Source organism: Wenzhouxiangella sp. XN79A (assembly GCF_012272825.1).
In the GTDB taxonomy this organism is placed as follows: Bacteria; Pseudomonadota; Gammaproteobacteria; order Xanthomonadales; family Wenzhouxiangellaceae.
On the sequence record NZ_JAAWWS010000146.1, the window covers coordinates 57672 to 113068 of the forward strand.

Sequence of the window (55397 nt, forward strand, 5' to 3'; positions counted from 1 at the left end):
AAAGCGCGCATCCGACTCCCGAACGGGTCCCAGCAGGTCGTCTACGTCCACGCCGACGACGGGCTGAAGGCGAAATACCTGATCGAAGCACAGTACGGCAAGGGCTCGATCATCGGGATTCCGACGCCGGCTTGAGGGCGACCGCGTGTGGCCGGGCGCGGCCATCGCAACCAGCGAATCAGGCCTTGAATTTTCGGCCGCGATTCTCACATTTCAAGAATTCGATCCGCCAAGATGAAATCCCATCCCGGGTCGCACCAGTCCCGTGATCGACTTGCCCTACATAGAGGAGGAAGGCAAATCCATGGCAGAAGCGATCGAAGTCCGCGAAGTCGATGATTTCTTTGACGAGCCACCCCACTGCCCCTTCTGTGGGGTCCAGACCATCGAGCCCAGCGAGGATGGGTGCGATATGGACCTTCACGCCTGCCCACACCTCTTGTTCTACGCCTCCGATGGCGGCTGGGAGCACCTGTCCGACCGCGCGAGGCAGGAGTTCGTCCGGCTGGGTGTAATGGCCGAGGGCGCCTCCGAGGACGAGATCGACGAATCGATCGACGAGATCACCAGCCGGATCGAAATTCCGGGCGCGATCAAGCTGGCGACCTATATGGGCCCACCGAGCCTGTTCGGCGCCTACCTGGGCTACGCGCCCGTCGAATGGGAATGAGTCCGACGAAGAATGGCCGCGGTACCGGCGCCTTCGTGAAGCATCGAGCGATTCCTCCGTGGTCCGGTCAGCACATCCGGACGTCTCTTTTCAGACCACCGGATAGCACGGCTCGCCCCAGTACTCCCCCGCGTTGTCCATCATGATGCGGATGACCAGCGGAACCAGCGTGCCCATGATCGCGTTTGCGTCCCGGAGCTGGTCGCGATTGACCTGGCTGTTCCATGTGGCCCCGCCGTGCACCAACTGGTTGCGCAGCGTGTAGAGGCGCGCGAAGACAATCCCGAGCAGCTTGCCGATATCCCGGGCAGCAATGGCCCTGTTCGCGGCCCGATTCGCGAGATTGAAGCGTTCCTCCCAGTCGTCTGAATCAGGAAGGTGGTTGTGATGGTTCCAGAACGGCTGGAAGACATACTTGTTCCCCAGCAACACGCGGACCGGCCCCGGGAACTGCTGCCAGAGCACGCTCTCGATCTCGCCATCGCGATCCAGTTCGACCAGGCGGGAAAGGAAACGGCCGAAGGTCCGGCGCTCGAGTTCACGGTACTCGCCCAACTCGTGCGCGTAGGCCGCGTTGAAGGCGATCCACAGGAAGATGAAACGACCGTCTTCGTCTTCACACTGCTCGGCGCGATTCAACCAGCTCAGTGCGCGGTGGACGCGGAGGGAAATATATTCGTGCCAGGCATGACGTTCTTCCCGGTGCCGTGCCTTCAGTTCAGCATGGTTCGATTTCACTTCGTAACCCCTCCATGATCGACTGCGAGAACGAGACGACCGCTCAAGCGACATTCCGCTCGTCAACGAGGAAATCCGACAAGCGGGCCTTCAGAAAGCGCTTGTAGCGGATCCGTGTGCCATCTCGCTGCGACTCGATCCGGGCAATGCGATCGAGATCACGAAGATCCCTGGCGACCGTATCCTTGTCGCAGGTAAAGCCGGCGCTTGCAACGACCTTGGCCAGTTCGGAGGCCGTGCGGCCGGGCACATCGTCCTCCCAGGGCAACAGGTCGTAGATGTGAAACAGACGTCGCGCCTTTTCTGCGGCCATCAATGCACCTCCATCGAGCGCGCGCCCGGCAGTGTCAGGGAGTATTCCGTCTCCCACTCCTCCGTTGTTTCCAACGGATCGAGTGGTTCTCCCTTCAGGTCCTCCAGGTAGAAGTGCTGGCCCATGGATTCCGGGTTGGAGCGCTTCCAGCGCAGCTCACCACGCGGGCCGAACCCCCGAATCAGCCCGAACTGCCCTTCCATGCTCTTCAGCGCGCGTTCGACCTGCTTCAGGCTGACATCGACGCCGTCTCGCCGAAGATCGGACACGATCACCGCATGGCTCTTTCCCCGGTGCCCGCGCCCACAGGGCAGCAGGTCATGAATCATCGCGAAGTGCGCAATGGACAGGTTCTTCTTCGACATGTTCAACCCCTCGTTCGCCTGCCGAAAAGAATGCCCCTAAAACGGCCATCTGTCAAATTTTTCTTGACATAACTGCATGTATTTGCTACATTTTACCTTGCTGGCTCGGTTGACATTTCATCCCTTTAGCATGAGATTTCCGGGTCGTCAATCTTCGGGCGGCGGAAATCGCGACTTTCTTTCCTTTTCGACCGAAATCGGCACTTTCGAGGTCCGGATCGGCTTACCTCGCGCCCGCAGTGCCCACTTTCCTCTTGCTCTCTGTGCTGAAGGCCCGATCGGAAATCGGGCTTTTTCCCGCTTACCGAACCCGATTTCTTCCCGCTCCTGCTTCGGAACGCTCGACTACGAGACGCAGGATTGCGTGCGGAACCCGTCCGATCGCAGTTGCAGCTCTCCCGAATACCGATAGGCCGCCAGGCGCTGCCCTTTGCCGATCGAGTAATCGAGGCAGACCGCGTTCGCACGCTCGGGCTCGATCGAGCCGCTACGCCAGTAGTGGCCGAAGAACACCGGTGGCGCGACTTCCGGGTAGGCCGGATGATCCGGGTTCCGATAACCAGCGGCGCAGTCCAGGCCCTCGGGCGGACTCTGGAACAGCAGGGCCTCGCCGAGGGTGGCCGGCTCCGGCTCCCACCAGGCGATCCTGGCGTGCCGGCGCCACTGGCCGCCCTTGTCGAAGAAGCCGGCTCCATCGGGCAGCTCGTACTCCGGGCCCTTCAACAGGGTCTCGACGGCGGCGTACTCGGGCGTGTCGCCCCGCGCCGCGGCCACCCAGCGATTCTCGGGCAGGTACCAGCCACCGCTGCGGCGCTCCAGCGCCTCGAGGTGCCCCGGGTGCCAGCAGGCGTGCACACAGCGCCAGCCCTCGCCTTCCAGCGCCAGCGGCAGCTGCCGGAGCCAGGCCAGCATGTCCTTCCAGTCGCCGGGCCGATGCTCGATCTCGTCGAGCACGGCCCGGTGCTGCCGGACCTTGCCTTCGGTCCGCGGGCGGAGATACTCGCCCGGGTTCTCCGGATCCTCGGTGTGGAACTGGACGGCGTTGTACTCGTGGTTGCCCATCACGCACAGCGCGTCGCCCCGCTCGACCAGGTCGCGGACGATCTCGACGGTGCGCAGGTTCTGCGGTCCACGGTCGATCAGGTCGCCGACGAAGACGAGTTTCTGGCCGCCCGGGCTCGCCAGGCGGCCGCCCCGCTGCTTCCAACCCAGCCGTTCGAGCAGGGCCAGGAGGGTCGGCGCGTGGCCGTGGATGTCGCCGATGAAGACGTGTTCCATGTTCCTATCGTTCATACACCACCTCGCATCAGTTCGCTTTCGATGGCCTTCGTCTTCAACCACTCGGCGAAGCTCTCTTCGGTTTCGAACCGTTCGGCCATCAACTCCACCACGACCCTCGGCACGCTCTCGGGCCGCACGACTCGACAGGAGGTTGCCCACCCCGTCCGCCGGACATCGCCGGAGCGCTCGATCCTTTCCTCCCGCTGGAACACGAGGCGGCCTTCGGGGTCGATGCACACCAGTTCCTCGAGACTGCCGTCGCCGCTGTTCCGGTCGTGCACAACGACGTACGGCGCGCAGTCCCGCCCGCGAGCGAGCCGGACAGAATGCGCCGACTTCCGCGGGAACGAGATCACGTTGGATGCCGCCTGCCCGGCCCTGACTCGCCAGCCGTACTCGTTCGCGGCAATATCCATCGTCCGTTCGAAGACGATACCGTCGGTCAGCAACTCGGGGCGGCGCTTCGCGCCGGTCAGGGCGTAGTCGCGGCCCGCTCGAAGGCCGCGCTCGCGCAGGGCAAGCTGGATTCCGCTCGCGTCGATGCTGCGGATCGGGCTCAACAGGACGAGGTCATCGTCCTCCCGGTAGTTCGTCCACTCCTCCCGAAAGGCGGCCAGGCCACCGGGCCAAGCGGATTCGATCCGGGCCTTCAGCAGAATCACGTTGTATTGTGAACAGAGCAACGCCATGGTCATTTCCTCCATCGGAAACGCCCTGTTTAGCGGAATTCCTTTTTCGTCCCCCACAAGTAGGGCTAAATCGGGACGTACTGCAACAATTGGTTCTGGGAACTGCTGGTGCCGGGAATCGGCGAGGCGGGTTCCCGCTTTAGCTGGATTTGTTGGACCGGGTTTCCGGGCGCCCAGCAAGCTGGTGTCTTCAAATCGGCGCGAGTACAGTATAGCGCAGCGGCGGCGTTTAGGCAGGCACGGTGCCGTGTAATTACAGGACCGAGGGCACGACGACGATGAAGGAGACAACCGGTTATCCCGAGAACGCCGAGGGCCTGTTCAGCCCGGCGGAGTACCGTGTCCTGGCGCACTACCTCGACGGCTCGCCACGCTATGTCGGCCTGGCCGAAGACCTTGCGGAAATCCTCCCGGACGCCCGCTATCGATCTGTCGAGTCGGCCGTGGCCCTTGTCGCGCTCGAGCGAATCCAGCAACGGCTGCCGCGATGGCTGGTGCGCAATTCGCAGGGCGACATCGTCGAGACGCGAAAGCAGCGACCTGTCTCGAAGAATCGAAAGGTCCTGCTCAAGCCCGTCTACCTCGGTTCGGACGAAGGTTTCGGTGCCGGACCCGGGATGAGTTGGAGAGTCGAATATTTCGCTACGTGGATTCCGCTGTTCGATCGATTCGTGATCACTCAGTCCGACGATGATGGAAACGACGAGTTGATCGGCGTTCTGGACTCTCTCGATGGGTCCGGGAGGCAGTCGCCACATCATCTGCTCGATCAGTGGAGAGCGGAAATGCGCGAGGACGAAGAAGCCATCGCGCGGCTCGATCGCATTGACGACGTGGAGTAGGCGCGGCGCCGTCCAATGCCTGAAGAGGCGGGAATTCTGCCCGAGTGCTGGATAATTTTTCTACAAGCCTGAATCGGCCGAAGCAGCCCATGGTGACCCTCCAGACGTGGATAGCGCAGAACTCGGAAAAGCTCGGCAGTAGATACGAGGAATTGTTCCTGCGGACTGTCCTGCCGCGGGTCCCCAACCTTGACCTGCATTACCTGCAGGCCCAGATGTCGTTCGAGGACCTGGACGGCAAGCGCCGCTATTGCGACTTCGCGATCGCCGAAACAGAGGATCTGAAGGTCGCGATCGAGATCGACGGGTACGACAAGACCGGGCGTGGCCAGGGCATGACGCGAAACGAGTTCCTGGATTGGCAGCGGCGCCAGGCCGGCCTGACATCGCAAGGATGGCACGTGCTGCGATTCGCGAACATCGATGTTCGGGATCGACCCGATGACTGCGCCGAGCACATTACGCTGCTTCTTCGCAAGTTGCGCGCTCGCCTTGAGCACCATACGAAATTGCACAAGCGTTTGATTGAGCTAACCCAGCGACTGGAAAAAGCCAACAAAGAAAATCGCAAAGCGATTCAAGATGAAGTCGGGAAATACGGCGGCGCACTGAAGCAGAAAGAGGGTGCGTATCAGAAGGAAAAAACGCGACGAAGCGAAATCGAGAAGGAACTCTCTGAGGTTCGCAAGCTGCTGGAGCGAGCCGAAGCCGAGAAAACGCTAGGCCCCTCCGAAGAACTAAGGTTGCGATCGCTGGAACAGACCCAACGCATCGAAAAGCTCGAAGAAGAGGGAGGCATTATGAAGACGACCATCTGGGCGTTCGCTATCATCATCATTGCTGTGATCGCAGCCGGCGTTGTCCTGATCTCCGGCGGACTAGAGCGAGGTGCCTTGCAAAGCCCCGCGCTGAACGTCCAACCGCCCATCAGCCCTCGGGTTCCCGCAGGGGCAAGCTGCGAAAGCCCGATTCGTTGGTCGGAAGCCGGCTCGCATGTCGGCGAATCAATGTCAATAACAGGACCAGTGCGCTCGATCACCTATCGCAGTCAAAGCCGAGGTCAGCCGACATGGATCAACATCGGAGAGGACTTCCCGAGTTCCAGACGGCTTGAACTTGTTATCTGGGGCCGAAACCGAGCTTCATTCGCCTCACTATTGGACCAACTTTCGGTAGGCGATGTAATTTGCGTGACCGGAGAAGTATCCAGCTATGAGGGGAGGAGCCAGATCGAATTGCGTTATCCCGGCCAACTCGAGACCGGTTGACTCGTCCCGCAGTGATTCCAAACGCAACTAATATTTTTCAACGTCGAACAGTGTAGCGGAACGATTGCCAACCGGGATGCCGTGATTGTCGCCGATGGAGATCGCTTTTCGTGACCCTCCGAGACAGGCCACGCGGCCACCGCACTTGTCGCGCTTCTTCCTACAGGCGCGGTTGTACGGATGCAACCGCTCTACAGATTCCGGCCGGTCGTCACCGACGAGCTACAAACAGGCATTCATCCGAGCGGTCGGGCGCTGGACTAACACCCGTTCCGCACGCGCAGGTCGAGCGGCACATCGGGCTGAGCGATTCTACCGCGGGTAATCAGGTGGGCTTCCTGCCAGCTTCTGCCGATGCCCGTGAGCAGAAACGGCTTCGGCGGATCGCGCAGGTCGGCCAGACCGACGACGTCGAGCGTGTTGTCCAGTTCCTTTGCCAGAGCGCGGGCGAGAACCACGCCGTTCCATGCGGCATCCAGCAAGACGTAGAAACGACCGAAACGTCCGGCTACACCCCGCTGCCCTACTCGGCGTACGCAACGGCCGAGCGCTCTCATGATCTTCAGGCGACGACCTTCGGGCCCCACCCCTCGCAGCGCCTTCAGGCCCTTGACCTTCACGGCAAGCACGGGGCCGAAGTGCATCTCGGAATAGCTCGCCAGCGATCGGAAATCGGCCAGCCGAGTGAAGGTGTCCAGCAGGCGGGCCAGATTGAACTCGTAGAGCCCCATCTCTTCAAGTGGTACATCAAGACCCGTTCGTTCAGCCGCAGCCTGGATCAGGTGGTGATGGCGACGTAGCAGTTCCGGGAGCGGCACATGAGGATCGCTGTTCTGATCGACAGGCACCCGGTTCAGCATTCGTTGGTGACCGAGATAGAGTTGCTTTTCGTTTTCCGTCCAGATTGGGTTCGGGGATTCGGACATGGGTGATCGTTACCGTAGGCTCGGATTCAGGATCCGACGAATTGTTCTCAATTGTTGAGACGGCGTCGTTGCAGTAGTGGCGGCGCCGGCGACGGAACAAGGCGCTGGGTCCCGGCTCGAGGCCGGGATGACACCTTTGCCCTCACTGAAACGCCTATCAATATCACAATCAAAGACAATCCGCCGAAGGAGTACATGGCCTGGATGTCGAATCAAGTCTCCACGGGTGTGCTTCGCATTGGGGAGATCACAGATCAGGCCGACCTGGAGGTAAATCTGAAGGAAAGCGCCATTCCGGACTTCATCGATGAAGTCACGGGCGCGAACTATCCCGAATTCCTTGAAGCTCGCAGAAAACTCATGGCCGATATGATCCGGGAGTATTACAAGTCGCTGTAGTGCAGCATTTGGGCCGCCAGAAGCACCGTAAATTGGTGACTGGTCATTCGCCTATAGCATCATATTCTTCGCTTGCATTGGTCGCCGACGATCCTTGATTCCCAGGGTCGAGAGCTTGTCGTCGTTCGGTGGCGCGAAACCGGGATACGCAGGTTACTGATCGCGACCCAGCCAATCCCACGCGGCTCGGCGGATCGATCCGGGCCTGTATCAGAATATCGCCCTGACATTGCCGCAGACAGCGGTGGCATCGATCAAAGCCCGCCAGCCTGATTTCAGCGGAATGCCAGCGCTCAGGTCACGAACGAAAGCGCCGCGCCCAGCCGAGTGCATCGAGGCGCTGCCAGATCGGCCGATAGGATTCGCGGTAGAGCCAGGCCTCATCGTCGCCGCCCAGTGTGACAGCGCTGGGGTTGATGGCCGGGCGCCGAATGCGGGATTTGAGCAGCGCGTCGAGAATCTTCGGGTAGTCTTTCACGACCGCCGCCATGACATGATCCGCCTGCTCAAATCGCTCCAAGGCGTAAAGCGCCAGCGCGTGGTTGTACTGCATCTCGGGAAAGTCGTCCGGATAGCGCTCGGCCAGTTCAACCGCGTCATCGAAGCGCCCGGTTTCAAGGTAGCGCCGAGAGAGTGGCATACGCATGCCCTGATTGTCGTTCGGGTTCAGGGCCAGCAAGCGTTCTAGCCGCCGCAGATGGTCGGGCATGGCCGGCTTGTCGAGATCCATGCCGATTCGCCAGGCCAGGAGGTCGAGAGCCGGGCGATTCTCCCAGAACCCCCACTCCAGGCAGCACGCTTCGGCGCCGCTCTCCCTCAGTACGGCATCGATCAACACTTCAGCCCGGTCGAGCAGCGGGATGATCACGCTCTCGTCTGTCCCGAGGATATCCAGCCCCCGCACGGCATAGGCCATGTCGGCAAGCACCTCGAAACTCTGCCAGAGTTCCGGATCGTCTTCGAGCAACGTGACCATGCGGGCCAACTTCTCGGCGGGATCGCCGGGCAGTCGGCCGGCGCCCGGAAAATAGTCGGTCGCTTCGATGGCACCCTGCCAGGCATTCATCGCCCGCGCCAGGCGGGGTTTGGGCATCAGTGGGCCGGCATTGCCGTCGACCGGATCCAGTGAATACAGCACGGCCGGTGCCGGCGCGTTCTGGACCAGGGAAACCAGCTGCCCCGCTCCGACCTGTTCGGCCATCGTCTCGGCGATGGCAGCGGAACCGCGTCGCGCGACCTCCTTCAACCAGCCCACCAGATCAGACAGCTCCGGTATCCTGCGACGCGCCAGGCGACGCGCCCAGAATTCCGCGCGTTGACGCGCTTCATCCTCCCGCCCCTGATGGATCAGTATGACGACTTCGAGATGGGCCAGATTGGGAGCGTCAGGCTCGATTCTCTGGGCCTTCTCGAATGCGGCCCAGGCGTCCTGGAATTTGCCCCGATCGGCCAGCATGCTGGATTTCCGCTGCAAGGCGGCGCTCTGGATCGTCCGGTCGCCGTTTTCGATGCCGTGCTCGATCAGGCGGGTCTTCTTGCGCGGATTACCCAATTCGGAGTAGGCGTCGAGGAGACTGTCGAACAGGAACTCATCGCGGGCGCGAATGGCCCGGCCCTTGGCAAACCAGGGCTCGAGCAGGGCCACCACGGCTTCCTGATCGTCCTCGTCCTGCCACTGGTGCACGGTGTCCATGACTCGCTCGGGGTCGACCCGACTTCCCGCCAGCGCTTTCCAGTGCTTGCGCGGAAGCGCTTCGAGCAGGCAGGGCAGGAAATTTGCGTCGATGATCGGAAGCTGCCGCGCAAGGGGCTGGCAACACTGCTTGTATTTCCGGCCCGACCCACAATGACAGGGCTCGTTGCGGCCCGGCTCAAGGAGCCTTGGCAAGGCGAAGTCGGCATCCGGGTGCGGCGTCTGGCTCCAGATGCCGCGCACCAGAACGCGCAGCATTCGTCGTCGCAGGTCAGGATCGTCTCTCAGAGCGCCCTGAGGCGGGGCCGGAAAGAACGTATCCAGCCCCAGGTCCATGCGCGCCAGCAAGTCATCGAGGCTTTCGCCCTTGACGATGGCTCGGCTGCAAAGCTGGCTGAGAAGAACAATATCCGGCCCGGCCGGACGGTCAGGGAATTCGGTCATGGTTACAGTTTAATCTGGGAAGACACTGCCAACCCATAAATGAAAATTTGAGAGGTTCTAGTGACTCGGTGACTCCGAGAATTCACGCCGGTAGATTTACGTCCCTTCATTCGAAATCTCATTGCGCAAAGTGCGAAACAGCCAAGGCATTGCAGTCACTCCTTGCAAAGCGCTGTCCGCCCGAGTTCAGGCATCGGGCGTAGAGGCCAGCCCGAGTTTTTCTGCTGTCTGGTGGAGGCGGCGGTCGTTTGTCCAGAGGGTGGCATCCGCCGCAAGTGCAGTGGCGGCCAGGAGGTGGGCGTCTATGAAACCGATGCCAGCGCCCATTAGGCGGTTTGACTCGATAAAAGCCAGAACTTCGTCATCCGATGCCTTCGATGCGCCGGGCAGGCTGGACAGGAGTTGGAGTGTCTGCCTGTGCTCTCGCAGGTTGCCGCAGGCGATCTCGCCGAGGACGAAGGGATGCATCAGCACGCGGTTGTGGTCAAGCAGCTCGGCCAGGGCCCTCAGCCCGATTCGAAAATGGTCGATCCAGATCGAGGTGTCGACCAGGACCATCAGGCTTCAGTCGTCTGCCGGCGAGGGATCGGTTTCAATTGCGGCTGGGAACCGCCGAGTCGCGCGAGGCGCCGGGCGCTTTCACGTTCGATCAGTGCCCGGATGCCTTCATTGACCAGCGCCGCTCGTTCGGTGATGCCGGACAGGCGTTGCGCTTCGGCGAGCAATTCATCGTCCAGATTGACGGTTGTTCTCATCGCCAGCTCTCCATTTCCTAACGCGCTTAGTCTACATCAATTGATGCGGATATTGATGCTGTGGGCTCGATCTGGCACAAGCATCGATTCTGCGAGCGGGAAAGCTCGATGCCGGCCAATTCGCGGCCAATTCGCGGCCAATTCGGGATCAGGGTGCAACGAATCGTTCTCAATTGGTGAGACGGGGTCGTTGGATAAGGGATGGCGCCGGCGACGGAACAAGACGCTGGATCCCGGCTCGAGGCCGGGATGACACTGGTGGGGCCGGGATGACACTGGTGGGACGGGGTGAAGCAGTTGGGCGGGACGTATGACCAGCCGGATTCGCAAAACGCTGCTGATCGGTCAGGGTCGCACTGTAATCGACCGACCTCACTCCATTTCATCATCCGGCTCGTCGATCGGATTGTCGTTTCCAGGATCGAGATCACTGAACTTCGCGATCGCTTCGTCGTAGACCGCAAGCATGGCATCCAGCTGCGGAAGGAGCTGCTTGGCTGAAATCACTCGAGCAACGCGCTCCTTGTCCGGATCGATCCGAAGTTCCGGGACCAGTTTCTGGAGATCCCGAGCAAGCGCGACGACGTCTTCCTCGCCGACGCCGCTTCTGCGTAGCGCCTGTCGCAGCTTTGGCGGTGTCGTGAGCACATTGCCGTTTCTGTACAGGCGGATCAGGATCAAGCCGGCTCGTGCGGTCGAAAAGGGAATCCGGATTGAGGCCGAATCGCCCTTGCTGGTGATTTCGATCCAGCCACGCCGCCGACCCCACTTGAACAGACGCTCTCCGAATTGACGAACTTCGGGGTGCTGGATGCCCTCCAGGAACTCGCTCTCGGTCAGTTTGGGTGCTTTCTCGCCAGGATCGGCACTGACCGTGACCTCCACCTGCTCCGGCTGTGCGCCTCGAATCGTGACCACCGCCCGCTCGATTTCGGTCGAATGCGCAACGACGTTCGGCACGACCAGGAGGTCACCGGTTTCGGTGGGCATTCTGTAGAGCTTGAGCTCGACCAGCCCGAAGGTGAAATGCAGCCGCGATTGATGATGGAGGGAACCCAGAATGCTCTCCAGCCCCTCACGGATCCCATCGCCGACAACCAGCAGCAGGAAGCGGCCAGTGGCGAGGTTTTTCTGGAGGCGATCGATGAATTCGGGTTCCCTTGGCGTCTCTTCGGGAAACGCGTCGCTGACAAGCGCGTAGAGATCGTTCGCCTCGCTGACGCGGGACTGGTTGGCCCCGGTGCAGCGCTGCTGGAACTCCTCGACACTCAGCGAAGACAGGCGATTGGCGTAGTCCAGGATCTGGGCCAGGACATGGCGCGTCGCCTGCGGATTGCGCCAGAGCTTGGTCTCGACCACGGTCAGTCGGCCGGTCGGGGAGATGAAGAGGTTGTCGATCCCCAGGATCTCCCGACCGACCGAAACGAGCGGCCCGAAGCTTTCGTCGAACCTCGAGACCGGCAACATCGCAGGGTTCCGCTCGAGAAGCTCTTGGAGAAAATTCTCCTGGATATCGCGACTTCGCAGGTCGATGGGCCGGAGCGCTGACGATGGCTGGTTCTCCCGAACCAGGTGGGGTTCGGCTTCGCTACGCATCATCGACCCTCGATCCGATTTCCGATTGATTGGTCAAGATTGTGCCTTGGCTCAGGTGCATGAATGATCCATCGGACCGATGGGCCTAGCTTCGATAGAGCTCGACTACGGCCCTGGCCTGTTCGACGAGAGCCTGCCTCAGATGAAGCGGCTCGACAACCTCCACCGCATCCCCGAACCCCGCCAACCACCACCGAAGCTGCTTGGTGTCGACCACCCGGGCTCGGATTTCCTTGCGGCCGTCGTTCAGCGCGCGAACGGTCTGCTCCGGCGCGATCGGCGATTCGATGAGGTGCTCTGCGGCGTATTCCTCGACCTGGAGGACCAGCTCGATGGGCCCGGTTTCAACGTAAGAAAATCCGCCCGAGGCGATGTACTCGTCCAGATCGAAGTCCTCGGGCTCGTTCGCGGGCTGGTGCAGCACGGTGGCGGCCTCGATCCGGTGGGCGACGAGCTGGCGCAGGTCGGTGTAGTCGTCGATGGTGCCGAGCAGGTAGATCACCCCCTCCCGAAGGATCAGGCCCAGTGGGTGAACCCGCATGGATCGGGCCTTCTCCCGGCCCCGGCTGCGATAGTCGACCCGGAGCTGCCGGCCATCGAACAGGGCCGCATAGACCGGTTCCAGTACGGCTTCGGGCACGTCCGGTGTCTGGAGCTCGAAGGCGCGGGGAATGACGCGGACTCGCTGATGCCAGCGATCGATGCGATTCCTCGGCGTCTGCTTCAGGTACTTACGGGCGGCCGCGAACTGGGGCTGCGCCTCCTTGCGGGCAGCGAGCGGCATCAGGGGCTCGAGGTGTTCCTCGATCAGCGTCCACGTCAGCGCCGAGTAGGCATCATGGGCAGGCGCGGTCAGGCCGTCGCTGCCCTCCATCCAGGACCATCGAGGGATGTCCTCGCCGTCCGTCACCAGGGGAAAGTGCGCCGAGAGACGGATCAGATCGCGCTGAATCGTTCTGCGGCTGACGACGTGGCCCTGGTCGTCGAGGCGGCGCTGTAATTCGGCCGTCGTCGCGCCGGGCGAGCGGCGCGGGACGAGTTGGAGCAGGGTGATCTGGCGGAGGGTGGAGTCAGGCATGGTTCGGCCCCTCCAAGCCAAGCCTACTCGGACCGAGGGGTTGTTCTGCTACCTGGACCTGTGAAATCACCCGAGCACCTCGACCCGAATCATTTGCCTTCTTGCCCGGAAAGACTGTAGATCTCTCTAACGGCATCAACCAAACCATAGTGCAACAGGTGACCTGCGCACCTTGCTTCCGGATGCGAATACGCAATGATGATCTGACCGCGAACAGGCTCGTGGTACCAGACCCCACGGTTCGTGCGCTTCCACTCCACCTCTCCGAGGTCCATCGTTGCATGAAATAAGTCGCTGGTTTCACTGCCGCAGCAGATCACTAGGTTCGGTCGGTAGAGATCGAATTGCTGCCGCAATCGATCTCGATCGACCCCCGCTGCTTCGCCGAGAGCAGCCGAATCCGCCGTGTGTCCGCCGGGAGACTTCTTCAAATTCATAGCGGCGATCGAGGCCAGCGCGTTTTGACGCCTTGTCTGGTCGACGGTCTCCAGTGAGCTCCAACCGAGATCTTCCGGAAGAGCACGGATCCCTTCGACCCAGCGAGTGATGTTATTCCAGGTTTGCCAACGATTGCCTTCCCGAATCAATTCGCAAAGGTCCCATCCGCCGCCGCCTGGGTCATTGACTTCCTTCAGCACGAAAAGCAACCTGATCTCGCTCTTCAGGTACTCGGCTTCATTGACGACTCCATCGGTGACGAGGTCTGGGCGAAGCTTTTTCCATTCATTGAAGAGCGTCTTTTCTTGTCGGGAAATGCTGCCTTCTTCATCCTTGTAACTCACAACCGCCACCTCCCTTTATGGCCTCGATTTCCCATTCGTCCGATGAAGCGCTGGTTCGTTTCACTCGCATCTGGCCACCAATCTTTTCAAGATTCTCGTGCCACAGCCCTTCCCTCGGCTCCCCATTGATGCCTTGATATAGCCATTCATAGCGCTCATGATCCGGATCTTTATTCGCAAAGGGTCCTCTCGACGGACCGTTCCCAGGGGAAAGCAACACGAAATTCCACTGGATGAAGTCTTTAGTCACCAGCTTGTCTGCATCTTCTTTGATCAGCGTCAGTCGCTCCCGTTTCTTTTCGAACTGCTTTGAATCCCAACTCGAATCGAGTTTTGCCTCGATCAGCACCAGCCTGAACGGCTTCGCCCAACGTCGATCGAACCAGGCCACCAGTAGGTCGACATCCTCCTGATTGTTCTGTATCGGACGCTGGTTTCTATCACCTATGGCGGGCCATTCTTTTTTATCCAATTGCCACTCATTGGGAAACGGCCCGAGTTTCTTATTTTCAGGACTCTCAGCGTCGGCGCTACGAGCAGCATTGGCCAGCGCTGCATATAGCCAGTTCAGGTGATAGTCCATTTCTATGAAAATCAGCCTCGGGTTCGGCGGCGTTCCGCCATTGGAGATCAGATTCCAGAGCGCCTCTGAAATACGAGGCGTGGCAGGCTTGTCGCACAGAGCGAACTTCATCAAGTGGTCCCGCTCCTTCCGATTGAACTGGTGCAACCGCTGAATGATCCGGCGTGCCGTGTCTTCATTCGGGGCTTGGTCACTCAATGTTCTTCTCCTCTCGAGGTTTTTGAGATCTGCAGCAGCGCATGGTGGAGCCGCACCATGGCCTCCGTATCCTGCTCGCAGTACGCCTTCAGCTCGGCGAAGACTTCGTCGCGCTGTTCGGCTCCTGTAATTTCAAGAGCATTCTCATAGGCCATCGCCGCTGCCATCCCATCGGCAATCTCCAGCTCGGCCCATCCCGAATCCGGATCGACGACCGGAAGGACGGCCTTGATCGAATAGGAGCCCTGGAAGTCGGGGTGGTAGAAGTTGTTCCGGACGATCGGCAGCAGGTCCCAGAGCCGTTCTCGAATGGCTTCGAGCCGCTCAGCCCGATCCGGGCAAGCTTCGATCAGGTCGTTGATCATCCGTCGCTCGTAGGCGGAGTAGACGACGATGCTGCCGTGATCACCGAGGTCTTCGATCAGGCGCTCGGCGATCGCCCGCCGGGGATCGGTCGGTTCTTCGTGCAGGTAGTCGAGGTGCTCGAGCGAGCCGTCGGGCGCCTGCTTGTGGATCCAGTACAGGAACGGCAGGCTCTGGAACGGCCGCGTGCCGGGATACGGCGGCAGTGCGGGCATGAAGGCTTCGAAATCGAGGAAGTACGCCGGTGGGGTGAGCGTTCGTAGCTCGTCGTGCAGGCGCGGCGAGATCCACGGCGTGCCTTCGATCACGGCCTGGCGCATGCGGGCCTGGACGGCGTTCAGGTCGAAGTCGCTCGGGATGTCGGCGATTTCTTCGACGCCGAGGGCGTCCAGCGCCTCGCGTTGCGATGCGCGGAGCCGATACAGGCTGCTGACCGGGTGATCGAGCTCCGGCAAGCCGGCGCAGCAGTGCGCGTAGTACGGACACTCGTAGGGCGTGAAACAGTGGTCGCCGACCGCGATATCGGGCGGCTGGTCGGCGCCCAGCATGGCCTGGAACCGCTGGACATCGGCCTCGATCGCGCCCTGGACTTCGATGCAATGCTCCGTGGCGTCTCCGAAGCGGAACAGCTGCCGCAGGTCGTAGTCCCCGCCTTCGTAGAGGTAGTCGCGGTTCAGCACCAGCACGCCGGCGTTGACGATGTCGAGTCCGGCGCCGGTCAGGGTCCAGTACTGCACGGCGACGTCCTGCTGGAAGACCTCCTTCTCCGGTCGGGTGGAGGCCTTGACTTCGATCAGGTCCCAGCCGGAGCCGTTGCGGGCCAGCACGTCGACGCGCACGTACAGGCCGTGGTGCTCGAAGGCGGCCTCGTAGATGGCAGGCACGGAAGGATCCTGCATCAGGCGTTGTGTTTCAGCGATCGCGGGCTCGCGCTCCCAGGGCTTGTAGCCGACCAGCGTGCCGCCCGGATAGCGCTGGCAGGCCAACTCGCCGACCCGCGTGCCGCGGTCGAACACGGCCTGCTGGGTTTCGCCCCAGGGGGTGGCCAGTTCGCGGCGGTGGATATCGTTCCAGAGCCGCAGCTCGCACTGGCGGCCGGCGATGAACCGGGTCTTGCTCAAGCGTGCGCTCATGCCTCGGCTCCCGGTGTCGAGGCCGCGTTCTTCCACGCGTCGCTGAATCGCCCTTGTGTGCTCATGTGCTCCCTCCTGCTCTTTGATTGTGCCCCAAGACTATTTCACGGGTGCGACAGATTCTGTCGCAGGCCGAACGCATGCTCCCTGCATCGATCACCGAAGAGGAACCAGTCATGCTGAAACGCGACTATGGACACGGAGCGGAACAGGACTTCGAAGCCGACGGCGAGATCGGGCGATACCGGCACCTGGCCCGGCTGTGGGCGGCGCGCATCCTGCTGCGCATGGGCCGGCCATCGAACCGAAGCCACTTCGACGACGATCTCCTGTTCGAACTGGCGCTGGTTGACGAAGAAACGTCGCGGTTCAGCGCGGTAGAGGTGCTCGGCGATCGGGCCCTGATCCGCGAGCGCCTCGATGAGCTCGAGTCCGTTCCCTGGGATGCCGACGGCGTGCTCGATCGGAACCTTCGCTACCTGGCGCAGCGGTTCCGGCTGTCGGACGTGGATTGCGCGGTGGTGGCGTTCCTGACCCTGGCCGGACGGTTCGAATGGTTGGGCCGGCTCGTGCAGGACGCATCGAGACACACCCGGCTGGAGAGCCCCACGCGTTGCGTGGTCGCGGCGACGGGCCTGACCGATGAACGGGTCGAGGCCGCGCTCTCCTGGTCCGAGCGCCTGGTGCAGTGCGGCTTGATCGACGGGCGCAAGAGCAGCTACAACGACAGCCATGAGCTGCCGAGCCTGATCGATCGCGTACGTCTGGGGCTCTGGCGAGCGGACTTTTCCGAGGGGTACTTCGACGCCCACTATCTGCGGTCCGCGAGGCTCGCCGAAGACGAGTTCGCCTTGGTCGACCGGTTGCCGGACGTCTTCAAGAGCGTGCTGGAACTGGTGCGGGCCATGCTGGACGGCAAGGCCCCGATCGGCCAGATCCTGATCCACGGCAAGCCCGGCACCGGCAAGACCCGCTTCGCACTGGGATTGGCCGCGGAGCTGGGCGTCGACTGTCGCGAGGTCATCGACGTCCGGCGGAATGACGTGATGAGGTCGAGCGAACGGACCCGTGCATTCCTGCTCGCCCAGGAACTGCTGCGCGACATGCCCCGTACCCTGCTGTTGTTCGACGAGTGCGATGAATCGCTGACCATCGAGAAATCCGCATTGTTCGGTCGCAGCGAGTCGACCAAGAGCTGGTTGAATTCCGTGGTCGAGAAGAACGCGGTGCCGGGCCTCTGGATCGCCAACGACATCGACGACGCGCATCCTTCGACCCTGAGACGCTTCGCGATGGTGGTCGAGATGCCGGACCTGTCCGAGGCCGCGCGGGCGGACATTCTCCGCGAACAGGTCGGCCGGCTTTCGATCGACGAGGAATGGGTCGCGCACGTGGCCCGGACACGGTCCGTCACACCGGCACTGATGCAGCGCGCCGCCCTCGTCGGCCATGCGCTGGCCGACACATCGGAGCACACGATCCGGAGTGCGATGACGGCCACCCTCGAGGGTCATTGCCGTGCCGCCGGCACCGCGTTCGTCCGCCCGAAGCCCCGCCGCCGAACGGAGGCCCCGCTGCCCTACTCCAGCGACTGGCTGAATGCGGACCCCGGCCTCGGCCCGGTTCTGGACCAACTCGGACGATCCAGCGAACCCGCAGGTCGACTGCTGCTGCACGGCCCGCCCGGCACCGGCAAGACCCGACTCGGGCAGGAAGTGGCCGAACGGATTCAGCGCCCGCTTCGAGTGATCACCGCCTCCGACCTGCTCGACGCGCTGGTCGGCGAGACCGAAAAGGGAATCCGCAAGGCCTTCGAACGGGCGGAGGAAGAAGGAGAAGTGCTGCTGCTCGACGAGATCGACGGTCTGCTGATCGATCGCGCACGGGCACAGCGAAGCTGGGAGATCACGCAGGTCAATGAACTGCTGACCCGCATCGATGCCTTCGACGGGGTGCTATTGGCCGCGACCAATCGGCTGTCCTCGATGGACCCGGCTGTGTTGCGTCGCTTCGACCTGAAGGTGAAGTTCGATTACCTGCGACGGGAGGACGCGCATACCCTGTTCCTCAAGTTGGTCGCGCCGGACGCCGAAATCGGCCCAGGCCAACTTGACCGACTGGCGTCCCTGGATCGGCTTGCGCTGGGTGATTTCCGGACGGCACTGCGGCAGTTGGAACTCAGCGGAACGGCGATCAGCCCGGAGGCACTGCTCGATGCGCTGAGTCGCGAAGTGGCTGCCAAGCCGGAGGAGACGAGTCGACCGATCGGGTTCACCGCAGGTCTGGGGAGGGTGGCGTGATGTGCATCGATGAACAAGACGCTGGGTCCCGGCTCAAGGCCGGGATGACACATCAGAAGTACGGGCTGAACGGACATCTGAGGTTCACGAGAGGGCGAGCCCCGTTCCGGGCCGGGATGTTGCATGCGGACGGACGCTCGCCCTATCCACCTTGGCGATCTACGCCAGCTTCACCAGGAACAGGTCGACGCCGAAGGAAAGCGAGATCATCAGGATGCCGCCAACGAGCAGGCCGTGCTCGAGAGGGCGCCAATCGGCGGCGCGCTGTTCGAGCAGGTGCGCGACGATCCGGCCGACTTCGTGGACGTCGACGGGGCCTTGGCTGTTTCCTGGATCTGCGGCTTTGCGCTCACCTGCTCGTTCCGCTTGAGCGCTGAGCGAGCGCAGGCGACTGACCCGTTTCATCGTCCTGCTGATGCGCCACCCGGGATAGAACAGCATGACGGTACCCACGAAGCCCAGGGCGCTGGCGAGCACAGGCCAGGTTTCAGCGTTCATGCAAACGCCTACTCGCTGCCGGCGAGGAAGCTGCGCTGGACTTCGTCCGTGTCCAGGCGGTGGACCTGAATATTCAGGCCGACGCGCACGTTCAGCTGGTTCGTTTCCAGGTAGTGGTCGTAGGCGTTGATCACGCGCTGGATCGTCGTGGACGAAGGGCCACGAGCGCCGGTGCCGGCCTCGAGGCGGCTCAGTTCGGACTGGTCCATGCCGACCAGCCGTGCGGCCTGGGTCTGATTGATCTTGAGAACGGACTCACGGAGCGAGCGAAGCGCCTCTCCCTGCTCGATCAACGCGCGGCGCTGTTCCCGACCGGCCTGAAAAGCGGGCACGTCGGCCAGTTGGCGCGCAACATCTTCGCTGTTGATCGTCGGCTTCGAGGACTTCTTCCGGACTTGTTTACCCGCAGATGCCGTCATGTCGTGCTCCTTTCGCGCGCGTTGGCTTCGCAGTCGTCGCGCAGCTTCTGTGTCGTGGTTCGGCCGACCTTGACCACCTGGATCGGCGGCGGGACGACCCGAACGTACATGCTGATGCCGTTGTCTTCCCACCACCGGATCTCGGGATTGCGGCCTCTTAGCCGGGGCAGCGTTTTCAAACGCCGCAGATCGAGCTCGATCGCCAGCTCCACGAGACTGCCGGCAGCCTCGGCCTCGAGGCGCTTTCGCGAGCGTGCGAATCGGGCGATTTCTTCCACAGCATCCGGGTGCCAATTGGTCATGTTCTGCTCCCTACTATAACAAAAACCCCATAGATTTCATGGGGAATTCGTCATGGTGGCGAAATGACGAAGGAAGGGGGCCTCGCCAAGCGCCGGTGCAAGTCCCAGGTTGAGGATAGAACAGGGTTTGGTGGGGGTTCAATGGGATGGGTTTCCGGATCCGGGTGGCTCTGCCCAATGTGTCATCCCGCACTTGATGCGGGACCCAGTGACTTGCTGAAGCTTCAGAACACCTCGAAAGACGCTGGGCCCTGAGTCAAGCTCAGGGCGACGGAATGGAGGAGGTCGCAGCATCGCGGGGCGGCAAGCGCATTGTGGAACATGCCGCTGGGTCCCGGCTCAAGGCCGGGATGACACATAAAGAATCGGCCGGGATGGCACGCCAGAGAGGGGCCGGGATGGCACAAAAAAATAGTGGCCGGGATGAGAAGAAGGGGTCGCTCCGTCCGAGGGCGGTCGCTTGCGGGCGCGTCTGTGGGAGGCCGCTTGCGGGCGAATGTTCGATGCACGCCTCCCGTCTTCCCGGGTCCGGCGCAGCCGGAACCCGCTCCCCAACCGTCATCCCGGGGCCGGCGCAGCCGGAACCCGCTCCCCAACCGTCATCCCGGGGCCGGCGCAGCCGGAACCCGGGATCTCGTGATGGAATCGCGTTTCAAATGGGGCCGTTGACCAGAAGCCGTTTCGTTACGAGATCCCGGGTTTGCCTATTCGGCGCCCCGGGATGACGGAACAATAAACACAAGACGCTGGGTCCCGGCTCAAGGCCGGGATGACACAGAAAAATAGCGGCCTGGATGACACAGGAATGAGCGGCTGTAGTTCGTGCGGCGCAGTTGGTGGCTCTCATTCGCCTCGTGTCGTTCGTGAACCGATCTGGAAGAATCAACCCGTTCGGTACGGAATCCTTGATTCACTCGCCTTATCTTGAAAATCAACCTGAACGGGTTGTTTTTCGCGCATTTCGCGCCTAGACTTTGGAAACGTACCGTTCGGGTTGTTGTGATGTTCACGATGAAGCAGATCGGCGAGGCCGTTCGCGCCCGGCGCAAGGCGCTGGGACTGACCCAGATCGAAGCGGCGGGGCTGTGCGGTGTCGGTGAGAGGTTCCTGCGTGAGCTGGAGCTCGGCAAACCGACGGTGCAGATGGGCAAGGCGCTGCAGGTGCTCTCGGGGCTGGGGTTGAAGCTGTCGATCGAAGCCGGCGGCCGATGACCGAGCGTACGCTGGAAGCATGGTGGGACGACGGCTCGCAGGCCGGAACGTTCATCGAGCGTGCGTCGCGGCAGGTCGAGTTTGTCCCGGCCGAGCCGGCCCTCGACCGTTGGGTGTCGGTCTCCCTGTTGCCGGGCTCGGCGGCCGACACGCCGTGGACCGCATTCAATTTTCTCGACAACCTGTTGCCGGAGAATGCGGCAATTCGAGCTCGGATCGCTCGGCAGCACGGGGTCGACCCCAACGATTCCTTCGGCCTGCTCGGTGCCATCGGCCGCGAGTGCGCCGGGGCGCTATCCCTGGTTCCGGCCGGAGAGGACTGGGACCCCGAAGCTGCGGCCTACCGGCCCCTGTCGGACGCCGACTTCGAGCGCTGGTTGGAGCTGCGTGACACGCAACCGCTGCTGAGCGACGAACGAGGCCGAGTCCGCTTGGCCCTGGCCGGCGCGCAGCCGAAGGCCGCGCTGTACTTCGACGAGACCGATGCACCCTTTGTCCCGGAACAGGGCGCCGCCTCGACGGACATCGTCAAACCCGCGATTCGCCGCGCGGTGCCGAACACGGTGCACATCGAGTGGTACTGCATGGCCCTGGCGCGCACGGTGCTCGGCGACGACCGAGTCGCCGCCGTGCAAGCCTGGCGTCGTTGCCTGCGCGTGGCGAGATTCGACCGGGTTCGTGATCAGGATTCCGGTCGCGTTCGAAGGCTCCACCAGGAAGATCTCTGCCAAGCGCTCGGTTTGCCGGCGAGCAGCAAGTACGAAACGCTTCGTGGGACATCCGATCCGACGGACACGCTGCTGGCCCGCTGCGCGCGTCTGTTCGACCGCCTGGGCAGCGAAGGCCGCCTGGTGCCAGCGCTGGAAAAGCAGGCGCTGTTCCGCGGCGTGCTGTTCAACGGGCTGATCCTGAACGCAGACGCCCACCTGAAGAACTATGCGTTGCTGCATGGCGACGACGGCAGCCTGTCCATCGCCCCGCTCTACGACCTTCTCTGCACGGCGTGCATTCGGATGCGCGAAGGCGGATCGAGCGGCTGGGAGCGCGAGCCGACGGTCGAGGTGGAACTGGACCGCCAACTGGCGCTACGAATCGGCGATGCAGAGCGCCTGGACGATCTGCGGGACGAACACTGGCTCGACCTGGGGCAGCGCCAGATGGGCCTGACCCGGCGCTATGCCGCGCGGGTGGTGGAGGACGTACGAGGTCGTCTACTGGAGGCGCTACGACCGACGGCCGACCGATTGCTGAACGAAGCGCCAGAAGCCGAGCTTGCGATCGAAGCGGTCCGCCGGGAGATCGAGGCGCGCCACGGCTGAAGGGCGGCTTGCGGGAATGGCGGGCGCCGTTGAGGTTGCGGGTTCGCCTGGTCGGCGCCCAGGAACGACGGAAAATGGGTTGCTCCGTCCGAGGGCGGTCGCTTGCGGGCGCGTCTTCTGGAGGCCGCTTGCGGGCAATTTTCTGGTGCAGCCCCCGCCCGTCATCCCGGGGCCGGCGCAGCCGGAACCCGGGATCTCGTGATGGGGCCGTTGACCAGAAGCCGTTTCGTGACGAGATCCCGGGTTCGCCTATTCGGCGCCCCGGGATGACGGAGGAATAGAGGTGCGGCGCCCCGGGATGACGGAGGAATAGAGGCGCGGCGCCCCGGGATGAAGGAGGAATAGAGGTGCGGCGCCCCGGGATGACGGAGGAATAGAGGTGCGACGCCCCGGGATGACGGAGGAACAAAGATGCGGTGCCCCGGAACGACGGAAGAATAAAGATGCGGTGCCCCGGAACGACGGAAGAACAAAGATGAGGCGCACTGGCGCGACGGAAGAGTGACCGGAACGCCGCTCAGTGCACGGACCGCGGGCCGCCGCAGCATTTCTTGAATTTCTTGCCGCTGCCGCACGGACAGGATTCGTTGCGGCCGACCTTGGTGCTCGTTGCAGGTCTGGCATGCGCCGGTCGCGACGGAGGCCGGTTGGTTTGGCTGAACTGTCGGCCGATGGCGATGTATTCGCCCAGGCTGTCGAGGACGCCGAAGCGGAAGGTCTCGGCGATCGAAGGCAGCTGGTCAGGGCCCAGCCCCATGGTCTCGGCGGCCTGCTCGGCGTAGTCCCGGCCGATGAAGAAGGACAGGGTCAGCGCGGTCCTGCCGAGGATGCGGTCTTCTACAGTGCCTTCGGGGACGGCCTGCTGCCAGGCGTCGCTGAGCCAGCCGTGGGCCATGATCGCGCCGCGGCACCAGCGCGAGAAGCCCGTGTCCTCGTCGACGTCGACCATCGGATCGTCGGCGGGCGCGCAGCCGGGCGGCAGGGCCGGCAGGTCGTCGTTCCGGCACTCGGCGGCCCAGTTGTACAGCTGCATGCGCGCCTCCATGACGCGCTGGGCCTCGCCCTCGTCCTCGAACACGACATCGCCCTGGATCACTTCGGTCCACTCCGACGGCATGACCAGCTCGGGGCAGGCCAGCAGGCCGAAGAAGAAGCCGGCCAGCCTGTCGAAGTCCAGGGTCTCCTTGTCCTCCTGGCGGGCCGCGAAGTCGTCGAGGATGTCTTTCAACGCGGGGTCGACGGGCGGGATCTCGCTCATGAGTCGATCGCGGAAGTCTTCGAAGGATTCTTCTTCGATCCCGGGGGCGTCGGCCAGGGCGTCTTCCGCGAGCCGGGCGATGTGCTCGGGGTCGATTTCGGCATAGCCGCGAAGGAGGGAGGCGTTGGTGTCGATGTCCCCTGCCCTGCTCTCGTCCATCACCGTCTCGGCCAGCTCACCCACCACCTGCGCCATGGCGATCAAGGCCCGGTAGCGATCGAGACCGGCCGACTGCAGGCGCTGCATCGTGGCCCGGGCCTCGGGCGGCTTGTCGGCTGCGAGCTGGTTCTCGACAGCCAGCATCGACGCGAGCACGTGCGCGGCTTCGACGTTTCCCGGAACGACGTCGCCCGCCCATTCCTCCATGGCCATCAGGCGGAGATCTTCGTCGGTATCCAGCCAGCGCTCCGGGTCGGGGGCGATCCGCGGGTCGTAGTCGAGGCTCATGGTCTTCGAATCGTGTCTTGAATGAAATCAGAAACGCCCACGGCGCTCGGAATAGCGGCGGCGAGTGACGCTTCGCGCCGAAGGCCGACAGCTTATCGCGGCGCGCCGGGCGGTGCGATGCCCGACGACAGATAGCGCTCGTAGGCCGCGCAATGGGTCCGCATTTCGGTCCGGCCGGTCTCGGTCGGCATGTCCTCGTAGCTGCGGGTCCAGTCCGAGCAGTTCCCGGCCAGCCACTGGCCGGTGGTGCTCCGGGCGCGCTGTGCACGGGTGGCGCGGACGCGGGCGGCCTGTTCTGCACTCATCTGCTCGAAGCTCTCTTCGACGAGTTCGAGCTGCTCGGTGAGCACCTGCAGGGCCTGGCGCTGGTGGTAGCGGTCGACCAGGCGCTCGGTGAGGATGAACAGGCATAGCGCGCCGACGGCGTACAGGGCGAAGCGGACGGCGGGATCCAGCCGCGGGCGATCTGACGGCTGCGATTCTGGATCGAACGGAGTTCGCTCGGGTTCGGTCGGCGTCGGCGATCGACGCTCGAGATCGAACACGGGCTCGCGGCGAGGCGGTTCCGGCATGGGGTCCCCCGGGTCTGTTCTGGTTTGCCAACCGGGGGAGAGTATGCCGCGTGTCGGTGGCGGAGGCAAAGGGGGTGCGGTTTCCGGTTTCCGGTTTCCGGTTTCCGGTTTCCGGTTTCCGGTTTATCGTCCCGGGTGCGCTGCGCTTACCCGGGCTGCAGGGCCATATGCTGGAGCGAGCTTGCGCGCGAACCGGCCAAGTCACCCTTCGCCCGCGAGCGGCCTCCAACAGGCCTTCGTTCGGGCGTTGCGCTGGCTTCGCCTGTTGGAGGGCGCTTGCGCGCGAACCGGTCGGGCCGCCCTTCGCCCGCGAGCGGCCTCCAACAGGCCTTCGTTCGGGCGGTCCGCTGCCTTCGCCTGTTGGAGGGCGCTTGCGCGCGAACCGGTCGGGCCGCCCTTCGCCCGCGAGCGGCCTCCAACAGGCCTTCGGTCGGGCGGTCCGCTGCCTTCGCCTGTTGGAGGGCGCTTGCGCGCGAACCGGTCGGGCCGCCCCTCGCCCGCGAGCGGCCTCCAACAGGCCTTCGGTCGGGCGTTGCGCTGGCTTCGCCTGTTGGAGGGCGCTTGCGCGCGAACCGGCCAAGTCACCCTTCACCCGCGAGCGGCCTCCAACAGGCCTTCGGTCGGGCGGTCCGCTGGCTTCGCCTGTTGGAGGGCGCTTGCGCGCGAATCGATCCGTCCACCCTTCGCCCGCAAGCGGGCTCCAACAGGCCTTCGATCGGGCGCCGGTGCTGATTCGCCTGTTGGAGGGCGCTTGCGCGCGAACCGGTCGGGCCGCCCTTCGCCCGCGAGCGGCCTTTAACAGGCCTTCAGTGGATTTCGGCGATGATTTCGAAGGGACGGAAGGGGCGCAAGGTCCCGGGTGCGGTGCGCTGACCCGGGCGACCAGGATTCACGTCCGGTGCGGCGCGCTGCACCGGGGCGGCGTTCGGCGATACGCTTTCGACCCAGCCTTCGACGGCACGGGTGCCATGGCCAAGCTGAAACTCGACCTGCACGACATCTACAACCGCGGCGCGGCGATCGACCAGGCGCTCGAGCGGGTGATCCGGGAGGCGGTCGACAAGAAGATCCGCGAGGTCGAGATCATCCCCGGCAAGGGGCGGTTCCTGAGCGATCAGGGTCGCTGCCGCACATCCGCGAGGATGTCCCTGGCGATCCGGCCGAGCAAGCGGTCGAAGGTGACCAGCGGTGCGCGGAGTTCGAGGGCGAGCTGCAGGTAGGCCGCATCATAGGCGGTCAGGCCGGTTCGTTCGGCCAGTCGGAATTGGGCGTCGGCCTCGACGCGGCAGCGAGTCAGTTGAATCGCATCGAGATCGACCAGCGCGTGCTCGGCGATGTCCGGATGGCCGGCGGCGGATTTCTTCAACGCGACGCTGACGATTTCATGGTCGAGCAGATCGGGCGCGAAGAGCTCCTTGCCGGCCATCGCAAGGGCCGCGCCTTCTCGCTTGGGCTCATCGAACAATACCGCCGCGAGGACGCTGCAGTCGACGACCACGGGCGGCTTGCGTGCATAGCGCCCGGCCGGCTCGGCCACAAGCGGCGCCTCAGCGGGCATCGCGCTCGCGCCGGATCAGTTCCACGGCGCTCGGCGCATCGGCGATCGCTTCGGGCTGTCGATCGCGATGCTCCGCGGCGATCTGTTCGATGGTCTTGGTGCCGCCGGGCTCCGCGCGCAGGTGCGTCGTGCGGTCCGGTTCGCTCCCGACCGACGCTGCGGCTCGGCAGGCCAGGTCGAGCAGCTCGCCCTGCAGCGAACGGTGGTGAGCACGGGCCCGGGCACGCAAGCGCTCGACAACGTCTTCCGGGACGTTCTTGATCGAGAGGTTCGGCATGGATGCGGCCCGGTTCCGGAATGAATCCATTATGGCGCCGTTTCCCATGCGGATGCAATTTGGGCCGGGGTTCGGGGTTCGTTGTCGTGCCCGGGTTCAAGGGGCGATTTCGTCACGAGGTCCCGGGTTCGCCTTCGGCGCCCCGGGACGACGGAGCAATAGATGCTCCGGATGGGTTCGACTGTTGGAGGGCGCTTGCGCGCGAACGGGGAGGCTCCGATCTTCGCCCGCAAGCGGCCTCCAACAGGCCTTCGGTCGGGCGTTGCGCTGGCTTCGCCTGTTGGAGGGCGCTTGCGCGCGAACCGGTCGGGCCGCCCTTCGCCCGCGAGCGGCCTCCAACAGGCCTTCGTTCGGGCGTTGCGCTGACTTCGCCTGTTGGAGGGCGCTTGCGCGCGAACCGGTCGGGCCGCCCTTCGCCCGCGAGCGCCCTCCAACAGGCCTTCAGTGGATTTCGGCGATGATTTCGAAGGGACGGAAGGGGCGCAAGGTCCCGGGTGCGCTGCGCTGACCCGGGCGACGAAGATTCACGTCCGGTGCGGCGCGCTGCACCGGGGCGGCGTTCGGCGATACGCTTTCGACCCAGCCTTCGACGGCACGGGTGCCATGGCCAAGCTGAAACTCGACCTGCACGACCTCTACAACCGCGGCACGGCGATCGACGAGGCGCTCGAGCGGGTGATCCGGGAGGCGGTCGACAAGAAGATCCGCGAGGTCGAGATCATTCCCGGCAAGGGGTCGGGCCAGCTGAAGAAACGGGTGCTGCGGTTCCTGGACCGTCCGGACATCAAGGCGCTGTATCACCGGGTCGACAAGGACTCGAAGAACCACGGGCGGCTGTTCGTGTACTTCCGGTTCTGAGCCCGTCGCGGCGCGCATCCTTGTGCGCCGCCCACCGCCAAGCCGGCGCACGGGGTGCGCCGAAGCCCCCTGAGCCCGCCTCAGCCGTCGCGAAGGCGGATGACGTGGCCGATCGCGGGATCCGTCGAGCCGTCGAGGAGCTCGGTCAGCACCGCCTTCGCGGCTTCCAGGCCCCGCTGTTCGCGGATGTCGATCAGCTCGTGGCGGGCCACGTACTGGAAGAAGGCGGCGACAGCGTCGCCGACGCGGCGGTTGAACCCGTCCGAGCCCCACTCGGCCTGGCGGCGCGCGACCCAGTCGGGGGCGAAGAAGAAGACGGGTTCGGGCCCGGGCAGGTCCGGGTCCGGCGGCGGCGGTTCGTGCGCGTGGGCCGCGCCCAGCGCGGCGTCGTGGACCAGCCGGTCGCCGAAATGACGGTGGACCCGGCGCCGGATCTCCGCATTGCCGGCCACGTCGATGAACAGCGTCGGGCGCCCGGAGTCCAGCGATTCGAGGTCGTCGTAGGCCAGGGCGCGATCGTAGAGGCCCAGGCCGTCGACGAATTCGCGGTTCCGGGCCGAGGTCAGGCCGATCAGCTCGATGTCGGACTGCTGGCGGATGCTGAAGGCTTCCGAGTATCCGGTGCGGCTGGACGCGCTGGAGATCACCACCCGCTCGGCGCCGAAGAAGTCCCGCTCGGCCAGGGCATCGGCCAGGCCGTAGGCGGTGACGAACAGGGGCCGGAAGATCGCGTGCAGCGGCTCCAGCGCGGCCGATTGCTGCGGGTCGTTGTCCGATCGCTGGTACCAGTTGTAGACCTCGGGCAGATCGCGACGGTGCGCGGACTCGTCGCGGAAGCTGCGCTCGCCCGTCTTGCCGGGGGCGACCACCAGGTGCGTGGCCGACGGGTAGTAGCCGAAGCAGCGCTGGCCGACCTCGACGCCGTCGGCCTTCGACGCGACCACGTCGGCGTAGCCCCAGACCGGCAGCAGCCCCCAGCCGTCGAGGCCGGTCGGGAAGAAGTCCCAATAGCGCAGCGCGTTGCCGAAGGCGGCGTAGGTCACGTTGTTGATGGTCAGCGAGAAGCGATCGAGGGCGAGCACCACTTCGCCCTCCCCCGCTTCGGGCGCTTCGATGGTGTCGATGCGCATGTCGTCGAAGCGACTGCGGTTCATCAGGAGGCGGGTCAGGGTGTCGGTCATGGGCGGCGATCGTTTGTGAGCGGTGGGGTTTCAGCGTACCGGAACGGATCGAGGCGGAGGTTGCGGATCGGCCGTTCTCGTTCTGCCGTCCATCGCGCGATTCGCACCTTCGCGCCGTTGCGTGAATCCTGTGGAGATCGGCGCCTTTGCCGTTCGCGCGCAAGCGCCCTCCAACAGGTGAAACAAGCGGCGCAGTCGATCGAAGGCCTGTTGGAGGCCGCTTGCGGGCGAAGGGTGGGCGGGCCGGTTCGCGCGCAAGCGCCCTCCAACAGGAAAATCAGCGCCGGCGCCCGATCGAAGGCCTGTTGGAGGCCGCTTGCGGGCGAAGGGTGGGCCGGCCGGTTCGCGCGCAAGCGCCCTCCAACAGGTGAAACAAGCGGCGCAGTCGATCGAAGGGCTGTTGGAGGCCGCTTGCGGGCGAAGGGTGGGCGGGCCGGTTCGCGCGCAAGCGCCCTCCAACAGGTGAATCAGCGCCGGCGCCGGATCGAAGGGCTGTTGGAGGCCGCTTGCGGGCGAAGGGTGGGCGGGCCGGTTCGCGCGCGAGCGCCCTCCAACAGGTGATCGGTGGCGCTGTTCGACAGGAGCAGGCAGCGGTGCCGCGAATCAGAGCGGGTCGTCTTCGGCCGGTTCGAGCACGAGGTCGAAGATCGCGCCGTTCTGGATGAAGTCGCCGGTGATGCGCTCGAGTTCGTATTCGCCCTTGAATTCGAATCCGAGCGCGTCGGAGCGAACGTGGACGATCTGGTTGTCGAACACTTCGACATCGGACAGCGGCAGCTGGTCGATGTCGTGGTTGGGTACGCCGACGTCTCCGGTCACGCAGTCGTCCTCGGACTGAACGAAGCGGAACAGCAGGATGCGGCCGGCGCCTTCGACCTCGCCGCGCCACTGTCCGGTGAGCCAGCCGACGTCCGGGCAGGACGCGGCATCGCCGGTCTCGGGCGACTGGGCCGCGGCCGGGGCGGCGGTGATCAGGAGGGCGGTTGCAAGCAGGAAGGAGCGGAGATGCATCATCGAGCTCCTGTACGTTTGAAGTGCCCTCATGCTAACGCGCCGATCGGGGGCGTTTCACGAGGTCGGCGGGCAGGCGAGCCGAGACCGGGATCCGGCGGCTTCGGCGTCCGCTGGCAGGTCGGGCGTCCGGACAAGCAGTCGTACAGGCAGCCAGAGGCGCCCGGCTGCCGTAGCGAGCGCCCTGCACGGCGCGAAGGAACAGCGCGGCGCGAGGCCGTGGCCCCGCCCTCGGTCGTCACTCGGACGGGCGCGCCGCCGGGCAGGAGGCCAGCAGGTCGCGAGCCCGATCCCGGGCGCGAAGCGCGGCTGCCGCGGCGGGCACGTCGTCGACGCTGATGACTTCCGCGCCGTTGTCGGCCAGCAGGCGGTAGTCGGCGGTGCCGGCGCGTTCGCCGCGGAAGTCGCCGTAGCTGGTCTCGATGCCGCGCTCGGCAAGCTGCGCGTCCAGCGGCGGGTTGCCGGTGCCGGTGCCGAGCCAGGCGGTGACGCGGGTGAGATCGACGCCGGCGTCGACCAGGCGCTTCAGGTCGCTCTCGTCGTCGAGGCCGACGGAGAACATCAGGTCCGGCAGGCGGCGATGCAGTTCGATGGCGTCGTCGATGGAGTAGGTAATGACGATGCTGCGATCGACGGCGCCGGCCTGCTCGATCGCCCGGGCAATCGTCGCGATGTCGATGCCCTTCAGGTCGATCTGGGCGATGCCGCGGCCGTCCAGGGCGGCCAGCGCGGCGGCCAGCGTGGGCGGGGCTTCCGCGACGAGATCGCCGTCCAGGTCCTCGAGCTGCAGCGCGGCGAACTCGGCGGCGGTCATTTCGGTGACGATGCCCTGCCCGTTCGTGGTGCGGTCGACGGTGCGGTCGTGCATCAGCACCAGCACGCCGTCGGCGGTCCGCGCGACGTCGATTTCCAGGAACACGGCACCGTCGGCCAGCGAGGCCTCGATGGCGCCGAGGCTGTTCTCGGCCGCGCCCGGGCGATCGCCGGCGCGGTGGGCCTGCAGCAGGGTGACGCTCTGCTCGCGGGCGCAGTCGAGGTAAGCGGCCAGGTCGATGCCCTGGAGCCAGCGGTCGGCCTGCGGTGCCCGCTGGGAGGTGGGCGCCAGGCTGCAGGCAGCGAGGAGCAGGGCGAGGACGGCGGCGAAGAGGCTGCGCATGGTCGAGGTCGAGGTCGGGGTCGGGGTCGGTGCCTGGGGCGGGGGCGTACTTTAGCGGGAAACGGGGCTTCGGGGGCGGGGCCAGGTCGTCGATCGGGTGCAGCAAGGAGAATTCCGCCTGCTGGAAGGTGCCTGCGCCCGAATCGATCGGTCGGAACCGACCGCTGAGGACCGTCCGTGCGACGAGGCCCGGCTCAGTCGCGATGGCGCCCCATCAGGGCGTCGGGGTCGCTCGGCGGATCTTCGGCCAGGGCCGCGAACTGGGCCAGGATTCCGGCGGTGTAGCGATAGGGGTCGAAGCCGGCCAGGCCATGGCGCTGATGGAGCGTGTGGAGCTGATCGTGGTTACCGACGTAGCGCATCGCGCCCGGCGGGAAGGTGTGGGTCCGGATTTCCTCGGCGTGCAGCACTTCGACGCGCTTGTGGCGCGGGTCCCGGACCACGTGCTCGACGTAGGCGGCGACGTCCTCGACCGGGCCTTCGATGAGCTGCAGGTAGAACCGGTCGCCGGAGTGGAAGATGCCGCCGACGGCTTCGTGATGGGCGGTGCGCGGTGACGGATAAAGGATGCGCGAGACCTCCAGTTCGGGTCCGCGCGGATCGGCCCAGCTGGAGAAGTCGGCTTCCGAGCAGAACGCGACCCGAACCAGTGCGTCGCGTGGGAAGGTTTCGAGCAGGTTCATGGCGGTCTCCGACAGACGTTCGGTGCACTATGCGCCATTGCCGGCCGCCGAGCATTGACGCGGAGCAATCCGGGCCTCAGGACGAAGGGCCGGGTCGAGTCGACGCCAGGTCGAGCACGACTTCGTGCAGACCGTCGGCGGGCGGGCCGATGTGGAAGCCGAATTCGCGGGCCAGGGTCAGCATGCGGTCGTTGCCGATGAGCACCTGGCCGATCACGGTGGCCAGGCCGAGCGTGCGGCAGTAGGCAATGAGTTTCTGCAGCAGGATGCGACCGAGGCCACGGCCCTTGATGGCCGAGCGGACGACGACGGCGAACTCGGCGCGCTGCCGCTGCGCGTCGATCGCGATGCGAACCACGCCCAGGGTGCGCCGCTCGCCGTCGGTTTCCCTGGCGATGAAGGCCATTTCGCGGTCGTAGTCGATCTGCGTGAAGCGGGCCAGCTGGGTGTGGCTGGGTTCGCGGATGACGCCGAAGAAGCGGAAGCGAACGTCCTCGTCGGACAGGCTGCGGAAGAACTCGGCGTGGGCGGGTTCGTCTTCGGGGCGGATCGGGCGCAGTTCGATCGACCGGCCGTCGAAGTCGATCTGCTCGGCCAGGTGGCCGGGGTACGGCGCGATCGACGGACGCGGCCGGGGCCCGGCGCCCGCCGGCCGCACTGCGATCCGCGCATCGAGCGCGATGACGCTCTCGGGGCCGGCCAGCAGCGGGTTGATGTCGAGCGAGTCGATGATGTCGATGTCGGCGATCAGGCGCGAAACGCGGACCAGCACCTCGCAGATCCGCTCGATGCGCGCCGGTGGATGGTGGCGGTAACCGGCCAGCAGCCGGGCCACGCGGGTTCGCTCGATCTGCCGCCGGGCCAGCGCCATGTTCAGCGGCACCAGGCCCAGCGCGGTGTCGTCGACCACCTCCACCGCCGTACCGCCCTGCCCGAACAGCACGACCGGGCCGAAGATGTCGTCGCTGTGGGCGCCACAGATCAGCTCGTGGCGGCCGGTGGTGTTGTGCATGGCCTGCACGGTGAAGCCTTCGAGCCGGGCGTCGCTGCGGGCCTCGACGCGGCGAGCGATGGCCTGCGCGGCTTCGCGCGCCGCGGCCGGCGACTCCAGGTCGAGCACCACGCCGCCGACGTCGGACTTGTGGGTGATGTCCGATGAAAGCACTTTGACCGCCACCGGAAAGCCGATCGCCTCGGCCTGCTCGGCGGCCTCGTCCGGGCCGTGCGCGATGCGGGTCTCGACGACCGGAATGCCGTAGGCGGCCAGGACGCGCTTGGCCTCGTGTTCGCTGAGCCAACGACGGCCGGCGGCGCGGGCCGGCTCGAGCAGCGCGCGCACGGCGTCGGGATCGGCCGGCGGGTCGCTGGGCCCGGGTCCGGGGGTCTCGATCAGCGCGGCCTGGTTGCTGCGATAGGCGCAGAGGTGGCGGAGGGCCTTGACGGCATCTTCGATCTCGGTGAAGCCCGGTCGGTCGGCGCGAGCGAACACCGAGGCAGCCGCGCGGGCCGATTCACCGCCCAGCCAGCAGCCGAACACCGACCGCTCCGGGGCGCCGCCGGGCGCTCGGCGCCGGTCGAGAAACGTCACGACCTGTTCGGCCACGGATTCGCTGTCGGCCATGGAGGTCGGGGCGTGCACCAGCAGCACGGCATCGACGCCGGCATCCTCGAGCAGCGGCTCGAGAGCATCGAGATAGCGCTCCGGCGGGGCGTCGCCGATGATGTCGACCGGGTTGTTGCGCGACCAGTGGGCCGGCAGGCGTTCGTGCAGCGCGGCCAGGGTCCGCTCCTCCAGCCGCGCCAGCTGGCCGCCGCTGCGCACCCAGGCGTCGGTGGCCAGGATGCCGGGGCCGCCGCCATTGGTCAGGATGACCAACCGTTCGCAGGCGGCCGGGCGCGGCCGGGACAGCACTTCGGCCATGCCGAACAGGTCTTCCAGGCCGTCGACGCGCAGCGCGCCGGCCCGCGCGATGGCGGCATCGAAGACCTCGTCGCTGCCGGCCAGCGCGCCGGTGTGCGATGCGGCCGCCCGCGCGCCCTCCGGCGCCCGGCCCGATTTGACGATGACCAGCGGCTTGTTGCGCGCCGCGGCGCGTGTGGCGGACATGAATTTGCGGCCTTCGGCCAGCGATTCCATGTACAGCAGGATGGCCCGGGTCTTCGGGTCGTTACCCAGCCAGTCGATCACATCGCCGATGTCGATGTCCAGGCAATTGCCCAGCGAGACGAAGCAGGAAAACCCGATGTCGCGCTCGCCGGCCCACTCCAGCGCCGCGGTGGCCAGCGCGCCCGACTGGGTGACGAAGGCCACGTGTCCCGGCTCCGCGGTGTTGGGCGCGAAGCTGGCGTTGACCGCGTGGTGAGGCAGGATGATGCCGACGCTGTTGGGCCCCAGCAGGCGCAGGCCATGGCGCCCGGCGGCCGCGAGCAGTTGCTCCTCCAGGTCTTCACCGGCCTCGGCGAAACCAGCCGAGAGAATGACCGCGGCCCGCACGCCGAGGCCGCCGGCGCGGTCGATCAGCTCGGGAATGACCGCCGCCGGGGTGCAGACCACGATCAGCTCGGGCACCTCGGGCAGCCGGTCGAGCCGACGATGGACCGGCAGCCCCTGGACGTGGTCGTGGCGGAGGTTGACCGCGTACAGCGCGCCCTGGAAGCCACCGCCGATCAGATTGGCCAGCACCGCCCGACCGACGCTGCCTTCACGATCGGACGCCCCGATCACGGCGATCGAGCGCGGACGGAACAGCGAGTCGAGATGGCGGACGGACATGATCGTCGAACCGGGGGCCGGTTGGGGGTGATCATGGCACAGAGGAGTGGGGGCTCGCTACCGGGTGCGGGTCCCGGGTTCCGGTTCCTCGATCGAGCACATCGGCAGCGATCCACCTGTGGGAGCCCGTACCGCGCGCGAAGGGTTTGCGCTCGTCCGACCAAACGACCAACCGACAGATTCCCCCTTCGCCCGCAAGCGGCCCGCAACGGGCGAGGCCGCCCGGACGAATCCGGTTCGACGTCGGGAGGCTGCCGGCGCGCCGGGCAGGACGACTCAGCTGGCCCTGGCCGGCTCGGTGGTCGTTTCGGCAGCCAGGCCGACGAAGGCGGCGATCATTTCGGCACTGTAGCGGTACGGGTCGAAGGCCTCGAAGCCGTGCTGCCGGTGCAGCTCGTGAAGCTGCTCGTGGGTGCCGACATGGCGCAGCGTGCCGGGTCGGAACGCGCGCTGTTCGATGGCGTCGGCACAGATCAAGTGGAACCGGGTGTGCCGCGGGTCGTGTTCGGTGCGCATGAGGTACCACTCGACGCTTTCGACGGGGCCCTCGATGACCTGGAGATAGTACCGATCGCCGGAATGGAAGACACCGCCGAGCACCTGGAAGTGCAGGCTCTGGGGGGCCGGATAGAGGATCCGGGAGACTTCGAGTTCCGGCCCGCGCGGGTCGGCCCAGTGGCTGAAGTTGGCTTCGGAGCAGAACGCCGCGCGCACCATCGCACCCGGCTTGAAGCGATCGGTGAGGTTCATCGGCAGTTCTCTCGGGGTCCGGACCATGGCGTTATCTTGACCCGGCCCGACGGGGCGCGTTTTGACTCGGCGCAATTGCCCGGGCGGGCGTCAGAATTCCGAGGAACATTCGGCGCGGTCGCTCTTGCGACGGCGCTCGCCGGTGTACTCCGGCTCGTCGATGGGCGACGGCTCGGATTCGCCGGCGACCGACAGGCGATCGCGCCCTTCGCGCTTGGCCACGTACAGCGCGTTGTCGGCCGAGCGGGTCAGTTCCTTGACCTCGCGCTGAGCCAGGTCGGCGGCAAAGGCCAGGCCGAGGCTGGCGGTGACGCGCAGCATCGGAAAGCCCTCGAACTGCAGGTGACCGATCGCTGCACGTGCGCTTTCGCACCAGTGCACCACCGCATCGCGCGGCCGGCCGTTGAACACGGCAATGAACTCCTCGCCACCGAACCGGGCCACGAAGATCTTCTCGTCGCTGCGCTCCATCAGCTCGGTCGCCACCGCCTCGAGGACCAGGTCGCCGATGTCGTGACCGTAGCGATCGTTGACCGCCTTGAAGTAGTCGAGATCGAGGATCGCAACGGCCAGGTCGTCGGGCCGCGCCGGGTGCTCGATTTCCGAATCCAGGCGCTGGACGGCGCGGCGGCGGTTCGGCAGGCCGGTCAGAGCATCGGTTTCCGACAGCCGACGGAACGCGGCGCTGCGACCGCGCTGCAGAAGCCCGAAGCCGAGCAGGCCGGCGGCGATCAGCCCACCGAGCACGATGATGCCCAGCCGCCACGCCGCCCTGGCGCGTTCCTCGGCCAGCTCGCGCTGGGTCGATTCGTAGCGGTAGCGGGCGTTGAGCACGTCCATGCGGCGTGCGTCCAGGCGCCGTTCGAGCTCGGCGTCGCCGTCGATCGAGCGCTGCAGCAGGTCGAGCGCGGCGGCCAGGTCGCCGCGCTCGCGCGCGATCTCGCTGCCGAGCCGGGCCACGCGGGCCTGACGGCGCGGGTCGTCCATGGCCTCGGCCCGGACGGCCGCCGCGGCCGCGGCCTCGGCCGCGCGCTCGAGGTGTCCATCGCGGCCGGGCTCGGGCATTCGACGGGCCAGCGCCAGGTGGGTGCGCGCCGCGATCTCTTCGAGAAAGGCCGCCGCGCGGGCCTCTCCCGGCGGCAGCAGCGACCAGGCCTGCTCCAGTTCGGCCAGCGCTTCGGGCCGGCCCTGCTGGCCGAACAGCCAGGCGCGGTACATGCGGGCCATCGCCTGGCCGCGCAGGTCGTCGTCCCGGGCGTAGACCGAAAGCGCCTCGGCCAGGTTCGCTTCCGCGACCTCCAGGTCGCCCTCCCGCACGGCGATGTAGCCGAGGTTGTTGTAGATCGCGCCCAGCCCGCGGGTCAGCCCGTGCTCGAGCTTCAGGGCCAGCGAACGTTGCAGGTACTCGGCCGCCGCGTCGGTGCGCTCGACCTCGCCGAGCGCGCTGGCCATGTTGCTGAGCAGCGCCGAGGCACGGGCGACATCGCCGACCGACTCGTAGTAGCGGTGGGCGGTCTGCAGGTGGACCAGGGCCTCGTCGGTGAAGCCGGCCAGGGCGTAGGCGATGCCCAGATCGGTGCCCGCGCGCGCGGCAAGGTCCTCGCGCCCGGCGAGTTCGGCCCGTTCATTGGCCGAACGCATTCGTTCGATGGCTTTGCCGAAGCGTCCGGCGCGCCGATCCAGGGTGCCGAGCACGATCTCGGCCCAGAAGGCCTGCTCGTGGGTATCGGCATCGGCCAGCCGACCGGTCACGCGTGCCCGCACCGTTTCCGGATCGTCGCCGGCCTCGCGCAACGCTTCGGCCACCCAGGCCGGCGCCGCCGTCTGCGCGTCGACCGCCGCGACGGGGCCGGCTGCCAGCACGCTCAGCAGGCAGGCCAGGGCGTACCCGCAGAGCGGGCCGATCGATGTTGCTGGTTTCATTGAGGCGGGCGTTGAACGACGACTGCGGGAAAACTACCACATGTGGTCGTGTTCCTGACACGAAACCGACGTTCGCGCGCCCGCCCCACCCCGGCTGCGCTACGCTTTGCGCTGGACCGCGCTGCCCGACCCCGAGCCCCCATGAACATCCCCGCCGAGTTCCTTCCCGCCTGGCTGCAGGTCGCCGCCCTGGCGCTGTTCCTGCCGCTCGTGGCCTGGCAGGCCTGGGGCGCGGGCTGGCGGTTGCTGCATCGAAATGCGCTGGAACACGTCTATATCGGCGCGGTGGCCCTGCTGACCGGGTTGTGGTGGCTGAAGGTCCAGTCGCTGGCCGGGCTGGAGCTGCACTTCCTGGCCATCAGCGCAATGGTGCTGGTGTTCGGCTGGCGACTGGCAATGGTCGGCGGCGCCGCGGCGCTGATCGCCCTGACCGCCGCCGGCAGCCACGACTGGGCAGCACTGGGCGTCAACGGCCTGCTGACCGTGGCGCTGCCGGTGGTCCTGGCCAACCGGCTGCACGCGCTGGTCTACCGCCGCTTTCCGAAGCACTTCTTCGTCTACGTGATCATCTCCGCGCACTTCAGCTCGATGCTGGTGATCGCCGTGACCATGACCGCCGGCGGCGTGCTGCTGTGGGCACTGGACGTGTACCCGTGGAGCCGGATCATCAACGACTACCTGATGTTCCTGCCGATCGCGATGCTTCCGGAAGGCTTCCTCAACGGCGCGATCATGTCGATGCTGGCGGCCTGGAAGCCGGAGTGGGTCCGGTCGTTCGATGACAGGGACTACATCGACGGGAAGTAGGGGTAGCGCCAGGGCGGGAGACTCGAGGGGTTCAGGGTTCCGGTTCTCGTTCGCGGTCGTTTCGGCTTTTCTTCTTCGCCAGCATCCTCTTGCGGATCGCAAGCCGTTGCCGGGTCGTTGGTTGCCTTCGTTCGGCGAGCGATTGCATCGCGAGGGTCTGGGTTCGCCTGCCGCGCCCCGCGACGACGGGGCTGGAGCGGGCGGTCCGGTCTGCCCGTTCGGCGCGGACCCTCGTCGTCGACGAGCCGATGAGTCGGCGATCGATTGATCAGGATCGGGCATGGCTTACGTGATCCTTCCTCGAACCCGTTTGATTGCCCATCGAGGGGCAGGAGCCATGAAATCGATTCGATCGAGTGCGGCGGCGTTGGCCGTCCTGATGTTCACAAGCGCCCAGGCCGGGCCCCTGCACCGCGCCGAGACCGGCATCGGCAGCGCGGTGATCGTGCCGTACTGGACGGTGCATGCCGAGCAGGATTCGCTGTTGACGGTACGCAATGACGCCGAGGAACCCAGCGCGGTGCGGGTGCGCGTGCTCGACGAGGAAGGCGAGGTCCGGCTGGCGCTGGGTCTGTACCTGAACGCGCGCGACCAGTGGATCGCGGCGATCACCCGCGTCGATGGGGTGACGGAGCTGCGCGCCCCGGATGCCTCGTGCGTGCTGCTGGAAAACGGCATGGGCACGTCCGGCACCACGTCGAATCCGCTCAGGATCGATCTGGGCGACGCCCCGGCCGGCTCGGTCGAGATCGTCGAGATGGCTCGGGCGCAGCTCGAAAGCCAGGCGGTGCCGAACGGCCGGTGGCCCGGTTGCGCGACGATCGCCCAGCGGTTCGTCGATGGAATGTGGAGCCAGGACCCGAACGCCGGGCTGGCCGCGCCCGCCGACCGGATCGGCGCGACGATCTCGATTCTGCGCGTGGGCGGCGGCACGATGAGCACGATCGACGGCACCGCCCTCGCCGGCTTCAGCGACGAGGCCCAGCACGCACCGGCCAGCGCCCTGGGCCCGGACCTTTCGAAGGCCGTCGACAGCGAGGCCGGGTTCGGCCAGGTCCGCAGCCGGGTCTGCTTCGAGGATAGCTGCCGGGTCGACACCTGGAGCGAGCCGCTCGAGGCCGTCGCGGCTGCACTGACTGCGGTGGCCGTCCACGCGGAAATTTCGATTCCGCCGGGCGCCAACGGCAGGACCGACATCGTGATCCACCGACCGCTGGAGCGCTACGAGACCCAGCCGGGGTATTTCACCGAAACGCGCGCCGGGCTGCGCGTGGTCGATCGCAACGGCGTTCGGGTGCTTGGCACCAGCGGCCTGGCGCGGATCAACCACGGACAGATCCTGCAGGTGCTGGGCTTCGACCTCGAGGCCGTGATCCTCGATCCGCCGGTCGCCGTGCCGTCGCCGGTCCTCGGCCACCCGGGCCTGCCGGAGTTTCCGATGACCCCGCTGGTCCAGGCCGGAACCGACGGCGGGATCGCCGAGATCCGCTTCGAAAGCGCGATCGTGCCGCCGGTGGAGCTGACGGCATCGGACGGGCATCGCTACATCGGCGAGGCAGTGATCGCCTTCGGTGTCCAGCAGTTCACCAACGGCAACATCGATATCGGCGGTCCGCAGACGGTGCTGTCGAACTACCGCGGCACGATCACGCCCCGGCTCGAACGCCGACTCGGTCCGCCGCTGTTCTGATCCGCCCCGCCACGGGTCGGCGAACCGGCCGCGATGCCCCGGGCGTCGCGGCCGGTCGTCGTGTCGGACCCGCGATCGCGACGCCGACGGATTCGACTGCCGGAGGGCGCTCGCGCGCGAACCGGTCGGGCCACCCTTCGCCCGCAAGCGGCCTCCAACAGGCCTTCGATCGGGCGGTCCGCTGACTTCGCCTGTTGGAGGGAGCTTGCTCGCGAACCGGGCGGGCCGCCCTTCGCCCGCAAGCGGCCTCCAACAGGCCTTCGATCCGGCGCCGGTGCTGATTCGCCTGTTGGAGGGCGCTTGCTCGCGAACCGATCGGGCCGCCCTTCGCCCGCAAGCGGCCTCCAACAGGTGAATCGAGCCGCCTCGCTTTGATCGACTGTTGGAGGGCGCTCGAGCGCGAACCGGTCGGGCCGCCCTTCGCCCGCGAGCGGCCTCCAACAGGTGAATCGAGCCGCCTCGCTTTGATCGACTGTTGGAGGGCGCTTGCGCGCGAACCGGTCGGGCCGCCCTTCGCCCGCGAGCGGCCTCCAACAGGCCTTCGATCGGGCGGTCCGCTGACTTCGCCTGTTGGAGGGCGCTTGCGCGCGAACCGGTCGGGCCATCCTTCGCCCGCGAGCGGCCTCCAACAGGCCTTCGTTCGGGCGTTGCGCTGGCTTCGCCTGTTGGAGGGAGCTTGCTCGCGAACCGATCGGGCCACCCTTCGCCCGCGAGCGGCCTCCAACAGGCCTTCGGTCGGGCGGTCCGCTGGCTTCGCCTGTTGGAGGGAGCTTGCTCGCGAACCGGCCGGACCACCCTTCGCCCGCAAGCGGCCTCCAACAGGTGAATCGCGCCGCCTCGCCCTGATCGACTGTGGGAGGGCGCTTGCGCGCGAACCGGTCGGGCCGCCCTTCGCCCGCAAGCGGCCTCCCCACAGGAAGACGTTCACGGGGATGGCCGCGAGCGTGCTGCGCCGGTAGGGTCTACGGCGCTTGCGCGCGAACGGCGACGGCGACGCCGGGGTGGTCCGTGAACAGGGCTTCGACCCGGAGTTCGTGGATGAACAGGCCCAGCATCGCTTCGAGCGTGACGCCTTCGGGCATCGACTCGCGACGGAAGGTGAACGGATGGACGACCAGTCCGCGTTCGCGGGCGGCCTGCAGGTGCACCGACGGGACGACGCCGTCGTCGGTTCGCTCGAGGAGCCGCGCCAGCGGCGGACCGACGCCGTCGGCGTAGGCCGCGACGGCATCGAGGCCGTCGGCGGCCCACATCGCGTCCCAGTCGACGTCCTCGTAGCCGGCCCATTCGCGCTCGGCCAGAAGCTGGATCAGCGTGAAGCGGTCGCCGTGGGCGTCACGGAGGTCGCGCAGCGTTTCGGGCTCGAAGCACTGGATCCAGACCGGCAGGTCGTCGGACGGCAGGGCGTGCCGGTCGAGGACGGCGACGACCGCCGCGGCGATGTCCTGCCCGTGGTCGCGGTGGAAGGACGGAAACTTCAGCTCCGGGTACAGCCCGACCCGCCGGCCGGTCGAGCGGTTCAGCGATCGGGTGGTCTCGACCAGGGCCTCGAGCGTGACGATCCCGAAGCGGCCCTGCCCGACCGGCCAGCGATCCGGATAGCGCGCCTGGCCGGTCTCCGGTTCGACCCGCTCGCCGAAGTTCAGCCGCTCGAGCTCGGCCAGCGTGAAGTCGATCGCGTAGTGAAGCCCGTCGTCGCGCGCGCGACCCGGGAAGACCTGCGCCACGTCGCTGGTCGCATCGAGCGTCCGGTCGTGCAGCGCGACCGGCACGCCGTCGCGGGTCAGCACCAGGTCCGGCTCCAGAAAATCCGCGCCCTGCCCGTAGGCCAGCAGGTAGGCCGCCATCGTGTGCTCCGGCAGATGGGCCGACGCGCCGCGATGGGCGATGATGCGGGTGTCGGCCAGCGCCGTGGCGCTCACCGTGGCGGCCATGAACAGAACCATCCAGCGCATGCGGAAACTCCGGGAGGCATGGCGATAGCGTAGGCGATGAACGTGTCGGTATTCTTGCAGGGAAAGTGCGGCGAGGGAACGAACCGCCGATCGGTCGCCGGCGATGGGTTCGACTGTCCGAGGGCGCTTGCGCGCGAACCGGTCGGGCCACCCTTCGCCCGCGAGCGGCCTCCAACAGGCCTTCGATCGGGCGTTGCGCTGGCTTCGCCTTTTGGAGGGCGCTTGCGCGCGAACCGGTCGGGCCGGCCTTCGCCCGCGAGCGGCCTCCAACAGACCTTCGTTCGGGCGTTGCGCTGGCTTCGCCTGTTGGAGGGCGCTTGCTCGCGAACCGGCCGGACCACCCTTCGCCCGCAAGCGGCCTCCAACAGGCCTTCGTTCGGGCGTTGCGCTGGCTTCGCCTTTTGGAGGGCGCTTGCGCGCGAACCGGTCGGGCCGGCCTTCGCCCGCGAGCGGCCTCCAACAGGCCTTCGGTCGGGCGTTGCGCTGATTTTTCTGTTGGAGGGAGCTTGCTCGCGAACCGGACGGGGCGCCCTTCGCCCGCAAGCGGCCTCCAACAGGCCTTCGATCGGGCGTTGCGCTGATTTTTCTGTTGGAGGGAGCTTGCTCGCGAACCGGTCGGGCCGGCCTTCGCCCGCGAGCGGCCTCCAACAGGCCTTCGTTCGTGCGGTCCGCTGGCTTCGCCTGTTGGAGGGCGCTCGCGCGCGAACCGGTCGGGCCATCCTTCGCCCGCGAGCGGCCTCCAACAGACCTTCGATCCGGCGCCGGCGCTGATTTTCCTGTTGGAGGGCGCTTGCGCGCGAACCGGTCGGGCCGCCCTTCGCCCGCGAGCGGCCTCCAACGGGCCTTCGATCGGGCGTTGCGCTGATTTTCCTGTTGGAGGGCGCTTGCGCGCGAACGGCCGGGCCACCGTTCGCCGGTAATCGGCCTCCCCCAGGCCTTCGTTCGAGATCGGTGATGGTTCCGGCTGCGGGAGGGCGGATTCCGCGCGAAACGGTCGCTACTGGTAGATGGTCAGCACATAGTCGCCGGTGGCGTCGGACAGGGCGGTGACGTAGATCGTGTGGGCGCCGGTTTCGAACAGGCGGACGATGAGTTCGCTGTTGGTGCCGTCGGTGCCGTCGTCGTTGCGGCCCAGGTTGGTGCCGTCGGGGTTGGCGATGTAGACGACGGTATCGAAATCGTCCGACTCCAGCGCGATCGACACGGTGTCGCCGGCCTGGCCTTCGATTTCGTAGGCGTCGTAGAGCTGGCCGTCGTAGGCCCGCGGGTCGTCGGGGGTAAGCGCACCCTCGTGCCGGACGACGTTCTCGGTGCTCAGCGGCTCGACCGCCAGCGTGTAGCGGCCGTCGGCGCTGCCCAGGCTGCCGGCCGTGATGGTGACGGTGCCGGCCTCGCGGAAGCTGTACTGCAGCCGGCTGTTGTAGCCCTCGTCGCCGCCGTCGTCGTCGGTGTACTCGTTGCCCGCCGAATCGGTGAGGGTGAGGAAGGCATCGAAGTCGTAGGACTTCAGGTCGATGACCACGCGGTCACCGGACTGGCCGACGACCTGGTACCGATCGCCCGTGCCGCCGATCAGGCGACCCTGGACCGTATCGCCGATCGCCATCGTGGCCGCCGGCGGCAGCGCCCGGACGATCAGTCTGTAACCGCCCTCGGCGGCGCTGCCGGACAGCGGACTGACTTCGACGCTGACGGTGCCGCCGGTGGCGAAGGTCCGCACGAAACCGGCATCGAGGCCGTCGTAGTCGTCGTTGTACAGCGACTCGCCGTTGGGCAGCGTGGCGTTCAGGGTGGTGTCGGCGCCCACGCCGATCCCGCGCGCGATGACTTCGATGGTCTGCCCGGCCTCGACGTCGAAACGGTGCTCGTTGGGCGAACCGGCGCCGAAGCGGCCCTCGGCGGTGAGGATCTCGGTCTGGCCCTGCGCCGCGACGGTCCACGACAGCCCCGCAGCGATCACGGAAGCAGCGATGATTCGATTCATGGGAACTCCCGGTTCCGATTGACTCCGCCGATGAGTATACGGCGAAGGGCAGTGCCCGCCGATGTCGATGCGGTGCGCAGCAGGACAATGCCGATTCCGGCGGCGGCAACGGGAAACCGAACCAGCGCCACCCGACGGCGCAGAGCTTCCTGACGCGCCACGCGCCCCCGTGCACGAATGCACTGAAAACCGGAAACCCGGGCACTGAATCCCACCCTCCCCAGCCCCCGCCCCAAAGCCGCTATCCTTTCTGCAACTCCATCGAGGAACCCGCCATGAATCGTCGTGAACTGGTCGAAGCGCTGTTCGAGGAATTCGACAAGAACAAGGACGGGGTGATCTCGCGCGGGGAGTTCGTCGACCTGATCGATTGCCTGCTGGGCCAGCACGGAGTGAAGACCCGGCAGGAGATCTTCGACGAGTTCGACGCCAATCACGACAACGTGATCTCGCGCGACGAGCTGGTCGATCTGATCATCGAGTACGCGATCTGACCGCCACTTCCGATCTGCGCCTCTTTTCCGGAGTCTCGATCCGCCGTTCCTTGCGCTGCTGATCTTGCCGATCACCGGGCGGCTGACGACGGGCGCGGCACAGCCCTGGCGCTGGCCATGCCGGTGTCCTTCCGACGCGCCGGAAGGAATCGGATGACTTCGCCGTGAGCGCAAGCGAACGTCCCGCATCGCGATGGCCCGTCGTCGCCCCGCCAACGAGGGCGGACCGACCCGGATCGCCGGACCGCCGCTTCAGATGTACGGCGCGCCGTAGAAGTTCCAGCGCCACAGGATCCACGCCATTGCCGCCAGCGCCAGCGCGAAGGCGCTGTAGTGCAGCCGGCGGAAGACGCCCCAGTTCGAGCCCCGCCATGCCGGCCACAGACCGAACAGCGCCAGCGCCGCGGCCGCGGCAAGCCCGTAGCCGGCGAACGCGAAGGCCTGGACCGATCCGGGCGGATAGGTCGTGAAGTCGGCCGCATCGAGCGACGACAGCGCAATGAGCGCCACGATGCCGAAGGCAATGTAGAGCAGCACCATGCAGGCCGCCACGAACGCGGCCAGCGCAGCGCGGCGGCCCGCGGCGCTGCGCTCGGGCACCTGCCGGAAGCGGCGCCAGAAGCCCAGCAGCGTGGTCAGGGTCAGCAGAATCGCGGCCCCCGCGATCACGCCCACGGTGGCCGGCGACTCGACGCCGGCCACGCGCTCGTGGCTGTGCACGCCCGAGTGGTCCTGGAGCGCGACGACGGCACCGTCGGCGTCGCGCACGAACCGGATGCGCGCGCCGCGCGCGTTCTCGAACAGGTCCGGCGCGCCCTCGACCGGCGCGTACCGGTAGGCCGTCTCGCCGTCGTGGACCAGCAGTTCGCCGTCGTCGGTTGCCTCGACCGACATCGACACCGACATCGCGAAGGCACGCATCATTGTGGTGAACGAGCGGCGGTTGTTGATGTAGGCGCCGGCGTAGTCGGACAGGCCCTCGGCCGGGCGCAGCGCGCCGCTCACCGGCGCGACGCCGGCCAGCTCGGCGGCCCGCTCGATGAGCCGATCGGTGATGGCCCCGACCGCCGCATAGCCGCCCTGGCCCGAGTTCTGGGAGACGAACACGCCGATGCCCAGATCGGGCGCCAGCATCATGTTCGAGTTGAACATGCCGGTCGAACCGCCGTGGCCGACCACGCGGATGCCGCGCAGGGTCCGGGACTGGAACCCGTGTGACACGCCGGAGGCCGCTTCGGGGCCGTCGAAGGCGCGCTGCCACAGCACGGCGTGGGTTTCCGGCGAAAGCAGCCGCACACCTTCGAGCTCGCCGCGATTCAGGTGGAAGCGCATCCAGCGCGCCATGTCCGCGGCGGTCGAAGCGATCGCGCCGGCCGGCGCGAACGGCCCGATCTGCATCGGCTCGCCGGCCAGGTGACGTCCGTCGCTGTATTCGTGACCGGTCGCCATCTGCTCGGCCAGCGGCGCCTCGAGCCGGGCCGGTGCGACGATGGTGGTGTTGGCCATGCCCAGCGGCGCCAGCAGGTCCTCGGCGAGCAGATCGGCGAACGCCTTGCCCGCGACCTGCTCGACGATGTGCGCCGCCAGCGCGGAGCCCCAGTTCGAATACGAGGTCCGCGCACCCGGCGGATGGACCCGGGCCGGCCGGGTCTCGGCCAGCGCCCGGGCCAGCGATCGGGGGTCGTCGTCGGCGAAGGTGAAGACCTTGATCGAGTCCTCGAACCCGGCGGTATGGGTCATCAGGTGGCGCATCGTGACCGGTGCGTCGAAGGCCGCTTCGATCTCGAAGGCGTCGAGGTAGTCGTTGACGTCGGCGTCCAGGTCCAGCCGACCGGCCTCGACCTGCATCATGGCCGCGGTCCAGATGAAGGTCTTGGAAATCGACCCGATCCGGAACAGCGTGGTCTGCGGATCGACCGGGGCGCCGGATTCGGCGTCGGCGTAGCCGTAGCCGCGCAGCACGCGGACCGCGTCGGGCGCGGTCACGGCCAGCGTGAGCCCCGGCAGGTTCTTGTCGTAGCGGTAGGCGGCGACCAGCCCGTCGGCGAACCCGAGCAAGGGGTCGGCCGGGGCCTGCGCTGTCGGGCCGGGCGAAACGGGCTCGGCGGCGGGCGACGGTTCCCGGGCCGGCGCGGCCGCGACCAGGGCAAGCAACATGGGCAATGCGATCCAGCGAATCAGCAGGGTCATGCGGCAATCTCCGAACAAGGTGGGGTCACCGAATCGGCCGGACGCGGCGCGGTCGGGACCATGATCAGGCCTCGCTCGACACGGCGGCCTCGCGCCGTCGCCTGCAAAGCCGAACGATGAACAGGGGAATCGAGACCGCCGCGGCAGCCCAGGCCGCGTAGCGAACCGGGACGTGCAGCGGCGTGCTGCCGACCTGCAGCTCCGGCGCGAACAGGCGCAGGCCGAAGGTCGCGGTGAGCAGCGCGAAGGTGGTGATCGGGGCCAGGTAGTAGATCTCGCGGCGTTTCAGTCCGACCACGAGCATCGGAACGAGGTGCGCGGCAAACAGCACGAACATCACCGGGTCGTACCAGGCGCTCATCCGGCGTCCAGGTCGCGATCGGCGACGATCACACCGTTGGCGTCGGCGTAGGCGAAGTCGCCGGGCCGGATGACCACCCCGCCGATGGTCAGCGGCACGTTCAGCTGCCCTTCGTCACGGCGAACGCTCTTGATCGGCACGCAGCCCAGCGCGCAGACGCCGAAGTCGATGCCGGCCAGCACCTCGACGTCGCGGCAGGCACCGTGGATGACGACGCCGGCCCAGCCGTTCTCGGCCGCCCTGGCCGCGATCATGTCGCCGATCAGGGCGTGACGCAGCGAGCCGCCGCCATCGACGACCAGCACCTTGCCGTGCCCGGGCTCGGCCAACCGTTGCTTGATCCGCGAGTTGTCCTCGAAGCACTTGACGGTCTCGACTTCGCCGCCGAACGCGCCGCGGCCGCCGAACATGCGCCAGTGCAGGCCGGTGATGACGGAGACGTGGTCGGGATGGGCATCGCAGAGATCGGGCGTGGCGGTGGGCATCGGTACAGTTCTCCTCGCAGGTGGTCGGGGCCGTGCTGCGAGGATACCGGCTCGCTCAGCGGTGGCGCCAGCGATCGCCGTTGCCGAGCAGGTCGCGCGCGGCCGGCCCGTTGAGCCAGCGGCGGGCGTCGGCGTCGTGGTTCAGCGTGGCCTTCCAGTACGCCGTGGTCAGCTCGCGGACGATGTGGTCGCGGTCGCCGGCGTTGCGACCGGGGTCGCGGCGGGGCTCGCGATGATAGGCCGTCAGCGGCGCCAGCGCATCGCGGAACACCAGTTCGTAGGAACCCGGCACGCGCAGCCCCTGCCAGACGGCCTCCGGTGCCGGGGCCCCGCCGCCCGGCCGGCCGCGCGGCTCCGGCGCGACCGGCACCCGCACGCTGCCGCGCCAGCCCCAGATCAGCATCCACGGGGTGCGCACGGCGCTGTAGGCCGACGGCGGCGCGATGGCGCCCGGGCCGACGGGGTCGAGCATCAGCGCGGCCCGGATGCGTCGGTCGGCGAGCACCGGCGGACCGCCGACGGGCCGGCGACCGGTCATGACTTCGGCGGTGTAGGCGCCCCAGAAGGCGCCGGCGACGCCGGTCCGGTCGAGATCGACCGCGCCGGCCAGCGGGTGAGCGGCCTCGCGGTTCCAGCCGGCCAGCGCGTCGAGCACGCCGCGGACGTCGCCGGCCCGATCGTCGATGCGGGCCTCGCGGGCCAGCGCGGGCCGCTCGCGACCGCGCGGCGGGCTCGGCCGTCCCGTCCAATCGACCGAGGCGCCGCCGGGGTGGGCCACGAACACGCCGAGCACCCGGTGCTGCGCCCAGTGACGGCCCAGGTCGGCGTTGGCGTGGCAGCTGGCGCCGAGGTCCTGGCTGAAGACCACGACCGGAAACGGTCCCGGCCCGTCCGGTCGATACACGCAGAGCTCGACGCTGCGGCCGGGCGCGGCCGACGACGCGGTCAGTTCGATGACGCCGGAGGCGGCGTCGGCAACCGGCACGGCCGAGGCGAGCACCAGGGTGACGAAAAGCAGGACCGTGCGGATCATCGGCAGCACTCGCTCATGAATCGGGGGTTCGACTCTTCAAACGTGATCCGGCGGCGTGTCGCGCCACCGCGTCCGGCCCGGCCGCGAGCCTACCTGACCGCCACCACGGCCACCGCGATCATCAGGACCGATGCGCCGAGCAGGCCCAGCACGATGACCCAGGCCATCGGCCGGCCGAAATTCAAGGTGTACCCCACCCCGAAGCGCTTTTCCAGCCACAGCGCCGGATCGTCCGGGTTGAAATAGACCATGCCGAGCTTCCAGGCGGCATCGGGCGAGCGGTCACCCTCGTCGGGGTGGCCGGGCCGGTCGAAGCGTCCGCGCCACCGCATGACCAGCGGCACGGCCAGCAGGCCGAGGATCAGCAGGATCTGGACCGTCGCGCCCGGCCCACCGGTGATCCACCGCTCGCCGTAGAGCACGCCGAGGCTGATCCAGCCGCCGAGCAGGCCGCAGCAGACCATCATCCACAACAGCATCCGGTTGATCGCCCGGACCCGCGAGCGATGCCCCGGCAGCCGGCGGATCAGCAGCGCCATCGGCATGACCAGGTGCATCAGCACCAGGGTACCGAGCATCGACAGCGGTGCGCCGTAGGTCGCAGCAAACCCGATCGGCGCGCCGTCGGGCGCCGGGATCGGACCGCGGGCGGCCAGCCAGGCGATCGCGCCGAGTACCGGCAGGTACGGTAGCAGGTGCAGCCCGAGCGGGCGCGGCACGACATCCACAAGACGGTCCGGCGGCAGGAGCTCGATGGCGCGTCGCGCCTGGTCGGAGCGACGGAAGGCCAGCGCCCGGCCACGGCAGTGCAGAAACGTGCCGAGTGCCCCGAACGTGATGATCAGCACCGCCACGGTGTGGGCGACGGTCATCGCCGGCTCCGGTGCCAGCCCGCCGGTGATCGGCGTGACGATGATCGACACCGCGGCCAGCGCGATCAGGGTCGCTGCGATGACGCCGGCCAGGTAGCGGCGACGGATCGCTTGCCCGAGGTCGGACTCGGCGAAGCCGGCCGGCACGGTGACGGCGAAGAAGGTGCTGCCGCGCGAAAGCCCGGGCATGGCAAGCATCAGGCCGCCGATCGCAAGAGGCACCAGGTAGGCAGAACCGAACATCCATAGCGTCATGACGCGTCTCCTTCGGGGTCGAGAACTCGACGGGTTCGTTGATCCAGCGCGGCGCGCGCGAGTCCGCGGGCCTCGTAGTCGGCCCGCAGGTCGCGCAGCGCGCTTTCGTACTCGTCACCGAGCCGGGCCTGCTCGGCGTTCGACAATCGCGGCCTGCGGCGATCCAGCACCACGCTGCCGGCCCGCCGCTTCAAGGCCAGCCAGCCCTCGGCCTCGAGTTCACGATAGGCCTGGGCGACGGTATTGAAGTGCACGCCCAGGTCGCGGGCCAGCGCCCGCGAGGACGGCAGCAGATCGCCCGGCGCCAGCGCGCCGTCGAGCAGGCAGCGGCGCAGCCCGCGGGTGATCTGGTGCACCACCGGCACGTCCGACTGGAGGTCGATTTCGAGCCGGGGCGCGGCTTTTTGTACATCGCTCATGTACAAACTGTATCGAATCTGCCGCGCCGAGTCAATGTATGGGCTCGCCATACAAAACGCACCGAAACCCGGGCGCGGCAATCACCCCGGGCGGCGAAACATGGCATCCTGCACGGGACTTCGGCCCCGTTGGCTGCCAGAAGGCCCGTTCGCATGCCTCGACGTTCATCGCGAAGCCTGACCGACCGGCTGTCGCACTCCTCGCCGGTGATCCTGGTGCTGATTGCGCTGGCGGGGCTGGCGGTGACCGCCTGGGCCACGTCCGGGGTGCTCGAAAGCGAGCACCAGCGCAAGCTCGGCGAGCTGTCCGAGCGCATCGAGCAGGTCTCGGGCACGGTCCGCGGCCACTACGCCAAGTACGAGACGCTGCTGCACGCCGGCCGCGCGCTGTTCGCCGGCTCCGACTTCGTCTCCGAAACCGACTGGGCGCTGTTCACCGGCGACGTGATGGCCGGCCAGAAGATGCCGGGCCTGGTCGGCCTGAGCTGGGTGGCGTTCATCGACGACCCGGTCGGAATGCAACGGCTGTCGAACGAGAAACTCCGCGCCGGCCGCCCTCCGCTGGTGATCCGGCCGCCCGGCGATCGACCGTTCTACTGCCTGATCGTCTACAACGAGCCGAGCGCCGAGAACGCGACGTCGATCGGCCGCGACGTCTGCACGGTGGACGCGCTGCAGGATCCGCTTCGGCTGACCCGCGAGCAGCCCTCGGTGTTCCTGTCCGAGCCGCTGAGACTGGTCCGACCGGACGGCGGGTTCGACCCCGGAGTGGTGATGCTGATCCGGGTCGAGGGCGATTCGAACCGTCACACCGGCTGGATCGGCGCCTCGCTGAGGCTTTCCGAACTGTTCGGCAGCCCCGATCCGACCCGGGACGGCGGCGGCTTCGAAGTGCTCGACATCACCGGCGGCGAACGCTTCGCCGAATCGGTCTACGGCGAGTTGCCGGACGACGACTCGCTGCTCGGTCGCGTGCTGCAGGTCGAGCGAACGCTCGAGGCCGGCGGACGGACCTTCCGGATGACCCTGGCCGAGACCGGTCGGGCGACCTGGGCGGCCGGCATGGTGCTGCTGGCCGGCCTGGTGTCCACCGCGCTGCTGGTCGCCTACCTGCTGACCCTGTTCCGGACCCGCGAGCAGGCGCGCGCTCTGGCGGCGCGAACCAGCGGCCAACTGGAGGAGAACGAACGCCTGCTGGCCTCGATTACCGACAACATCTTCGAGGGCATCTATCGCGGCCAGCCCGACGCGGGCCTGGTCTACGCCAACGAATCGCTGGCCCGGATGTTCGGCTACGACGGGCCGGAGGCCATGCTCGAAAACGCCGGGCCGATCCTCTACGCGCGGCCGGAACAGCGCGATGAACTGCTCGAACGGCTGCAGCGCGACGGCTTCTACCGCGACGTCGAAGTCGAGTTCATCCGTGCCGACGGCAGTCGTTTCGTGGGCGTCAACAATGCCGTCGCCCATTTCGACGGCGACTGGAACGTGGAGTACTTCGACGGCGCGATCTACGACATCACCGAACGCAAGGAGGCCGAGGCGCAGGTCCACCGACTGGCCCACTACGACATCCTGACCGGACTGCCGAACCGCGCCATGCTCGATCGACGACTGCGCCAGGCGATCCACCATGCAGAGTCGGTCGGCCAGTCGATGGCGCTGCTGTTCATGGACCTCGATCACTTCAAGACCATCAACGACTCGCTCGGCCACAGTCTCGGCGACGAGCTGCTGGTCCAGGTGGCCAAGCGCCTCGGCAGCGGCCTGCGCAGCGAGGATTCGGTCAGCCGGCTGGGCGGCGACGAATTCCTGATCCTGCTGGCCGACGTCGATGCCGAGGGCGCCGCGCGCGGTGCCACGCGCATCCTGGACCTGTTCACCGATCCGTTCGTGCTGGAAGGCCACGAGCTGCGCGTCAGCCCGAGCATCGGCATCTCGATGTTCCCCGACGACGCGGTCGATGCCGAAGTGCTGATCCGCAACGCCGACGCGGCAATGTACGCGGCCAAGGAACGCGGCCGCGCCAACTACCAGTTCTTCGTGCCGGAAATGAACGCCCGGGCGCGCGAGCGGCTGACGCTGGAAAGCGATCTTCGCCAGGCGCTGCGTACCGGCCGGCTGTCGCTCCACTACCAGCCGGTGGTGCGGATCGCCGATCGCGAAGTCATCGGCGCCGAGGCGCTGCTGCGCTGGTCGCACCCGGAACTCGGCGACATCCCGCCGGCGCGCTTCATCCCGATCGCCGAACAGAGCGGCCTGATCGTCGAGATCGGCGACTGGGTGATCGGCGAGGCCTGCCGGCAGCTGGCCGAATGGATGCGCGCCGGCCTGCCGCCGCTGCCGGTGGCGGTCAACGTTTCGGCGCTGCAGTTCTGGCGCGGCGGCCTGGTCGACCAGGTCCGCAACGCGCTCGACGCCCACTCGCTGGATGCCGAACTGCTGGAGCTGGAGTTGACCGAAAGCGTGATCATGCGCGATGCCGAAATCGCCAGCCGGGTCATCTCGCTGCTCAACGGGCTGGGCGTGCGACTGTCGATCGACGACTTCGGGACCGGCTATTCCAGCCTGTCGTACCTGAAGAAGTTCTCGATCAGCAAGCTCAAGATCGACCAGTCCTTCGTACAGGACCTCGGCCACGACCCCGACGACGCGGCGATCGTCTCGGCGATCATCAGCATGGCCGAGGACCTGGGGCTGGAGGTGGTCGCCGAAGGCGTGGAAACCGACGACCAGCGGCGCCTGCTGCAGGCCCGCGGATGCGCGCTCGCGCAGGGCTTTCTGTTCGACCGGCCGATGACCGCCGAAGCGTTCCTGGAACGGTTCCGGGAGTCACGCCGCATCGAGCCGCCGTCGAGCGACGACAGCGACCGGGACTGAGCGCCCGGGCCGTCCGGCTCGCTCCCGCGGTTCGCGGGTCGCCGGCGGCCGCTCAGAGTTCCAGTTCGCCGCGCAGGAACGGCACCGCATGCCCGCCGACCCGGACGCTGAGACAGCGGCCGGCGTTGACCGACAGGCGAACGTAGATCCGACTCGGCCGGCCCATGGTTCGGCCCTGCTCGACCGTCCACTCGTGCTGGCCGTCGGGCAAGGCCCCGGCGGCCAGACGATGGGCCGGAAGCCCGGCCGCGGCCGAGCCGGTGGCCGGATCTTCGTGGACGCCGATGTGGGGGGCGAACATCCGGGCCTCGAAGGTCGACGGTCCCGGCCGATCCTCGGCGTACAGATAGATGCCGCAGGCGCCGTCCAGACCCAGTGCGTCGAAGGCCGCGAAGTCGACGCGGGCCTCGGCCAGCGTCGCGCCATCGGTGCGCGCGTAGATGAAATCGATCCCGGCACCGGCACGGACCGGCGCGAAGTCGCTGCGGTCGATCCGGCCGGCCGGCAGCGACAGCGCCCGCTCGAGGGCCTCGGCGCCGGGCGCTCGGCCGGTGAGGGCCGGCGGGTTGGGGTTCTCGAACTCGGCATAGTCGATGTCGCCGCCGGTCAGCCGGACCGGAAAACGGCCGGCGCCGAGCTCCAGCAGCAGCGCGCCGCGCCGGCCTTCGCCGCGGGCCAGCGCGCAGGCCGCGCCAACGGTCGGATGGCCGGCGAAGGGCAACTCGCCGGTCGGCGTGAAGATGCGCACGCGGGCATCGGCGCCCTCGTCGCCGGGCCGGCACAGGAAGACGGTCTCCGAATAGCCGAACTCCGCGGCGATGGCCTGCATGGTCGCGGTCGGCAGCGCGTCGGCCTCGAACACCACCGCCAGCGGATTGCCGGCGAAGCGGCGGTCGGTGAACACGTCCCAGGTCTCGAAGGTGCAGCGTGTGGTCATGCTGGCTTCCACGGGGCCGGTACCCCCTCGGCGATGAACCTGACCTTGATGGTAGCCCGGCCGGGCGCCGGATGTCCGGCTCGATGCTTCGTGCCGGTCGGCGGTCATTGACCGGAGCGACGGCCCGTGATCATGCCGCGGACGAAATTCTCCCGGTGCAGCAGCGACGACACCAGCACCCCGGCGACGTGCAGGGCGATCAGCAGCAGCAGGAGGTCGGCGCCGAATTCGTGGATGTCCTCGACGGCCTCCTCCAGCGCGCCCTCTTCGTCGTCGTGGCCCTCGTGCTCGTCGTCTTCGCGCTCGTTCGTTCCTGCCGACCCGCGCGCGCCGGCTACCGAATCGGCCACCGCGTCGCTCGGGGTCTCGGCCGCCAGCCAGGCGGCCAGCGGTCCCTTGCCCTCGTCCAGCGCGTACAGCGTCATGCCGCTGCCGACCTGCACACTCAGCGCCACCAGCAGCAGCACGACCATCCAGCCGCCGGCCGGATTGTGGCCGCGGTGCGCTTCGGGCTCGCCGCGCACCAGGCTCTCCAGGTACCGGACGACGGCTGCGGGGCCGCGGACGAACTGGCTGAACCGGGCATTGTGCGGGCCGAACAGTCCCCAGGCGAAGCGCACCAGCAGGATCACGGCGATGGTGTAGCCGGCCAGCACGTGGACCTGCTGGTACTCGTCACCGGCGATCCAGGCCGTGACGAAGGCCGCGGCCAGCAGCCAGTGGCCGATCCGGACCATCGGGTCCCAGGTCCCGGAGCGGGACGGTTCCGAACGGCGTTCGGGGGTCGTTGGGGTCATACGACAGCTCCTTCGGATGAGTGACCCCAGACTGCGCGCCCGGCGATATGCTTGGAATCCGGCACATGACGCAGCTCCGACTGCCGCAGATCGATGAGCTCCGACCCGGCAAATGACGCATCGCCCGCGACCCCGCCGACCGGCCTGCTGCTGGCCGCGCTGGCCGCGATCGCGGTCCTGATCGGCTGGGACCTGAGCACCGATTACGGCGAAGGAGCCGGCGCACTGCACCTGGTGCTCGAGCTGAGCGTGCTGTTGCTGGCCACCGGACTGTTCACGCTGATCCTCGTCCAGCGCCTGCGTGCGGGCCGGCGAATGGACCAGCTGGAGCGCTCGCTGAGCGTCCGGACCGAGCAGGCCGACGCCTGGCGCGCGCGCTACCAGCAGACGCTGGCCGGACTCGGCGAAGCCATCCACGCGCAGTTCCGGGCCTGGCGCTTGAGTGAGGCGGAAGCGCAGATCGGCCTGCTGCTGCTCAAGGGCCTGAGCCTGAAGGAGATCGCGGCCGTGCGCGGCACCGGCGAACGGACGGTGCGCGAGCAGGCCCGCGCGATCTACCGCAAGGCCGGGCTGGCCGGCCGTTCGGAGCTCTCGGCATTCTTTCTCGAAGACCTGCTGCTGCCGGCGCCGACCGACGACGTCGACGAAGGTGTCGACGCCGTGACCGGCGATCGACAGGACGGGCCCTAGGTCCAGGGCCATGATCCCGATCCGACCCCCGCTGCCGCTGCTGTTGCTGGCGCTCGCCTTGCTGCCGACCGGTGCGGCCGGAGCAGCGGCGTCCGGTCCCGTCCAGCGCGACCACGTCGTGGTCGAGCTGGTCAGTGCGGTCGAGCACGTGCAGCCGGGCACGCCGTTCCGGGTCGGGGTGACCTTCGAGCACGAACCGGAGTGGCACACCTACTGGCAGAACCCCGGCGATTCGGGGCTGGAAACGAAGTTCGCCTGGACCCTGCCCGCGGGCCTGGCGGCCGGCCCGATCGAGTGGCCGTGGCCGGAGCGTCACCGCATCGAGCACCTGGTCAACTACGGCTACTCCGACCAGCACCTGCTGCCGGTGACGATCACCCCGGCGGCCGACCTGACCGCCGACTCGGTCACGCTGGCGGTGAAGGCCGACTGGCTGATCTGCCGGATCGAGTGCATCCCGGGCTCGGCCGAACTGACCCTGAGCCTGCCGGTGCGCGATGCCGCGCCGACCCCGTCGCGGTTCGCCGCACGCTTCGACGCGACCGCCGCGCGCACGCCCGAGGCCGTCGACTGGCCGGCTGCCTTCACCACCGAAGGCGGGCAGTTCGGTCTGCAGGTGCAGGACGTGACCGGCCTGGACGCGAGCCGGCTCGAAGTATTCCCGGCCCACCCGACGCTGGTCGAGCACGCCGTCGATCCGTTCGTGGCGCTGGACGCTGGAACGCTTCAGGTCGTCCAGCCGCTGTCGCCGTTCTTCAGCCGCACACCGGACACGCTGCGGGTGGTCCTCGTCGATCGCGAGGCCGGGCGCGGCGTGGAGGTCGCTGCCCGGCCGGGCGCGCTGGAATCGCTCGGCCCGGCCGCCACCGCGGCGTCCGGCGAGCGTGAACCGCTGGCGCTGATCACCGTGCTGCTGCTGGCGCTCGCCGGCGGCG

General features: G+C 67.0%; 54 protein-coding genes (2 of these 54 cut by a window edge). 15 read left to right on the forward strand and 39 right to left on the reverse strand.

The genetic code is table 11. From position 1 onward, the window contains the following. On the forward strand, positions 1 to 135 hold the 3' portion of the coding sequence (locus tag HFP89_RS08165; RefSeq protein WP_168717167.1) for a hypothetical protein. 12 nt of this gene lie to the left of the window's left edge; 135 of the gene's 147 nt are visible here — the last part of the coding sequence; the start codon falls outside the window, past its left edge; it ends in the stop codon at positions 133 to 135. Positions 136 to 265: 130 nt separating this feature from the next. Beyond that, positions 266 to 670 carry a hypothetical protein gene (locus HFP89_RS08170; protein WP_168717168.1) on the forward strand — a complete coding sequence of 135 codons (405 nt, stop codon included), beginning with the start codon at positions 266 to 268 and terminating at the stop codon, positions 668 to 670. A 90-nt stretch (positions 671 to 760) separates the two neighbouring features. Here HFP89_RS08170 and HFP89_RS08175 read toward each other — a convergent pair whose 3' ends face one another. The 5 genes from HFP89_RS08175 to HFP89_RS08195 form a co-directional block, all read right to left on the reverse strand. Then, a complete protein-coding gene (locus tag HFP89_RS08175; protein WP_346775214.1) occupies positions 761 to 1408 on the reverse strand; it encodes a hypothetical protein in 648 nt (215 codons plus the stop codon). A 43-nt stretch (positions 1409 to 1451) separates the two neighbouring features. Beyond that, entirely contained in the window at positions 1452 to 1721 is a 270-nt protein-coding gene (locus tag HFP89_RS08180; RefSeq protein WP_168717170.1) for a hypothetical protein, read from the reverse strand. Then, entirely contained in the window at positions 1721 to 2086 is a 366-nt protein-coding gene (locus HFP89_RS08185) for a hypothetical protein (RefSeq protein WP_168717171.1), read from the reverse strand. The genes HFP89_RS08180 and HFP89_RS08185 overlap by 1 nt, the downstream gene beginning before the upstream one ends. A 345-nt stretch (positions 2087 to 2431) precedes the next feature. Continuing rightward, positions 2432 to 3364, reverse strand: coding sequence for a metallophosphoesterase (locus HFP89_RS08190; RefSeq protein WP_168717172.1), 933 nt, complete (start codon positions 3362 to 3364; stop codon positions 2432 to 2434). Between the two features lie 11 nt (positions 3365 to 3375). Continuing rightward, positions 3376 to 4071, reverse strand: coding sequence for a hypothetical protein (locus HFP89_RS08195; RefSeq protein ID WP_168717173.1), 696 nt, complete (start codon positions 4069 to 4071; stop codon positions 3376 to 3378). A 263-nt stretch (positions 4072 to 4334) separates the two neighbouring features. Here HFP89_RS08195 and HFP89_RS08200 point away from each other — a divergent pair, with 263 nt between their 5' ends. Continuing rightward, a complete protein-coding gene (locus HFP89_RS08200) occupies positions 4335 to 4898 on the forward strand; it encodes a hypothetical protein (protein ID WP_168717174.1) in 564 nt (187 codons plus the stop codon). An 89-nt stretch (positions 4899 to 4987) separates the two neighbouring features. Then, positions 4988 to 6166 (forward strand): DUF559 domain-containing protein, encoded by a 1179-nt coding sequence (locus HFP89_RS08205; protein WP_168717175.1) that lies wholly within the window; start codon positions 4988 to 4990, stop codon positions 6164 to 6166. Between the two features lie 260 nt (positions 6167 to 6426). Here the strand turns inward: HFP89_RS08205 and HFP89_RS08210 are convergent, their stop codons facing one another. Continuing rightward, the gene (locus tag HFP89_RS08210; RefSeq protein WP_168717176.1) at positions 6427 to 7092 is read right to left on the reverse strand and encodes a hypothetical protein; all 666 of its coding nucleotides are present in this window, start codon (positions 7090 to 7092) and stop codon (positions 6427 to 6429) included. Between the two features lie 195 nt (positions 7093 to 7287). Between HFP89_RS08210 and HFP89_RS08215 the strand changes: the two genes are divergently transcribed. Further along, positions 7288 to 7491 (forward strand): hypothetical protein, encoded by a 204-nt coding sequence (locus HFP89_RS08215; RefSeq protein ID WP_206212277.1) that lies wholly within the window; start codon positions 7288 to 7290, stop codon positions 7489 to 7491. Positions 7492 to 7789: 298 nt separating this feature from the next. Here HFP89_RS08215 and HFP89_RS08220 read toward each other — a convergent pair whose 3' ends face one another. From HFP89_RS08220 to HFP89_RS08255, 8 genes are all read right to left on the reverse strand, one after another. After that, positions 7790 to 9628: an SEC-C metal-binding domain-containing protein gene (locus HFP89_RS08220; RefSeq protein WP_168717177.1), complete on the reverse strand. Its 1839-nt coding sequence runs from the start codon at positions 9626 to 9628 to the stop codon at positions 7790 to 7792. Between the two features lie 186 nt (positions 9629 to 9814). After that, positions 9815 to 10186: a PIN domain-containing protein gene (locus HFP89_RS08225; RefSeq protein WP_168717178.1), complete on the reverse strand. Its 372-nt coding sequence runs from the start codon at positions 10184 to 10186 to the stop codon at positions 9815 to 9817. Then, positions 10186 to 10383, reverse strand: coding sequence for a type II toxin-antitoxin system VapB family antitoxin (locus HFP89_RS08230; RefSeq protein WP_168717179.1), 198 nt, complete (start codon positions 10381 to 10383; stop codon positions 10186 to 10188). Before HFP89_RS08230 ends, HFP89_RS08225 begins: the two co-directional genes overlap by 1 nt. Before the next feature lie 372 nt (positions 10384 to 10755). Then, positions 10756 to 11982, reverse strand: a complete 1227-nt coding sequence (locus tag HFP89_RS08235) for a hypothetical protein (protein ID WP_168717180.1) — start codon at positions 11980 to 11982, stop codon at positions 10756 to 10758. 82 nt (positions 11983 to 12064) lie between these two features. Continuing rightward, a complete protein-coding gene (locus tag HFP89_RS08240) occupies positions 12065 to 13057 on the reverse strand; it encodes a WYL domain-containing protein (RefSeq protein WP_168717181.1) in 993 nt (330 codons plus the stop codon). Positions 13058 to 13146: 89 nt separating this feature from the next. Next, entirely contained in the window at positions 13147 to 13839 is a 693-nt protein-coding gene (locus HFP89_RS08245; RefSeq protein WP_206212278.1) for a hypothetical protein, read from the reverse strand. Next, complete coding sequence (locus tag HFP89_RS08250) at positions 13823 to 14533, reverse strand: hypothetical protein (protein WP_168717182.1); 711 nt, start codon at positions 14531 to 14533, stop codon at positions 13823 to 13825. The genes HFP89_RS08245 and HFP89_RS08250 overlap by 17 nt, the downstream gene beginning before the upstream one ends. An 83-nt stretch (positions 14534 to 14616) precedes the next feature. Continuing rightward, the gene (locus HFP89_RS08255; RefSeq protein WP_168717183.1) at positions 14617 to 16116 is read right to left on the reverse strand and encodes a DUF2779 domain-containing protein; all 1500 of its coding nucleotides are present in this window, start codon (positions 16114 to 16116) and stop codon (positions 14617 to 14619) included. A 176-nt stretch (positions 16117 to 16292) separates the two neighbouring features. On the opposite strand from HFP89_RS08255, the gene HFP89_RS08260 reads away from it, so the two are divergent. Beyond that, positions 16293 to 18416: an ATP-binding protein gene (locus HFP89_RS08260; RefSeq protein WP_168717184.1), complete on the forward strand. Its 2124-nt coding sequence runs from the start codon at positions 16293 to 16295 to the stop codon at positions 18414 to 18416. 159 nt (positions 18417 to 18575) lie between these two features. Here HFP89_RS08260 and HFP89_RS08265 read toward each other — a convergent pair whose 3' ends face one another. Genes HFP89_RS08265 through HFP89_RS08275 form a run of 3 tightly spaced genes read right to left on the reverse strand, consistent with a single transcriptional unit; the run spans position 18576 to position 19635 of the window. Continuing rightward, on the reverse strand, positions 18576 to 18914 hold the full coding sequence (locus HFP89_RS08265) for a hypothetical protein (protein ID WP_168717185.1): 339 nt from the start codon (positions 18912 to 18914) through the stop codon (positions 18576 to 18578). An 8-nt stretch (positions 18915 to 18922) separates the two neighbouring features. Continuing rightward, positions 18923 to 19333, reverse strand: a complete 411-nt coding sequence (locus HFP89_RS08270) for a helix-turn-helix transcriptional regulator (RefSeq protein WP_168717186.1) — start codon at positions 19331 to 19333, stop codon at positions 18923 to 18925. Next, positions 19330 to 19635: a hypothetical protein gene (locus HFP89_RS08275; protein WP_168717187.1), complete on the reverse strand. Its 306-nt coding sequence runs from the start codon at positions 19633 to 19635 to the stop codon at positions 19330 to 19332. The genes HFP89_RS08270 and HFP89_RS08275 overlap by 4 nt, the downstream gene beginning before the upstream one ends. A gap of 924 nt (positions 19636 to 20559) precedes the next feature. Between HFP89_RS08275 and HFP89_RS08280 the strand changes: the two genes are divergently transcribed. Both HFP89_RS08280 and HFP89_RS08285 read left to right on the forward strand, forming a co-directional pair. Next, positions 20560 to 20847, forward strand: coding sequence for a helix-turn-helix transcriptional regulator (locus HFP89_RS08280; RefSeq protein ID WP_206212279.1), 288 nt, complete (start codon positions 20560 to 20562; stop codon positions 20845 to 20847). Next, complete coding sequence (locus HFP89_RS08285; protein ID WP_168717188.1) at positions 20844 to 22166, forward strand: HipA domain-containing protein; 1323 nt, start codon at positions 20844 to 20846, stop codon at positions 22164 to 22166. Before HFP89_RS08280 ends, HFP89_RS08285 begins: the two co-directional genes overlap by 4 nt. A 517-nt stretch (positions 22167 to 22683) precedes the next feature. Here the strand turns inward: HFP89_RS08285 and HFP89_RS08290 are convergent. The 5 genes from HFP89_RS08290 to HFP89_RS08315 form a co-directional block, all read right to left on the reverse strand. Continuing rightward, positions 22684 to 23871: a UPF0149 family protein gene (locus HFP89_RS08290; RefSeq protein ID WP_168717189.1), complete on the reverse strand. Its 1188-nt coding sequence runs from the start codon at positions 23869 to 23871 to the stop codon at positions 22684 to 22686. A gap of 92 nt (positions 23872 to 23963) precedes the next feature. After that, a complete protein-coding gene (locus tag HFP89_RS08295) occupies positions 23964 to 24443 on the reverse strand; it encodes a hypothetical protein (protein ID WP_168717190.1) in 480 nt (159 codons plus the stop codon). An 806-nt stretch (positions 24444 to 25249) separates the two neighbouring features. After that, a complete protein-coding gene (locus tag HFP89_RS08300; protein WP_168717127.1) occupies positions 25250 to 25438 on the reverse strand; it encodes a hypothetical protein in 189 nt (62 codons plus the stop codon). A gap of 119 nt (positions 25439 to 25557) precedes the next feature. Further along, positions 25558 to 26001, reverse strand: a complete 444-nt coding sequence (locus tag HFP89_RS08310) for a type II toxin-antitoxin system VapC family toxin (protein ID WP_168717191.1) — start codon at positions 25999 to 26001, stop codon at positions 25558 to 25560. Beyond that, on the reverse strand, positions 25991 to 26278 hold the full coding sequence (locus HFP89_RS08315; protein WP_168717192.1) for an Arc family DNA-binding protein: 288 nt from the start codon (positions 26276 to 26278) through the stop codon (positions 25991 to 25993). Before HFP89_RS08315 ends, HFP89_RS08310 begins: the two co-directional genes overlap by 11 nt. A 603-nt stretch (positions 26279 to 26881) precedes the next feature. Between HFP89_RS08315 and HFP89_RS08320 the strand changes: the two genes are divergently transcribed. Then, complete coding sequence (locus HFP89_RS08320; RefSeq protein ID WP_168717193.1) at positions 26882 to 27136, forward strand: Smr/MutS family protein; 255 nt, start codon at positions 26882 to 26884, stop codon at positions 27134 to 27136. Between the two features lie 80 nt (positions 27137 to 27216). Here the strand turns inward: HFP89_RS08320 and HFP89_RS08325 are convergent, their stop codons facing one another. From HFP89_RS08325 to HFP89_RS16165, 7 genes are all read right to left on the reverse strand, one after another. Beyond that, the gene (locus HFP89_RS08325; protein ID WP_168717194.1) at positions 27217 to 28317 is read right to left on the reverse strand and encodes a DUF2855 family protein; all 1101 of its coding nucleotides are present in this window, start codon (positions 28315 to 28317) and stop codon (positions 27217 to 27219) included. A 603-nt stretch (positions 28318 to 28920) separates the two neighbouring features. Next, positions 28921 to 29328: a hypothetical protein gene (locus HFP89_RS08330; RefSeq protein ID WP_168717195.1), complete on the reverse strand. Its 408-nt coding sequence runs from the start codon at positions 29326 to 29328 to the stop codon at positions 28921 to 28923. A 238-nt stretch (positions 29329 to 29566) separates the two neighbouring features. After that, the gene (locus HFP89_RS08335; protein WP_168717196.1) at positions 29567 to 30484 is read right to left on the reverse strand and encodes a glycerophosphodiester phosphodiesterase family protein; all 918 of its coding nucleotides are present in this window, start codon (positions 30482 to 30484) and stop codon (positions 29567 to 29569) included. A gap of 194 nt (positions 30485 to 30678) precedes the next feature. After that, the gene (locus HFP89_RS08340; protein WP_168717197.1) at positions 30679 to 31167 is read right to left on the reverse strand and encodes a BLUF domain-containing protein; all 489 of its coding nucleotides are present in this window, start codon (positions 31165 to 31167) and stop codon (positions 30679 to 30681) included. A gap of 76 nt (positions 31168 to 31243) precedes the next feature. Further along, the gene (locus HFP89_RS08345; RefSeq protein ID WP_168717198.1) at positions 31244 to 33940 is read right to left on the reverse strand and encodes a bifunctional acetate--CoA ligase family protein/GNAT family N-acetyltransferase; all 2697 of its coding nucleotides are present in this window, start codon (positions 33938 to 33940) and stop codon (positions 31244 to 31246) included. 276 nt (positions 33941 to 34216) lie between these two features. Beyond that, positions 34217 to 34690 (reverse strand): BLUF domain-containing protein, encoded by a 474-nt coding sequence (locus HFP89_RS08350; protein WP_168717199.1) that lies wholly within the window; start codon positions 34688 to 34690, stop codon positions 34217 to 34219. Positions 34691 to 34780: 90 nt separating this feature from the next. After that, positions 34781 to 36613: a GGDEF domain-containing protein gene (locus HFP89_RS16165; RefSeq protein WP_168717200.1), complete on the reverse strand. Its 1833-nt coding sequence runs from the start codon at positions 36611 to 36613 to the stop codon at positions 34781 to 34783. A gap of 141 nt (positions 36614 to 36754) precedes the next feature. Here HFP89_RS16165 and HFP89_RS08360 point away from each other — a divergent pair, with 141 nt between their 5' ends. Together HFP89_RS08360 and HFP89_RS08365 are read left to right on the forward strand one after the other, a co-directional pair. Further along, entirely contained in the window at positions 36755 to 37420 is a 666-nt protein-coding gene (locus HFP89_RS08360) for an energy-coupling factor ABC transporter permease (RefSeq protein ID WP_168717201.1), read from the forward strand. Between the two features lie 337 nt (positions 37421 to 37757). Then, positions 37758 to 39110 (forward strand): hypothetical protein, encoded by a 1353-nt coding sequence (locus HFP89_RS08365; protein ID WP_168717202.1) that lies wholly within the window; start codon positions 37758 to 37760, stop codon positions 39108 to 39110. A 962-nt stretch (positions 39111 to 40072) separates the two neighbouring features. On the opposite strand, the gene glpQ is transcribed toward HFP89_RS08365, so the two are convergent. After that, positions 40073 to 41065, reverse strand: coding sequence for a glycerophosphodiester phosphodiesterase (gene glpQ, locus HFP89_RS08370; protein WP_168717203.1), 993 nt, complete (start codon positions 41063 to 41065; stop codon positions 40073 to 40075). Positions 41066 to 42062: 997 nt separating this feature from the next. Then, positions 42063 to 43049 carry a hypothetical protein gene (locus HFP89_RS08375; RefSeq protein WP_168717204.1) on the reverse strand — a complete coding sequence of 329 codons (987 nt, stop codon included), beginning with the start codon at positions 43047 to 43049 and terminating at the stop codon, positions 42063 to 42065. Between the two features lie 275 nt (positions 43050 to 43324). On the opposite strand from HFP89_RS08375, the gene HFP89_RS08380 reads away from it, so the two are divergent. Further along, entirely contained in the window at positions 43325 to 43543 is a 219-nt protein-coding gene (locus HFP89_RS08380) for an EF-hand domain-containing protein (protein WP_168717205.1), read from the forward strand. A gap of 252 nt (positions 43544 to 43795) precedes the next feature. Here the strand turns inward: HFP89_RS08380 and HFP89_RS08385 are convergent, their stop codons facing one another. The 6 genes from HFP89_RS08385 to HFP89_RS08410 form a co-directional block, all read right to left on the reverse strand. Next, positions 43796 to 45733, reverse strand: coding sequence for a serine hydrolase domain-containing protein (locus HFP89_RS08385; RefSeq protein ID WP_168717206.1), 1938 nt, complete (start codon positions 45731 to 45733; stop codon positions 43796 to 43798). Between the two features lie 64 nt (positions 45734 to 45797). Further along, complete coding sequence (locus HFP89_RS08390; protein ID WP_168717207.1) at positions 45798 to 46094, reverse strand: hypothetical protein; 297 nt, start codon at positions 46092 to 46094, stop codon at positions 45798 to 45800. After that, positions 46091 to 46579, reverse strand: a complete 489-nt coding sequence (gene rraA, locus HFP89_RS08395) for a ribonuclease E activity regulator RraA (RefSeq protein WP_168717208.1) — start codon at positions 46577 to 46579, stop codon at positions 46091 to 46093. The genes HFP89_RS08390 and rraA overlap by 4 nt, the downstream gene beginning before the upstream one ends. A 55-nt stretch (positions 46580 to 46634) precedes the next feature. Further along, positions 46635 to 47612: a hypothetical protein gene (locus HFP89_RS08400; protein ID WP_168717209.1), complete on the reverse strand. Its 978-nt coding sequence runs from the start codon at positions 47610 to 47612 to the stop codon at positions 46635 to 46637. Positions 47613 to 47701: 89 nt separating this feature from the next. After that, complete coding sequence (locus HFP89_RS08405) at positions 47702 to 48739, reverse strand: DUF5808 domain-containing protein (protein ID WP_168717210.1); 1038 nt, start codon at positions 48737 to 48739, stop codon at positions 47702 to 47704. After that, positions 48736 to 49158, reverse strand: a complete 423-nt coding sequence (locus tag HFP89_RS08410) for a GntR family transcriptional regulator (protein WP_168717211.1) — start codon at positions 49156 to 49158, stop codon at positions 48736 to 48738. The genes HFP89_RS08405 and HFP89_RS08410 overlap by 4 nt, the downstream gene beginning before the upstream one ends. 153 nt (positions 49159 to 49311) lie before the next feature. Between HFP89_RS08410 and HFP89_RS08415 the strand changes: the two genes are divergently transcribed. Beyond that, on the forward strand, positions 49312 to 52038 hold the full coding sequence (locus HFP89_RS08415) for an EAL domain-containing protein (RefSeq protein ID WP_168717212.1): 2727 nt from the start codon (positions 49312 to 49314) through the stop codon (positions 52036 to 52038). Between the two features lie 52 nt (positions 52039 to 52090). Here the strand turns inward: HFP89_RS08415 and HFP89_RS08420 are convergent, their stop codons facing one another. After that, a complete protein-coding gene (locus HFP89_RS08420; protein WP_168717213.1) occupies positions 52091 to 52975 on the reverse strand; it encodes a PhzF family phenazine biosynthesis protein in 885 nt (294 codons plus the stop codon). A 104-nt stretch (positions 52976 to 53079) separates the two neighbouring features. Further along, positions 53080 to 53772 carry a cytochrome b/b6 domain-containing protein gene (locus HFP89_RS08425; protein ID WP_168717214.1) on the reverse strand — a complete coding sequence of 231 codons (693 nt, stop codon included), beginning with the start codon at positions 53770 to 53772 and terminating at the stop codon, positions 53080 to 53082. A 93-nt stretch (positions 53773 to 53865) separates the two neighbouring features. Between HFP89_RS08425 and HFP89_RS15800 the strand changes: the two genes are divergently transcribed. Together HFP89_RS15800 and HFP89_RS08435 are read left to right on the forward strand one after the other, a co-directional pair. After that, entirely contained in the window at positions 53866 to 54462 is a 597-nt protein-coding gene (locus HFP89_RS15800) for a helix-turn-helix transcriptional regulator (protein ID WP_206212280.1), read from the forward strand. Between the two features lie 10 nt (positions 54463 to 54472). After that, positions 54473 to 55397, forward strand: the 5' portion of a protein-coding gene (locus HFP89_RS08435; RefSeq protein WP_168717215.1) for a protein-disulfide reductase DsbD domain-containing protein. It continues 1175 nt past the right edge of the window; 925 of the gene's 2100 nt are visible here — the first part of the coding sequence; it begins with the start codon at positions 54473 to 54475; the stop codon falls past the right edge of the window.

What these genes read in the sequence shown, in the direction of transcription:
- HFP89_RS08390 (WP_168717207.1), bottom strand. Translation starts at nt 46,094, where the DNA reads ATGAGCGCCTGGTACGACCCGGTGATGTTCGTGCTGTTTGCCGCGCAC.
- HFP89_RS08200 (WP_168717174.1), top strand. Translation starts at nt 4,335, where the DNA reads ATGAAGGAGACAACCGGTTATCCCGAGAACGCCGAGGGCCTGTTCAGC.
- HFP89_RS08215 (WP_206212277.1), top strand. Translation starts at nt 7,288, where the DNA reads ATGGCCTGGATGTCGAATCAAGTCTCCACGGGTGTGCTTCGCATTGGG.
- HFP89_RS08335 (WP_168717196.1), bottom strand. Translation starts at nt 30,484, where the DNA reads ATGCGCAGCCTCTTCGCCGCCGTCCTCGCCCTGCTCCTCGCTGCCTGC.
- HFP89_RS08205 (WP_168717175.1), top strand. Translation starts at nt 4,988, where the DNA reads ATGGTGACCCTCCAGACGTGGATAGCGCAGAACTCGGAAAAGCTCGGC.
- HFP89_RS08330 (WP_168717195.1), bottom strand. Translation starts at nt 29,328, where the DNA reads ATGCATCTCCGCTCCTTCCTGCTTGCAACCGCCCTCCTGATCACCGCC.
- HFP89_RS08345 (WP_168717198.1), bottom strand. Translation starts at nt 33,940, where the DNA reads ATGTCCGTCCGCCATCTCGACTCGCTGTTCCGTCCGCGCTCGATCGCC.
- HFP89_RS08190 (WP_168717172.1), bottom strand. Translation starts at nt 3,364, where the DNA reads ATGGAACACGTCTTCATCGGCGACATCCACGGCCACGCGCCGACCCTC.
- HFP89_RS16165 (WP_168717200.1), bottom strand. Translation starts at nt 36,613, where the DNA reads ATGAAACCAGCAACATCGATCGGCCCGCTCTGCGGGTACGCCCTGGCC.
- HFP89_RS08310 (WP_168717191.1), bottom strand. Translation starts at nt 26,001, where the DNA reads ATGCCCGCTGAGGCGCCGCTTGTGGCCGAGCCGGCCGGGCGCTATGCA.
- HFP89_RS08410 (WP_168717211.1), bottom strand. Translation starts at nt 49,158, where the DNA reads ATGAGCGATGTACAAAAAGCCGCGCCCCGGCTCGAAATCGACCTCCAG.
- HFP89_RS08235 (WP_168717180.1), bottom strand. Translation starts at nt 11,982, where the DNA reads ATGATGCGTAGCGAAGCCGAACCCCACCTGGTTCGGGAGAACCAGCCA.
- HFP89_RS15800 (WP_206212280.1), top strand. Translation starts at nt 53,866, where the DNA reads ATGAGCTCCGACCCGGCAAATGACGCATCGCCCGCGACCCCGCCGACC.
- HFP89_RS08375 (WP_168717204.1), bottom strand. Translation starts at nt 43,049, where the DNA reads ATGAATCGAATCATCGCTGCTTCCGTGATCGCTGCGGGGCTGTCGTGG.
- HFP89_RS08425 (WP_168717214.1), bottom strand. Translation starts at nt 53,772, where the DNA reads ATGACCCCAACGACCCCCGAACGCCGTTCGGAACCGTCCCGCTCCGGG.
- glpQ (WP_168717203.1), bottom strand. Translation starts at nt 41,065, where the DNA reads ATGCGCTGGATGGTTCTGTTCATGGCCGCCACGGTGAGCGCCACGGCG.
- HFP89_RS08240 (WP_168717181.1), bottom strand. Translation starts at nt 13,057, where the DNA reads ATGCCTGACTCCACCCTCCGCCAGATCACCCTGCTCCAACTCGTCCCG.
- rraA (WP_168717208.1), bottom strand. Translation starts at nt 46,579, where the DNA reads ATGCCCACCGCCACGCCCGATCTCTGCGATGCCCATCCCGACCACGTC.
- HFP89_RS08225 (WP_168717178.1), bottom strand. Translation starts at nt 10,186, where the DNA reads ATGGTCCTGGTCGACACCTCGATCTGGATCGACCATTTTCGAATCGGG.
- HFP89_RS08255 (WP_168717183.1), bottom strand. Translation starts at nt 16,116, where the DNA reads ATGAGCGCACGCTTGAGCAAGACCCGGTTCATCGCCGGCCGCCAGTGC.
- HFP89_RS08400 (WP_168717209.1), bottom strand. Translation starts at nt 47,612, where the DNA reads ATGATCCGCACGGTCCTGCTTTTCGTCACCCTGGTGCTCGCCTCGGCC.
- HFP89_RS08250 (WP_168717182.1), bottom strand. Translation starts at nt 14,533, where the DNA reads ATGAAGTTCGCTCTGTGCGACAAGCCTGCCACGCCTCGTATTTCAGAG.
- HFP89_RS08385 (WP_168717206.1), bottom strand. Translation starts at nt 45,733, where the DNA reads ATGACCCTGCTGATTCGCTGGATCGCATTGCCCATGTTGCTTGCCCTG.
- HFP89_RS08290 (WP_168717189.1), bottom strand. Translation starts at nt 23,871, where the DNA reads ATGAGCCTCGACTACGACCCGCGGATCGCCCCCGACCCGGAGCGCTGG.
- HFP89_RS08340 (WP_168717197.1), bottom strand. Translation starts at nt 31,167, where the DNA reads ATGAACCTGCTCGAAACCTTCCCACGCGACGCACTGGTTCGGGTCGCG.
- HFP89_RS08195 (WP_168717173.1), bottom strand. Translation starts at nt 4,071, where the DNA reads ATGGAGGAAATGACCATGGCGTTGCTCTGTTCACAATACAACGTGATT.
- HFP89_RS08380 (WP_168717205.1), top strand. Translation starts at nt 43,325, where the DNA reads ATGAATCGTCGTGAACTGGTCGAAGCGCTGTTCGAGGAATTCGACAAG.
- HFP89_RS08210 (WP_168717176.1), bottom strand. Translation starts at nt 7,092, where the DNA reads ATGTCCGAATCCCCGAACCCAATCTGGACGGAAAACGAAAAGCAACTC.
- HFP89_RS08295 (WP_168717190.1), bottom strand. Translation starts at nt 24,443, where the DNA reads ATGCCGGAACCGCCTCGCCGCGAGCCCGTGTTCGATCTCGAGCGTCGA.
- HFP89_RS08275 (WP_168717187.1), bottom strand. Translation starts at nt 19,635, where the DNA reads ATGACCAATTGGCACCCGGATGCTGTGGAAGAAATCGCCCGATTCGCA.
- HFP89_RS08360 (WP_168717201.1), top strand. Translation starts at nt 36,755, where the DNA reads ATGAACATCCCCGCCGAGTTCCTTCCCGCCTGGCTGCAGGTCGCCGCC.
- HFP89_RS08325 (WP_168717194.1), bottom strand. Translation starts at nt 28,317, where the DNA reads ATGACCGACACCCTGACCCGCCTCCTGATGAACCGCAGTCGCTTCGAC.
- HFP89_RS08420 (WP_168717213.1), bottom strand. Translation starts at nt 52,975, where the DNA reads ATGACCACACGCTGCACCTTCGAGACCTGGGACGTGTTCACCGACCGC.
- HFP89_RS08320 (WP_168717193.1), top strand. Translation starts at nt 26,882, where the DNA reads ATGGCCAAGCTGAAACTCGACCTGCACGACCTCTACAACCGCGGCACG.
- HFP89_RS08405 (WP_168717210.1), bottom strand. Translation starts at nt 48,739, where the DNA reads ATGACGCTATGGATGTTCGGTTCTGCCTACCTGGTGCCTCTTGCGATC.
- HFP89_RS08365 (WP_168717202.1), top strand. Translation starts at nt 37,758, where the DNA reads ATGAAATCGATTCGATCGAGTGCGGCGGCGTTGGCCGTCCTGATGTTC.
- HFP89_RS08185 (WP_168717171.1), bottom strand. Translation starts at nt 2,086, where the DNA reads ATGTCGAAGAAGAACCTGTCCATTGCGCACTTCGCGATGATTCATGAC.
- HFP89_RS08230 (WP_168717179.1), bottom strand. Translation starts at nt 10,383, where the DNA reads ATGAGAACAACCGTCAATCTGGACGATGAATTGCTCGCCGAAGCGCAA.
- HFP89_RS08315 (WP_168717192.1), bottom strand. Translation starts at nt 26,278, where the DNA reads ATGCCGAACCTCTCGATCAAGAACGTCCCGGAAGACGTTGTCGAGCGC.
- HFP89_RS08260 (WP_168717184.1), top strand. Translation starts at nt 16,293, where the DNA reads ATGCTGAAACGCGACTATGGACACGGAGCGGAACAGGACTTCGAAGCC.
- HFP89_RS08350 (WP_168717199.1), bottom strand. Translation starts at nt 34,690, where the DNA reads ATGAACCTCACCGATCGCTTCAAGCCGGGTGCGATGGTGCGCGCGGCG.
- HFP89_RS08270 (WP_168717186.1), bottom strand. Translation starts at nt 19,333, where the DNA reads ATGACGGCATCTGCGGGTAAACAAGTCCGGAAGAAGTCCTCGAAGCCG.
- HFP89_RS08265 (WP_168717185.1), bottom strand. Translation starts at nt 18,914, where the DNA reads ATGAACGCTGAAACCTGGCCTGTGCTCGCCAGCGCCCTGGGCTTCGTG.
- HFP89_RS08220 (WP_168717177.1), bottom strand. Translation starts at nt 9,628, where the DNA reads ATGACCGAATTCCCTGACCGTCCGGCCGGGCCGGATATTGTTCTTCTC.
- HFP89_RS08285 (WP_168717188.1), top strand. Translation starts at nt 20,844, where the DNA reads ATGACCGAGCGTACGCTGGAAGCATGGTGGGACGACGGCTCGCAGGCC.
- HFP89_RS08415 (WP_168717212.1), top strand. Translation starts at nt 49,312, where the DNA reads ATGCCTCGACGTTCATCGCGAAGCCTGACCGACCGGCTGTCGCACTCC.
- HFP89_RS08180 (WP_168717170.1), bottom strand. Translation starts at nt 1,721, where the DNA reads ATGGCCGCAGAAAAGGCGCGACGTCTGTTTCACATCTACGACCTGTTG.